The sequence below is a fragment of the Citrobacter sp. Cf132 genome, assembly GCF_030333885.1.
Taxonomy (GTDB): domain Bacteria; phylum Pseudomonadota; class Gammaproteobacteria; order Enterobacterales; family Enterobacteriaceae; genus Citrobacter; species Citrobacter freundii.
On record NZ_JAOWFA010000018.1, the window covers coordinates 1 to 55,920 of the forward strand.

41 protein-coding genes, 1 other RNA gene, 1 pseudogene and 1 other annotated feature are annotated in these 55,920 nt (G+C 49.2%); of the genes and pseudogenes, 26 read left to right on the top strand and 17 right to left on the bottom strand.

The features are described from left to right. Positions 1-193 precede the first annotated feature (193 nt). The 3 genes from clpB to rluD all read right to left on the bottom strand — a co-directional run bounded on the left by clpB (position 194) and on the right by rluD (position 4,605). Positions 194-2,767, bottom strand: coding sequence for an ATP-dependent chaperone ClpB (clpB, locus tag OGV85_RS00310; RefSeq protein ID WP_003031249.1), 2,574 nt, complete (start codon positions 2,765-2,767; stop codon positions 194-196). 129 nt (positions 2,768-2,896) lie between these two features. Then, positions 2,897-3,628, bottom strand: a complete 732-nt coding sequence (gene yfiH, locus OGV85_RS00315) for a purine nucleoside phosphorylase YfiH (protein WP_061547950.1) — start codon at positions 3,626-3,628, stop codon at positions 2,897-2,899. After that, positions 3,625-4,605 (bottom strand): 23S rRNA pseudouridine(1911/1915/1917) synthase RluD, encoded by a 981-nt coding sequence (gene rluD / locus OGV85_RS00320; RefSeq protein WP_003031246.1) that lies wholly within the window; start codon positions 4,603-4,605, stop codon positions 3,625-3,627. Before rluD ends, yfiH begins: the two co-directional genes overlap by 4 nt. Positions 4,606-4,736: 131 nt before the next feature. On the opposite strand from rluD, the gene bamD reads away from it, so the two are divergent. The 4 genes from bamD to pheA all read left to right on the top strand — a co-directional run bounded on the left by bamD (position 4,737) and on the right by pheA (position 7,493). After that, the gene (gene bamD, locus OGV85_RS00325) at positions 4,737-5,474 is read left to right on the top strand and encodes an outer membrane protein assembly factor BamD (protein WP_003031245.1); all 738 of its coding nucleotides are present in this window, start codon (positions 4,737-4,739) and stop codon (positions 5,472-5,474) included. Between the two features lie 269 nt (positions 5,475-5,743). After that, complete coding sequence (gene raiA / locus OGV85_RS00330; protein ID WP_003031244.1) at positions 5,744-6,082, top strand: ribosome-associated translation inhibitor RaiA; 339 nt, start codon at positions 5,744-5,746, stop codon at positions 6,080-6,082. A gap of 102 nt (positions 6,083-6,184) precedes the next feature. Continuing rightward, positions 6,185-6,310, top strand: a sequence feature (Phe leader region). Next, positions 6,186-6,233 (top strand): pheA operon leader peptide PheL, encoded by a 48-nt coding sequence (pheL, locus tag OGV85_RS00335; RefSeq protein ID WP_100250063.1) that lies wholly within the window; start codon positions 6,186-6,188, stop codon positions 6,231-6,233. It overlaps the preceding feature by 48 nt. 22 nt (positions 6,311-6,332) lie before the next feature. Beyond that, positions 6,333-7,493 carry a bifunctional chorismate mutase/prephenate dehydratase gene (gene pheA, locus OGV85_RS00340; protein ID WP_003826458.1) on the top strand — a complete coding sequence of 387 codons (1,161 nt, stop codon included), beginning with the start codon at positions 6,333-6,335 and terminating at the stop codon, positions 7,491-7,493. Positions 7,494-7,589: 96 nt separating this feature from the next. On the opposite strand, the gene tyrA is transcribed toward pheA, so the two are convergent. Further along, positions 7,590-8,711, bottom strand: a complete 1,122-nt coding sequence (gene tyrA, locus OGV85_RS00345; RefSeq protein ID WP_003031242.1) for a bifunctional chorismate mutase/prephenate dehydrogenase — start codon at positions 8,709-8,711, stop codon at positions 7,590-7,592. Positions 8,712-8,721: 10 nt separating this feature from the next. Continuing rightward, positions 8,722-9,792, bottom strand: coding sequence for a 3-deoxy-7-phosphoheptulonate synthase AroF (gene aroF / locus OGV85_RS00350; RefSeq protein ID WP_003031241.1), 1,071 nt, complete (start codon positions 9,790-9,792; stop codon positions 8,722-8,724). A gap of 213 nt (positions 9,793-10,005) precedes the next feature. Between aroF and OGV85_RS00355 the strand changes: the two genes are divergently transcribed. From OGV85_RS00355 to OGV85_RS00370, 4 genes are all read left to right on the top strand, one after another. Further along, positions 10,006-10,380, top strand: a complete 375-nt coding sequence (locus tag OGV85_RS00355; RefSeq protein WP_061547951.1) for a DUF2799 domain-containing protein — start codon at positions 10,006-10,008, stop codon at positions 10,378-10,380. A 158-nt stretch (positions 10,381-10,538) separates the two neighbouring features. Continuing rightward, positions 10,539-11,057, top strand: coding sequence for a regulatory sequestration protein YfiR (gene yfiR / locus OGV85_RS00360; RefSeq protein ID WP_003839843.1), 519 nt, complete (start codon positions 10,539-10,541; stop codon positions 11,055-11,057). Beyond that, entirely contained in the window at positions 11,050-12,276 is a 1,227-nt protein-coding gene (dgcN, locus tag OGV85_RS00365) for a diguanylate cyclase DgcN/YfiN (RefSeq protein WP_032949832.1), read from the top strand. The genes yfiR and dgcN overlap by 8 nt, the downstream gene beginning before the upstream one ends. Positions 12,277-12,288: 12 nt before the next feature. Further along, the gene (locus tag OGV85_RS00370; protein WP_003839836.1) at positions 12,289-12,771 is read left to right on the top strand and encodes an OmpA family protein; all 483 of its coding nucleotides are present in this window, start codon (positions 12,289-12,291) and stop codon (positions 12,769-12,771) included. A 131-nt stretch (positions 12,772-12,902) separates the two neighbouring features. On the opposite strand, the gene rplS is transcribed toward OGV85_RS00370, so the two are convergent. The 5 genes from rplS to ffh all read right to left on the bottom strand — a co-directional run bounded on the left by rplS (position 12,903) and on the right by ffh (position 16,528). Then, on the bottom strand, positions 12,903-13,250 hold the full coding sequence (rplS, locus tag OGV85_RS00375; protein ID WP_002914145.1) for a 50S ribosomal protein L19: 348 nt from the start codon (positions 13,248-13,250) through the stop codon (positions 12,903-12,905). A 39-nt stretch (positions 13,251-13,289) separates the two neighbouring features. Then, positions 13,290-14,057: a tRNA (guanosine(37)-N1)-methyltransferase TrmD gene (trmD, locus tag OGV85_RS00380; protein ID WP_003031232.1), complete on the bottom strand. Its 768-nt coding sequence runs from the start codon at positions 14,055-14,057 to the stop codon at positions 13,290-13,292. A 44-nt stretch (positions 14,058-14,101) separates the two neighbouring features. Beyond that, entirely contained in the window at positions 14,102-14,650 is a 549-nt protein-coding gene (rimM, locus tag OGV85_RS00385; RefSeq protein WP_061547952.1) for a ribosome maturation factor RimM, read from the bottom strand. Positions 14,651-14,668: 18 nt separating this feature from the next. Then, positions 14,669-14,917: a 30S ribosomal protein S16 gene (gene rpsP, locus OGV85_RS00390; RefSeq protein WP_003031228.1), complete on the bottom strand. Its 249-nt coding sequence runs from the start codon at positions 14,915-14,917 to the stop codon at positions 14,669-14,671. A gap of 249 nt (positions 14,918-15,166) precedes the next feature. Next, the gene (ffh, locus tag OGV85_RS00395) at positions 15,167-16,528 is read right to left on the bottom strand and encodes a signal recognition particle protein (RefSeq protein ID WP_003031226.1); all 1,362 of its coding nucleotides are present in this window, start codon (positions 16,526-16,528) and stop codon (positions 15,167-15,169) included. A gap of 165 nt (positions 16,529-16,693) precedes the next feature. Here ffh and OGV85_RS00400 point away from each other — a divergent pair, with 165 nt between their 5' ends. Together OGV85_RS00400 and OGV85_RS00405 are read left to right on the top strand one after the other, a co-directional pair. Beyond that, the gene (locus OGV85_RS00400; RefSeq protein ID WP_003031224.1) at positions 16,694-17,485 is read left to right on the top strand and encodes a cytochrome C assembly family protein; all 792 of its coding nucleotides are present in this window, start codon (positions 16,694-16,696) and stop codon (positions 17,483-17,485) included. 18 nt (positions 17,486-17,503) lie between these two features. Next, positions 17,504-18,793 (top strand): HlyC/CorC family transporter, encoded by a 1,290-nt coding sequence (locus OGV85_RS00405; RefSeq protein WP_008324538.1) that lies wholly within the window; start codon positions 17,504-17,506, stop codon positions 18,791-18,793. Between the two features lie 49 nt (positions 18,794-18,842). On the opposite strand, the gene grpE is transcribed toward OGV85_RS00405, so the two are convergent. Then, complete coding sequence (gene grpE, locus OGV85_RS00410; RefSeq protein WP_003031221.1) at positions 18,843-19,436, bottom strand: nucleotide exchange factor GrpE; 594 nt, start codon at positions 19,434-19,436, stop codon at positions 18,843-18,845. 122 nt (positions 19,437-19,558) lie between these two features. Here grpE and nadK point away from each other — a divergent pair, with 122 nt between their 5' ends. The 3 genes from nadK to bamE all read left to right on the top strand — a co-directional run bounded on the left by nadK (position 19,559) and on the right by bamE (position 22,678). After that, positions 19,559-20,437, top strand: a complete 879-nt coding sequence (gene nadK / locus OGV85_RS00415; RefSeq protein WP_003031220.1) for an NAD(+) kinase — start codon at positions 19,559-19,561, stop codon at positions 20,435-20,437. 85 nt (positions 20,438-20,522) lie between these two features. Then, complete coding sequence (gene recN, locus OGV85_RS00420) at positions 20,523-22,184, top strand: DNA repair protein RecN (RefSeq protein ID WP_003845854.1); 1,662 nt, start codon at positions 20,523-20,525, stop codon at positions 22,182-22,184. 149 nt (positions 22,185-22,333) lie between these two features. Beyond that, positions 22,334-22,678 (top strand): outer membrane protein assembly factor BamE, encoded by a 345-nt coding sequence (gene bamE / locus OGV85_RS00425; RefSeq protein ID WP_003031218.1) that lies wholly within the window; start codon positions 22,334-22,336, stop codon positions 22,676-22,678. 50 nt (positions 22,679-22,728) lie between these two features. Here bamE and OGV85_RS00430 read toward each other — a convergent pair whose 3' ends face one another. Both OGV85_RS00430 and ratA read right to left on the bottom strand, forming a co-directional pair. Further along, positions 22,729-23,025 carry an RnfH family protein gene (locus tag OGV85_RS00430; protein ID WP_003031215.1) on the bottom strand — a complete coding sequence of 99 codons (297 nt, stop codon included), beginning with the start codon at positions 23,023-23,025 and terminating at the stop codon, positions 22,729-22,731. After that, the gene (ratA, locus tag OGV85_RS00435) at positions 23,009-23,452 is read right to left on the bottom strand and encodes a type II toxin-antitoxin system toxin RatA (protein WP_003031213.1); all 444 of its coding nucleotides are present in this window, start codon (positions 23,450-23,452) and stop codon (positions 23,009-23,011) included. Before ratA ends, OGV85_RS00430 begins: the two co-directional genes overlap by 17 nt. A 154-nt stretch (positions 23,453-23,606) precedes the next feature. On the opposite strand from ratA, the gene smpB reads away from it, so the two are divergent. The 7 genes from smpB to OGV85_RS00470 all read left to right on the top strand — a co-directional run bounded on the left by smpB (position 23,607) and on the right by OGV85_RS00470 (position 42,572). Continuing rightward, positions 23,607-24,089: an SsrA-binding protein SmpB gene (gene smpB, locus OGV85_RS00440; RefSeq protein WP_003031211.1), complete on the top strand. Its 483-nt coding sequence runs from the start codon at positions 23,607-23,609 to the stop codon at positions 24,087-24,089. Positions 24,090-24,671: 582 nt separating this feature from the next. Beyond that, a complete protein-coding gene (locus OGV85_RS00445) occupies positions 24,672-35,876 on the top strand; it encodes a BapA/Bap/LapF family large adhesin (protein ID WP_061547953.1) in 11,205 nt (3,734 codons plus the stop codon). 100 nt (positions 35,877-35,976) lie between these two features. After that, positions 35,977-37,386 carry a TolC family outer membrane protein gene (locus OGV85_RS00450; protein ID WP_032949834.1) on the top strand — a complete coding sequence of 470 codons (1,410 nt, stop codon included), beginning with the start codon at positions 35,977-35,979 and terminating at the stop codon, positions 37,384-37,386. Continuing rightward, positions 37,383-39,569 carry a type I secretion system permease/ATPase gene (locus tag OGV85_RS00455; protein WP_061547954.1) on the top strand — a complete coding sequence of 729 codons (2,187 nt, stop codon included), beginning with the start codon at positions 37,383-37,385 and terminating at the stop codon, positions 39,567-39,569. The genes OGV85_RS00450 and OGV85_RS00455 overlap by 4 nt, the downstream gene beginning before the upstream one ends. Before the next feature lie 7 nt (positions 39,570-39,576). Further along, on the top strand, positions 39,577-40,740 hold the full coding sequence (locus OGV85_RS00460; protein WP_156485347.1) for a beta-barrel domain-containing protein: 1,164 nt from the start codon (positions 39,577-39,579) through the stop codon (positions 40,738-40,740). Positions 40,741-40,812: 72 nt separating this feature from the next. Then, positions 40,813-41,177, top strand: a transfer-messenger RNA (tmRNA) gene (gene ssrA, locus OGV85_RS00465). 165 nt (positions 41,178-41,342) lie between these two features. Continuing rightward, positions 41,343-42,572: an integrase domain-containing protein gene (locus tag OGV85_RS00470; protein ID WP_077948849.1), complete on the top strand. Its 1,230-nt coding sequence runs from the start codon at positions 41,343-41,345 to the stop codon at positions 42,570-42,572. A gap of 81 nt (positions 42,573-42,653) precedes the next feature. Here OGV85_RS00470 and OGV85_RS00475 read toward each other — a convergent pair whose 3' ends face one another. Both OGV85_RS00475 and OGV85_RS00480 read right to left on the bottom strand, forming a co-directional pair. Further along, entirely contained in the window at positions 42,654-44,405 is a 1,752-nt protein-coding gene (locus tag OGV85_RS00475) for a UvrD-helicase domain-containing protein (RefSeq protein WP_045889045.1), read from the bottom strand. Positions 44,406-44,407: 2 nt separating this feature from the next. After that, positions 44,408-46,567: an ATP-dependent nuclease gene (locus tag OGV85_RS00480; protein ID WP_227640248.1), complete on the bottom strand. Its 2,160-nt coding sequence runs from the start codon at positions 46,565-46,567 to the stop codon at positions 44,408-44,410. A 306-nt stretch (positions 46,568-46,873) separates the two neighbouring features. On the opposite strand from OGV85_RS00480, the gene OGV85_RS00485 reads away from it, so the two are divergent. From OGV85_RS00485 to OGV85_RS00495, 3 genes are read left to right on the top strand one after another with little or no spacing between them, the layout of a single operon-like run. After that, positions 46,874-47,776, top strand: coding sequence for an MvdC/MvdD family ATP grasp protein (locus OGV85_RS00485; protein WP_124302410.1), 903 nt, complete (start codon positions 46,874-46,876; stop codon positions 47,774-47,776). Positions 47,777-47,779: 3 nt separating this feature from the next. Beyond that, entirely contained in the window at positions 47,780-47,986 is a 207-nt protein-coding gene (locus tag OGV85_RS00490) for a hypothetical protein (protein WP_071698745.1), read from the top strand. Between the two features lie 46 nt (positions 47,987-48,032). Continuing rightward, positions 48,033-48,446 carry a hypothetical protein gene (locus tag OGV85_RS00495; protein ID WP_045889046.1) on the top strand — a complete coding sequence of 138 codons (414 nt, stop codon included), beginning with the start codon at positions 48,033-48,035 and terminating at the stop codon, positions 48,444-48,446. A 670-nt stretch (positions 48,447-49,116) separates the two neighbouring features. On the opposite strand, the pseudogene OGV85_RS00500 reads toward OGV85_RS00495, so the two are convergent. Continuing rightward, positions 49,117-49,394, bottom strand: a pseudogene (locus OGV85_RS00500) (integrase core domain-containing protein); the annotation flags it as partial. A gap of 202 nt (positions 49,395-49,596) precedes the next feature. Between OGV85_RS00500 and OGV85_RS00505 the strand changes: the two are divergent. The 3 genes from OGV85_RS00505 to OGV85_RS00515 are packed head-to-tail and all read left to right on the top strand — an operon-like array spanning position 49,597 to position 55,635. Next, entirely contained in the window at positions 49,597-51,144 is a 1,548-nt protein-coding gene (locus OGV85_RS00505) for a type I restriction-modification system subunit M (protein ID WP_045889047.1), read from the top strand. Then, positions 51,141-52,340, top strand: a complete 1,200-nt coding sequence (locus OGV85_RS00510; RefSeq protein WP_148740125.1) for a restriction endonuclease subunit S — start codon at positions 51,141-51,143, stop codon at positions 52,338-52,340. The genes OGV85_RS00505 and OGV85_RS00510 overlap by 4 nt, the downstream gene beginning before the upstream one ends. Positions 52,341-52,395: 55 nt before the next feature. Continuing rightward, positions 52,396-55,635: a type I restriction endonuclease subunit R gene (locus tag OGV85_RS00515; RefSeq protein WP_045889051.1), complete on the top strand. Its 3,240-nt coding sequence runs from the start codon at positions 52,396-52,398 to the stop codon at positions 55,633-55,635. 45 nt (positions 55,636-55,680) lie between these two features. On the opposite strand, the gene OGV85_RS00520 is transcribed toward OGV85_RS00515, so the two are convergent. Next, a partial coding sequence (locus tag OGV85_RS00520) for an IS1 family transposase (RefSeq protein WP_000674753.1) occupies positions 55,681-55,920 on the bottom strand: 240 nt, incomplete at its 5' end.

The following is a 55,920-nucleotide window of genomic DNA, read 5'->3' on the forward strand; positions in this document are numbered from 1 at the left end:
CCCCGCTGACCCGGCGGCTTGTAATCCGTTGTTCCGTGTCAGTGGAGGCGCATTATAGGGAGTTATTTCAGGCTGACAAGTTAAAAATATAAAAAACTTATCAAGCGATTACTTTTCAATCAATACGTCTATTTTCGCCTGAATTTTAAACAAAAACGAGCCCCGCAGGGCCCGTTTATTGTTGTTTTGTGACTTACTGCACTGCCACGATGCGATCGTCATTCACTTCCAGACGAATCGTTTTGCCCGGAATCAGTTCACCAGACAGAATTTGCTGCGCCAGCGGGTTTTCGATCTGCTGCTGGATAGCACGTTTCAATGGACGTGCGCCATACACCGGATCGTAACCATTCGCACTCAGCAGTTTAAGCGCCTCGTCAGAAATGTGGATTTCATAGCCACGCTCTTCCAGACGTTTGTACAGACGCTGCAGCTGGATCTGAGCAATAGAAGCAATGTGCTGCTCACCCAACGGATGGAATACAACAACCTCATCTATACGGTTGATGAATTCCGGGCGGAAGTTATGGCTCACGACGCCCAGCACCATATCTTTCATGTGGCCGTAATCCAGCTCACCAAAGCGTTCCTGGATTAGATCGGACCCCAGGTTTGAGGTCATGATGACAACCGTATTACGGAAGTCGACCGTTCTTCCCTGTCCGTCAGTCAGACGACCATCGTCAAGCACCTGCAGCAGAATGTTGAACACATCCGGGTGCGCTTTTTCCACTTCATCCAGCAGGATGACAGAGTAAGGACGACGACGTACTGCTTCCGTCAGATACCCACCTTCTTCATAACCGACATATCCCGGAGGTGCCCCAACCAAGCGAGACACCGAGTGTTTCTCCATAAACTCGGACATATCGATACGCACCATTGCGTCGTCACTGTCGAACATAAAGTTTGCCAGCGCTTTGCACAGTTCGGTTTTACCGACCCCGGTTGGACCAAGGAACAAGAATGAACCAATCGGACGATTCGGATCGGACAAGCCCGCGCGGCTACGACGGATGGCGTTAGAAACGGCTTCCACCGCTTCGTTCTGACCAATCACACGGCTGTGCAGCTCCTGTTCCATACGCAACAGTTTTTCCCGTTCGCCTTCCAGCATGCGAGCAACCGGGATCCCGGTCCAGCGCGCCAGCACCTCAGCAATTTCTGCATCCGTGACTTTATTACGCAGCAGACGCATGGTTTTGCCTTCAGACTGGGTGGCTGCTTCCAGCTGTTTTTCCAGTTCAGGAATTTTGCCGTACTGCAGTTCAGACATCCGCGCCAGGTCGCCAACGCGGCGCGCCTGTTCGATGGCGATTTTTGCCTGCTCCAGCTCAGCCTTGATAGTTTGCGTTCCCGAGAGGGAGGCTTTTTCAGCTTTCCACTCTTCCTCTAACTCAGAATACTGGCGCTCTTTGTCGTCCAGCTCTTCGTTGAGCATATCGAGACGTTTTTTACTTGCCTCATCAGACTCTTTCATTAATGCCTGCTGTTCCAGTTTGAGCTGGATAATACGGCGGTCGAGTCTGTCGAGTTCCTCCGGCTTGGAGTCAATCTGCATACGAATGCTGGATGCCGCTTCGTCAATAAGGTCGATAGCTTTATCCGGTAACTGACGATCGGCAATATAACGATGAGACAACGTAGCTGCCGCAACAATCGCCGGGTCAGTAATCTGCACATGATGGTGCAGCTCATAACGTTCTTTCAGGCCACGCAAGATTGCGATGGTGTCTTCCACTGAAGGTTCAGCCACAAACACTTTCTGGAAACGACGTTCCAGCGCCGCATCTTTTTCGATGTACTGGCGATATTCATCAAGCGTTGTGGCACCTACGCAGTGCAGTTCCCCGCGAGCCAGCGCTGGTTTCAGCATGTTCCCGGCGTCCATCGCGCCATCGGCTTTACCCGCCCCAACCATGGTATGCAATTCGTCGATAAACAGAATGACGTTGCCTTCCTGTTTCGAGAGATCGTTCAGCACACCTTTTAAGCGCTCTTCAAACTCACCGCGATATTTGGCCCCAGCCACCAGCGCGCCCATATCCAGCGCCAGTACACGACGGCCTTTTAAGCCCTCCGGCACTTCACCATTGATGATGCGTTGGGCCAGCCCTTCAACAATGGCTGTTTTACCGACACCGGGTTCACCGATTAACACTGGGTTATTTTTAGTACGACGTTGCAGCACCTGAATGGTACGGCGAATTTCTTCATCACGGCCGATAACTGGATCGAGTTTGCCCTGTTCAGCACGTTCAGTCAGATCGACGGTATATTTTTTCAAGGCCTGACGTTGGTCTTCAGCCCCCTGGTCATTCACGCTTTCACCTCCACGCATTTGTTCAATTGCCTGAGTGATATTGGCGGTCGTCGCCCCTGCTGATTTTAATAAGTCGGTCAGCGTACCGCGTGACTCAAGCACCGCCAGAACGAACAGTTCTGACGAAATAAAGTTGTCCCCACGTTTTTGCGCCAGCTTGTCGCAAAGATTCAGTACACGCACCAGTTCCTGAGAAGGCTGCACATCACCGCCGGTACCTTCTACCTGCGGCAAGCGGCTCAACGCCTGGTCAATGGCTGTACGTAACTGGCCAGCATTAATGCCAGCAGACGTTAATAAAGGACGTACCGATCCCCCTTCCTGATTCAGCAAGGCGCTCATTAGATGAAGTGGTTCGATGAATTGATTGTCGTGCCCCAATGCGAGTGACTGGGCATCGGCAAGAGCAAGCTGGAATTTATTGGTAAGACGATCCAGACGCATAACTCCTCCCATAACAGGTCAAAATTGCTACTGGAGATTAAATGAGGTCATCCCTCAATTATTCAAGGTGAATGACCTGAATTATGTGAAAAGAAAATTACACGTACCGGATCGTCTTGATTCTTTAGGTTATATCAGCCAAATAAAACTTGCCATACGACCCGTGGTATTGTCGCGACGATAAGAGAAGAACGTCTCACTTTCACTAAAGGTGCAACGGTCGCCGCCGTGGATGTTCTCCACGCCGACATTTGCCAGCCGCTGACGGGCAAGCTGGTAGATATCCGCCAGATACTTGTCGCCGCGCGGTACAAATGCGAGGTCCGCTTGCGGATCTTTCGTCATGGATGCCTCGCGAACTTCTGCTCCCACTTCAAAGGCGTTTGGGCCTATCGCCGGTCCTAGCCAGGCAATAATGTTTTCAGGTTCGTCGGCAAAACACGCCACCGTCTCTTCCAGCACGCCAGCGCATAATCCTCGCCAACCCGCATGGGCCGCAGCCACTTCCGTCCCGGCGCGATTGCAAAACAGCACCGGCAGACAATCAGCGGTCATTACCGCACACACTGTGCCCGGCGTGTTGCTATACGACGCATCTGCGCGTTTGGAGGCGTAAGGCCCGCCTGTCAGTTTCAGGACATCCTTACCGTGGACCTGCTCCAGCCAGACCGGCTTTGACGGCAGATTGCCCGCAGCAAACAGTCGTTTGCGGTTCTCTTCAACATGCTCCGGGTTATCGCCGCAATGGGCGCCCAGATTCAGCGAATCGTAAGGCGGCATACTGACTCCGCCAATACGGGTAGAACTACACGCCGCGACACCTTGAGGTATCGGCCACTGCGGAACAATTAGCTTACTCATAGCCAGGCAATATCATCCTTATGTTCTTCGAAATCAGCGCGCATCACTTCAATCAATTGCACCATATCTTGTGGGATCGGCGCATGCCATTCCATTTCGATACCGGAAATCGGGTGATACAAACGCAGCATGGTCGCATGTAGCGCTTGGCGGTCGAACTTACGCAGTACGGAGATAAATTCGTCAGAAGCGCCTTTCGGTGGACGTGGACGACCGCCGTAGACCTGATCGCCCACCAGCGGATGAGTGATATGTGCCATGTGCACGCGGATCTGATGCGTACGTCCGGTTTCCAGACGCAACCGCAGACGCGTGTGCACACGGAAGTGTTCCATAATGCGATAGTGCGTTACCGCCGGTTTCCCCATTGGGTGTACCGCCATGTGCGTACGCTTGGTCGGGTGACGGCTAATCGGTTCCTCAACGGTTCCGCCAGCAGTCATGTGACCAATTGCTACGGCTTCGTACTCACGGGTAATTTCGCGCAGCTGCAATGACTCAACCAGACGTGTTTGTGCCGGAACAGTTTTTGCCACCACCATTAATCCGGTCGTGTCTTTATCCAGACGGTGTACGATACCGGCACGAGGAACATCCGCGATTGGCGGGTAGTAATGCAGTAACGCATTCAATACCGTACCATCAGGATTCCCGGCGCCCGGATGCACTACAAGGTCACGGGGTTTGTTGATGACAAGAATATCATCATCTTCATAAACGATATCCAGTGGGATATCCTGAGGTTCAAAACGAACCTCTTCATCAATTTCTGCATTGATGGAGACACGCTCTCCACCCAACACTTTTTCTTTCGGTTTATCGCAAAGATTGCCATTTACCAGCACGCGCTGGTCGAGGATCCATTCTTTTATGCGCGATCGCGAATAATCAGGGAACAATTCGGCCAAAGCCTGATCTAAGCGTTGACCGAGCTGATTTTCGGAGACTGTTGCGGTGAGTTCTACTCGTTGTGCCATAAACTGCTTCTTCGTTTAACGTTGGGTTTTACGGCTTTGCCGTTTAATATAGTGTGCTATTGTAGCTGGTCTTAACCGGGAGCAGGAACAGAGAATCTCCCGTATTACATTTTGAGGAAAGTCAAAACGTCATGACGCGCATGAAATATCTGGTGGCAGCAGCCACGTTGAGCCTGTTTTTGGCGGGTTGCTCTGGTTCAAAGGAAGAGGTGCCCGATAATCCGCCAAATGAAATCTACGCGACTGCTCAGCAAAAGCTGCAGGACGGTAACTGGAAACAGGCAATAACGCAATTGGAAGCGTTGGATAACCGTTATCCATTTGGACCGTATTCTCAGCAGGTGCAATTAGATCTCATCTACGCCTACTACAAAAACGCCGATCTGCCACTTGCTCAGGCTGCTATCGATCGTTTTATCCGTCTTAACCCGACACACCCTAACATTGATTATGTCATGTATATGCGTGGCCTGACCAATATGGCGTTGGATGATAGCGCACTGCAAGGATTCTTTGGTGTTGATCGCAGCGATCGCGATCCGCAACACGCCCGAGCTGCGTTTAATGACTTTTCCAAACTGGTACGTGGCTATCCGAACAGCCAGTACACCACTGATGCCACCAAACGTCTGGTGTTCCTGAAAGATCGTCTGGCGAAGTATGAATATTCCGTTGCGGAATACTACACTGCCCGCGGTGCATGGGTTGCCGTGGTAAACCGTGTGGAAGGTATGCTACGCGACTACCCTGATACTCAGGCAACACGTGATGCTCTGCCGTTAATGGAAAAAGCTTATCGCCAGATGCAGATGAATGCGCAGGCAGAAAAAGTAGCGAAAATCATTGCCGCCAACAGCAGCAATACCTGATTTACCTCAGAATGCAAAACGGCAGCCCAAGGGCTGCCGTTTTTTTATCCGTTAACGCTACAACTGAAGCGGTTTAGCTCCGACGCATCCTATCAAATATGGCCTGCTTTCAGGTATTCCTCAAGTAAAAAATCGCCTGTTCCTGCGGTGCCTCACAAAAAGGTTTTCTTGACAAAAAGCGACAAAAAAATGTGATTTAGATCACGCATTTTGACATTGGGAACGGTATGCTGGAATCACCAAGACGGGAAAGACAAGAGGTAAAATTTATGACAATGAACATTACCAGTAAACAAATGGAAATTACTCCGGCAATTCGCCAGCATGTCGCAGACCGTCTCGCCAAACTAGAAAAATGGCAAACTCATCTGATTAATCCACATATCATTCTGTCTAAGGAGCCACAGGGTTTCATTGCTGATGCCACCATCAATACACCGAACGGACATCTGGTCGCCAGCGCAAAACACGAGGATATGTACACCGCAATTAACGATTTGATCAACAAGCTGGAACGGCAGCTCAATAAAGTGCAGCACAAAGGCGAAGCCCGTCGTGCAACAACTTCAGTCAAAGACGCCAACTTCGTCGAAGCAGAAGAAGAGTAGTCCCTTACATTGAGTGTATCGCCAACGCGCCTTCGGGCGCGTTTTTTGTTGACAGGGTGAAAACAGTACGGGTACTTTACTGACGTAGCCAAAGGAAAATTACATGAAACTTGTCCCGTTCTTCTTCGCATTCTTTTTTACCTTCCCCTGAATGGGAGGCGTTTCGTCGTGTGATAAAGAATGCGAAGACGAACAATAAGGCCTCCCACAACGGGGGGCCTTTTTTATTGATAACAAGAAAGGCAACACTATGACATCGGAAAACCCATTGTTGGCGCTGCGCGATAAGATCAGCACGCTGGATGAAAAATTACTGGCCCTGCTGGCTGAGCGACGTGGACTGGCCGTAGAAGTTGGTAAAGCCAAACTGCTTTCACATCGTCCGGTACGAGATATCGACCGTGAACGTGACCTGTTGGACCGTCTGATTCAGTTGGGCAAAGCACATCATCTCGATGCTCACTACATTACCCGCCTGTTCCAGCTCATAATCGAAGACTCCGTCCTGACTCAACAGGCTCTGCTCCAGCAGCACCTGAACAAAATTAACCCACACTCCGCGCGCGTGGCCTTCCTTGGGCCAAAAGGATCATATTCCCATCTGGCAGCACGTCAGTACGCCGCCCGCCATTTTGAACAATTTATTGAAAGCGGCTGCGCAAAATTTGCCGATATCTTTAATCAGGTCGAAACCGGACAGGCTGACTATGCTGTGGTTCCGATTGAAAACACCAGCTCCGGTGGGATTAACGACGTTTACGACCTGCTACAGCACACCAGCCTGTCTATTGTTGGCGAGATGACCATTACGATAGACCACTGTGTACTGGTGTCCGGCACGACGGATCTTGAGACCATTGAAACGGTATACAGCCATCCACAGCCGTTCCAGCAGTGCAGCAAGTTCCTGAATCGCTACCCGCACTGGAAGATTGAGTACACTGAAAGCACCTCTGCGGCAATGGAAAAAGTTGCGCAGGCTAACTCGCCGCGCGTGGCGGCCCTGGGGAGCGAAGCCGGAGGCGTACTGTATGGTTTGCAGGTTCTCGAGCATATTGAGGCTAACCAGTCGCAAAACATCACCCGCTTCGTGGTGCTGGCACGTAAAGCAATCAATGTATCCGACCAGGTTCCGGCAAAAACCACGTTGCTGATGGCAACAGGACAACAGGCCGGTGCGCTGGTAGAAGCATTGCTGGTGCTGCGTAACCATAATCTGATTATGACTAAACTGGAGTCACGCCCGATTCACGGCAATCCGTGGGAAGAGATGTTTTATCTTGATATCCAGGCCAATCTGGAATCGCCCCAAATGCAAAAAGCATTGAAAGAGCTGGGTGAGATTACACGTTCGATGAAAGTACTGGGATGCTATCCGAGTGAGAACGTGGTGCCGGTCGATCCGAGCTAACGTTTGACAGTGCCGGATGGCACTACGCTTATCCGGCCTACAATTCATGCGATTTTTGTAGGCCGGATAAGACGAAGCCGCCATCCGGCATCTTAATTAAGGACGGCTGTCATTCGCCTGGCGTAACAAAGTACGGCTTTCACTCTGGAAGCGTTTCGCATAATCGCCAAACCAATGCTCGACCTTACGGAAACTGTCGATAAACGCTTGCTTATCGCCCTGTTCCAGTAAACCAATCGCCTCACCAAAACGTTGGTAGTAGCGTTTGATCAGCGCAAGGTTGCTCTCAGAAGACATAATAATATCGGCATAGAGCTGCGGATCCTGGGCAAACAGACGGCCAACCATCGCCAGTTCAAGACGGTAAATCGGCGAAGAGAGCGCCAGCAGCTGCTCCAGTTGAACATTCTCTTCCGCTAAATGCAGACCGTAAGCAAAGGTCGCAAAGTGACGCAATGCCTGAATAAACGCCATGTTCTGATCGTGTTCAACGGCGCTGATCCGATGTAGTCGTGCACCCCATACCTGAATCTGTTCCAGAAACCACTGATAGGCTTCCGGCTGACGTCCATCACACCAAACGACGACCTGCTTTGCCAGGCTGCCACTGTCCGGACCAAACATTGGGTGTAACCCCACCACCGGGCCATCATGTGCAGCCAGCATCGCCTGCAAAGGACCATTTTTCACTGAAGCCAGATCCACCAGGATGCAGTCAGACGGCAGACGCGGTAGTTTGGCGATCACCTGCTCGGTGATGTGGATCGGCACACTGACGATCACCATCCCAGCATCAGAGACGATCTCCGGCGCGCGATCCCAATCCTGCTGTTCCAGGATCCGCACCTGGTAACCTGACAGGGTGAGCATTTTTTCAAACAGACGCCCCATCTGACCGCCGCCACCGACGATCACTACCGGCCGCAGAGAAGGACAAAGCGTTTTAAACCCTTTGTCGTTCTCACTGGAATAGGACTCACGCATAACGCGGCGTAGCACATCTTCAATCAGATCCGGCGGCACGCCAAGGGCTTCCGCTTCTGCCCGGCGAGAGGCAAGCATAGAGGCTTCCCGTTCCGGCACGTAAATCGGCAACCCAAAACGGCTTTTTACTTCACCAACTTCGGCAACCAGCTCCAGGCGGCGTGCCAGTAAATCCAGCAGCGCCTTGTCGACTTCATCAATTTGATCGCGTAATGCGGTCAATTCAGCAACCATAACCAACCTCTTATGCTACACGCGCCGACAGCTGACCGTTTAAATCTTGACTAATTTCACGCAGCAGCGCATCCGTCATTTCCCAGCTAATGCAGGCATCGGTTACGGACACGCCGTATTTCATTTCGCTGCGCGGCTGTTCAGAAGACTGGTTGCCTTCGTGAATATTACTTTCAATCATCAAACCAATGATCGAGCGATTGCCATCTTTGATTTGTGCAATTACGGATTCAGCCACGGCAGGCTGACGGCGGTAATCTTTATTGGAATTACCATGACTGCAATCTACCATCAGAGAAGGTCGTAGTCCCGCCTGCTCCATCTCTTTTTCGCACTGGGCGACATCTGCCGGGCTGTAGTTCGGCGCTTTACCCCCGCGCAGGATCACGTGGCCGTCCGGGTTCCCCTGAGTTTGCAACAGCGCAACCTGCCCGGCCTGATTAATACCAACAAAGCGGTGCGACTGCGCAGCCGCACGCATGGCGTTAATGGCGGTCGCCAGGCTACCGTCAGTACCATTCTTAAAGCCGACCGGCATGGAAAGACCGGAAGCCATTTCGCGGTGTGTCTGCGATTCCGTGGTACGGGCTCCGATTGCAGACCAGCTAAACAGATCGCCCAGGTATTGCGGGCTATTTGGATCCAGCGCTTCAGTTGCCAGCGGCAGTCCCATATTTACCAGTTCAAGCAGCAGCTGACGCGCAATTTTCAGACCTGCTTCAACATCAAAAGAGCCATCCATATGAGGATCATTAATTAACCCTTTCCAGCCAACGGTGGTACGGGGTTTTTCAAAATAGACGCGCATCACCAGGTAGAGGCTATCGCTGACCTCTGCGGCAAGGGCTTTAAATCGACGAGCATACTCAATAGCCATTTCAGGATCGTGAATGGAGCATGGGCCACATACGACCAGCAGGCGCGGATCGCGACCGGAGATAATATCTGAGATGGTTTTACGCGACTGGGCGATTTGCGCCTCTTGCTCCTGGCTCAGCGGAAATTCAGCTTTCAGCTGCTCCGGGGTCATCAGAACCTGTTCGTCGGTAATATGTACGTTGTTCAGCGCGTCTTTTTGCATGATGGTGATCCTGTTTAGCTCGTTTGCGATAGTTGATCCTCAGCGAGGAGGAAATAACGATACCACAACAGGTAAAGATTTCAATCCACAATCCGTAAATTTTAATTTACACGGCGTTATTTTAAGGCAAAAACAGCTCTTATATGTGTACATTTAAATTTACACCACGAATTTTCAGATCCGCTATGCTTAAAAAACAAGGGAGCACAGGCAATGAAGCAACCCATCAGCATCTTATTTCTATTCCTTCTTAGCGGATGTCAGATAGATCCCTATACCCATGCCCCCACCTGGACTGGTACTGACTGGTATGACGCCGGGATACAAGATGCCATTTCGGGCTATGCCGTTAAAGATAATGAAACTCTTGCCGACAACTTCAATGATCCCGAAGTCGATCGTACGAAATATCTTAAGGGTTACGCCGAAGGACAACGCAAAATCTGCCAGCAAGATTTTGTTTACGCCAGAGGTCTGGCCGGGAAAACCTTTCCTGCAAGTTGTGATACGGTCGAAAATATTGACCAGTTACACGATGCCTGGAAAAAAGGAGCAAACGAAGGTACTGCCTCAATAAGATTAAACTAAACAATGGCTTAAATTTTACAGCCAACTAGGATTTAACTTAAATCGCCATCAGCTTTACCCCTGGAATAATGACGACTTAGGAAAATAATGTTATTTTGTCTTAAACAATCTTGAATGTATTTCGACGCTTTACGGCAAACGCTGGTAGGTAACTATTCATGAGCTATTCTTACCGACTCATACTTCTACTGGCACTGCTCCTGACCGGGTTACCGCTGTACGCCCAAAGCGTTACAGAAGAAGCAAAATCTGTACGTGCTATGGTTTCCGGCATCGTCAGTTATACACGCTGGCCTGCACTTTCCGGGCCACCCAAACTGTGTATTTTCTCTTCATCGCGTTTTTCCAGTGTTCTGGAAGATACCAGTACTGGGGCATTACCCTATCTTCCCGTCATCATTCGTACGGAACAAGAAATATTAGTTTCGCAATGTGACGGTTTTTATTTTGGAAAAGAATCACCTACTTATCAGGTGGAATTAAAGAATAAATATCCGACTAAGGCATTGCTATTAATTGCAGAACAAAATCCCGAATGCGTTATTGGCAGCGCCTTTTGCCTCATAATTAAAGATGAAGATGTGAGATTTTCCGTAAATATGGATTCCCTTTCACGCAGCGGCGTAAGGGTCAGTCCTGACGTATTGATGCTTGCACGGAATAATAAGCATGGATAAGGGCCATTTTCCTGTAACACGCCCAACGTTTAAACGGACATTACGGCGTATCAGCATAATCAGTGTCCTGGTGACGATGACGTTGATCTGGCTGCTGCTCAGCATTTCTTCCGTGCTGGCATTAAGACAGTATGCGCAAAAGAATCTGGATCTGACTGCCGCTACCATGACCCGCACGCTTGAAGCTGCATTAGTCTTTTCTGATAGTGTTGCAGCAACTGAAACACTGGCGGCACTGGGCCAGCAAGGGCAATTTTCCGTTGCGGAAGTTCGTAATAAACACCAGAAGGTGATCGCCACCTGGCGCTATAACGCGCAAGACACCACGGAGAAGATCAGCGGACTGATCAGCCACTGGCTATTCCCACAACCGGTCACTCAGCCTATTTTGCATAATGGCAACGTCATCGGCGAAGTACGATTGACTGCACGCGATAGCGTTATCAGCCGTTTCATCTATTTGTCGCTGGCCGTTCTTACCGGGTGCATTTTGTTGGCATCAGGCATAGCATTAATGCTCACCCGCTATTTACACAATGGCGTCGTGGAAGCCCTGCAAAATATAACCGAGGTGGTACATGATGTACGTACCAACCGTAACTTTTCGCGACGCGTTTCCGAGGAACGCATTGAGGAGTTTCATCTTTTTGCCCAGGACTTTAATAGTCTGCTGGACGAGATGGAGGAGTGGCAACTTCGGCTGCAGGCAAAGAACGCTCAACTTTTGCGTACCGCGCTACATGATCCTCTGACGGGCCTGGCAAATCGCGCCGCTTTTCGTAGCAGTATTAACGCGCTGATGAATGACGATGCCGCCCACAGCAGCTCCGCTTTGTTATTCCTTGATGGTGATAATTTTAAATTTATCAATGATACCTGGGGCCACGCTGCGGGGGATCGGGTTCTGATTGAAGTCGCTAAAAGGCTGTCCGAATTTGGCGGTAATCGACATTCGCCATACAGACTTGGCGGCGACGAGTTCGCGATGGTGCTGTATAGCGTTCATTCTGAATATGAGGTTCAGCGAATCTGCGCGGCACTGTCACAAGAGTTTAACCGACCTTTTGACCTGCATAATGGTCATCTGGCAAGCATGACACTCAGCATTGGGTTTGCGCTGACGTGGGAACATGCCTCTGCCGAAAAATTACAAGAACTTGCCGATCAAAATATGTATCAGGCTAAACATTTGCGTTCTGAACGCATTATTAAAAAATAAGGAATTACACACATGCTAAAACGTTTATTATCCCCGTTTCTTCTGCTTTTACTGATTCTGGCAGGCTGTCAGGCACCTCAGGGGAAATTTACCCCAGAGCAAATTGCAGCCATGAAATCATACGGATTTACTGAAGCATCAGGAGACTGGTCTCTGGGCCTGTCTGATAACATCCTGTTTGATAAAAACGACTACAAGCTCCGCCCCGAAAGCGAAAAGCAGATCAAGGAAATGGCATCCAAACTGGCAGCTACCGGGCTAAATCATGCTCGCCTGGATGGTCATACTGATAACTACGGTGAAGACAGCTATAACGAAGCTCTGTCGCTCAAACGCGCGAATGTGGTTGCCGATGCCTGGGCGCAGGGCGCCAACATTCCCCGCACCAACCTGACGACTCAGGGACTCGGGAAGAAATATCCCATTGCCAGCAACCAGACATCAAAAGGTCGTGCTGAAAATCGTCGCGTGGCGGTAGTGATCACGACGCCATAATTATCCCCCAACTGGCTGCGCGCCGCGCAGTCATTCCATTGCCATAAAGAACAACAGAGCAAACGTCGGGATAAAAAAAGGGCCAGCCTTTCGGCCAGCCCTTTTCTAACAGGATGTCGCTTGCGCGAATCTTAGTTAAGACGCTCTTTGATACGAGCAGACTTACCAGTGCGCTCACGCAGGTAGTACAGTTTAGCTTTACGAACAGCACCACGACGTTTAACAGCAATGCTGTCAACTACCGGAGAGTGAGTCTGGAAGACACGCTCAACGCCTTCGCCGTTGGAAATTTTACGAACAGTGAATGCAGAGTGCAGACCGCGGTTACGAATAGCGATAACCACGCCCTCGAATGCCTGCAGACGTTTTTTGGAACCTTCAACAACCCATACTTTCACTTCCACGGTATCACCCGGACGGAAGGAAGGTACGTCCTGCTTCATCTGTTCTTGTTCAAGTTGCTTAATAATGTTGCTCATAATTTAATCTCTTATCCTGGGTAAACTGATATTGGGGGCTTACGCCTGCCCATCATGTTTATGTTGCTGTTGTGCGTGTTCCTTTTTGAACTCCGCCAGCAACCTTGCTTGCTCTTCAGTCAGAGCCAGGTTTTCCAGAAGTTCAGGTCTTCTAAGCCAGGTCCGGCCCAGCGACTGTTTCAAACGCCAGCGACGTATCTCAGCGTGGTTTCCTGACAGTAACACTGCCGGTACTTCCATCTGCTCTAACACTTCAGGTCGGGTATAGTGCGGGCAATCCAGCAATCCATCAGCAAACGAATCTTCGATTGCTGAAGCTTCATGACCCAAAACTCCCGGAATAAATCGGGAAACGGAGTCGATCAGCGTCATTGCCGGTAACTCACCACCGCTGAGTACGTAATCGCCGATTGACCATTCTTCGTCAATTTCGGTTTGAATCACGCGCTCATCTATTCCTTCATAGCGACCACATACCAGAATCAGCTTTTGATTCGTGGCCAGTTCGCTAACGCCCGCTTGATCAAGCTTGCGTCCCTGAGGTGAAAGATAAATCACCTTTGCGCCTTCACCAGCCGCAGCTTTTGCTGCATGAATGGCGTCCCGTAAAGGTTGCACCATCATTAACATCCCCGGTCCGCCGCCGTACGGACGATCGTCCACGGTACGGTGCCGGTCATGAGTAAAGTCACGAGGACTCCAACTCTGGATGTTCAGCAGGCCATTTTTTACTGCCCGGCCAGTTACCCCGTAATCGGTAATTGCGCGGAACATTTCTGGAAACAGGCTAACGATACCTATAAACACAAGCCAATCCCCATAACGCCGACTTTTACCGTTTATCCGGTGGTTTAAAAACCAGGATCCCAATCTACTTCGATAGTACGAGTAGCGAGATCGACTTTCTTGATAACCTGCCCATCGAGGAACGGCACAAGACGTTCCTTGATACCAAACGCATCTTTCAGGTTTGCCTTGATGACGATGACGTCATTCGAACCGGTTTCCATCATATCGACGACTTTACCGAGATCGTAGCCTTCAGTGGTCACTACCTGGCAGCCCATAAGGTCTTTCCAGTAGTAGGAACCATCTTCCAGCGCTGGCAACTGCGAGGAATCCACGATAATTTCGCAATTAGTCAGTAGATTCGCCGAATCACGATCGTCAACGCCTTTCAGCTTGATGATCAGATCCTGATTGTGGTGCTTCCAGCTTTCCAGCTGTACTTGCTGCCACTGACCCGCCTTCTGGATAAACCAGGGCTGATAGTCAAAAATGCTTTCGGCGTCTTCAGTGGAAGAAAACACTCTGAGCCAACCACGGATACCGTAAGAAGACCCCATTTTCCCCAAAACGATGGGTTCTACAGGAGCCTGTGCGGCGAGTTGCTTGCTCATCATGACCACCGTGACAGATTAAGCTGCTTTGTTTGCTGCTTTGATCAGCGTAGCTACGCGATCAGAAATAGTCGCGCCCTGGCCAACCCAGTGAGCGATGCGATCCAGATCCAGGCGAGTGCCTTCTTCTTTTTCGCTAGCGATTGGGTTAAAGAAGCCAACGCGCTCGATGAAGCGACCGTTGCGTGCATTACGGCTGTCGGTAACAACAACCTGGTAGAACGGACGCTTTTTAGCGCCGTGACGAGCTAAACGAATAGTAACCATAACATCCTCTTGTGTGAATAAAACACCCAGGCCCCATCGAGGAACGGAGCCCGGGTGTCATATTAAAAGCCCGAAAATTTTACTGATTTCTGGGGAAAATGCAATCAGCAGTTGATAACTCTGCTATAAAAGGCCGTCGGCGGTGCCGTCAGTTCGGTGCCGGTGTGTGCGCAGCCACCGGAGCGTACACGCAGTACGTGAGGATGGCGAGCACACCCCAGTGCCGAAATGGCAAACAAGCCAGGCCGATTAGCGGCCAGGGAAGCCGGGCGGCATCATCCCCTTCATACCACGCATCATCTTCGCCATACCGCCCTTCTTCATTTTCTTCATCATGCGCTGCATGTCGTCGAACTGTTTCAGAAGGCGGTTTACGTCCTGTACCTGCATACCGCAACCGGCAGCGATACGGCGTTTACGGGAACCTTTGATAATTTCCGGCTTAGCGCGTTCTTTCATCGTCATCGAATTGATGATGGCTTCCATACGCACCAGAACTTTATCGTCCATCTGCGATTTCACATTGTCAGGGATCTGACCCATGCCCGGCAGCTTGCCCATCAGGCTTGCCATACCGCCCATGTTTTTCATCTGGTTAAGCTGTTCAAGGAAATCATTGAGATCGAAGCCATCGCCTTTTTTCAGCTTGCTGGCTAATTTTTCTGCCTGCGCGCGGTCAACCTTGCTTTCGATATCTTCGATCAGCGACAGCACGTCGCCCATGCCGAGAATACGCGAAGCAATCCTGTCCGGGTGGAACGGCTCCAGCGCTTCGGTTTTCTCGCCGACGCCGAGGAATTTAATCGGCTTACCGGTAATATGACGAATAGAAAGCGCCGCACCGCCACGGGCATCACCATCAACTTTTGTCAGTACTACACCGGTTAACGGTAGCGCTTCGTTAAAGGCTTTTGCGGTATTCGCGGCATCCTGACCGGTCATGGCGTCGACCACAAACAGCGTTTCTACCGGTTTGATAGAAGCGTGGACCTGTTTGATTTCGTCCATCATCGCTTCGTCAACGTGCAGACGACCGGCGGTATCCACCAGCAGCACGTCATAGAATTTGAGTTTGGCTTCTTTCAGCGCGGCGTTAACGATATCGACCGGCTTCTGGCCAACATCCGACGGGAAGAAGTCCACGCCGACCTGCTCGGCCAGAGTCTCCAACTGTTTGATCGCCGCCGGGCGATAAACGTCCGCGGAGACCACCAGCACTTTTTTCTTGTGCTTCTCGCGCAGGAATTTACCCAGCTTACCGACGCTGGTCGTTTTACCCGCACCCTGCAGGCCCGCCATAAGCACCACGGCTGGCGGCTGTGCAGCCAGATTCAGGGTCTGGTTTTCTTCGCCCATTGCCGCAACCAGTTCGTTACGGACAATCTTGACGAATTCCTGACCCGGCGTCAGGCTTTTGTTAACTTCATGACCAACCGCTTTCTCTTTTACGCGATTGATAAACTCACGCACTACCGGCAGCGCTACGTCAGCCTCCAGCAGCGCCATGCGCACTTCGCGCAGCGTCTCTTTAACGTTGTCTTCAGTAAGGCGTCCACGGCCACTGATATTGCGCAGCGTGCGCGACAAACGATCGGTTAAATTATCAAACATTGTCTCTCGCCTGGGGTGGAAACGGTCGGTCGCGACAGCGACACATCAACAGAAATTTGTCGCAGTATAACATGAAGCCGCCTTTGTTGTTATGCAACGGTTGGAGCAGCGGTCACGTAACGCTATACTGCTTTTCTTTATCACTGGCCAACTGTCGACACCTATATGCCCGTTTTTGCTCTGCTCGCCCTTGTCGCCTACTCAGTCAGCCTCGCGCTGATTATTCCCGCTCTGCTGCAAAAAAACAGCGGCTGGCGGCGTATGGCTATTCTCTCTGCGGTTGTCGCGCTGGTAAGCCATGCTATCGCCCTGGAAGCGCGTATTCTGCCCGGCGGTGAAAGCGGACAAAACCTGAGTCTGTTGAACGTCGGCTCGCTGGTGAGCCTGATGATCTGTACGGTAATGACCATTGTCGCTTCCCGCAATCGAGGCTGGCTATTGCTGCCCATTGTCTACGCCTTTGCGCTGATAAACCTGGCCTTCGCCACGTTTATGCCTAACGAGTTCATCACCCATCTCGAAGCTACGCCGGGCATGATGATCCATATCGGGCTTTCGCTTTTCGCTTACGCCACGCTGATTATCGCCGCACTCTATGCGCTACAGCTTGCATGGATTGACTACCAACTGAAAAACAAAAAACTGGCTTTCAGCAATGAGATGCCGCCGTTGATGAGTATTGAGCGGAAAATGTTTCATATCACCCAAATTGGCGTGGTTCTGCTGACACTCACCCTGTGCACAGGCCTGTTTTACATGCATAACCTGTTCAGTACCGAGAACATTGATAAAGCCGTTCTCTCTATCGTGGCATGGTTTGTCTATATCGTTCTGTTGTGGGGGCATTACCATGAAGGTTGGCGCGGACGTCGCGTCGTATGGTTTAACGTCGCAGGCGCAGGCATTCTGACACTGGCCTATTTCGGCAGTCGTATCCTGCAGCAGTTCGTGAGTTAAATCTTTAAGGAATCCTACGTGGAACACATCTCCACCACCACGCTCATTGTCACGCTCCTCATCATGGTGGTCATTTCCGCCTATTTTTCCGGTTCTGAAACCGGAATGATGACCCTGAATCGCTATCGTCTACGTCATCGGGCCAAGCAGGGAAATCGACAGGCAAAACGCGTTGAAAAGTTACTTCGCAAGCCGGATCGCCTGATAAGCCTGGTGCTCATCGGCAATAATCTGGTGAATATTCTGGCCTCCGCGCTCGGTACTATTGTCGGTATGCGCCTGTATGGCGATGCGGGCGTCGCCATTGCCACTGGGGTACTGACGTTTGTGGTACTGGTTTTTGCCGAAGTACTGCCAAAGACGATTGCCGCACTATATCCGGAAAAAGTCGCCTATCCGAGCAGTGTCCTGCTGGCTCCCCTGCAGATTCTGATGATGCCGTTGGTATGGTTACTCAACACCATCACGCGGCTGCTGATGCGCATGATGGGCATCAAAACGGATATCGTAGTGAGCGGTTCGCTGAGTAAAGATGAACTGCGAACGCTGGTGAATGAATCGCGCTCGCAAATCTCACGCCGTAACCAGGATATGCTGCTGTCAGTGCTGGATCTGGAAAAAGTCAGCGTCGATGACATCATGATCCCGCGTAATGAAATTATCGGCATTGATATCAACGATGACTGGAAATCAATTGTGCGTCAGCTTTCGCACTCTCCGCACGGTCGTATTGTGCTGTATCGTGACTCGCTGGACGACGCTATCAGTATGCTACGCGTACGTGAAGCCTGGCGATTGATGGCCGAGAAAAAAGAGTTCACCAAAGAGACCATGTTACGCGCCGCCGACGAAATTTATTACGTTCCGGAAGGCACGCCACTCAGCACCCAGCTCATTAAATTTCAGCGTAATAAGAAGAAAGTGGGCCTGGTCGTCAATGAATATGGTGATATTCAGGGACTGGTTACGGTCGAGGATATCCTGGAAGAGATTGTTGGTGACTTCACGACCTCAATGTCACCGACGCTTGCCGAAGAAGTCACACCACAGAATGACGGTTCGGTGATCATTGACGGTAGCGCCAACGTTCGTGAAATCAATAAGGCGTTTAACTGGCACCTGCCGGAAGATGATGCACGTACCGTGAACGGTATTATTCTTGAAGCGCTGGAAGAAATCCCGGTTGCCGGCACACGTGTGCGTATTGGGCAGTACGATATCGATATTCTCGACGTGCAGGACAATATGATTAAACAGGTGCAGGTGTTGCCCGTCAAACCGCTGCGGGAAAGCGTATCGGACCAGTGAGAGTAATCCAGACCGGGTAGCGCATCAGCATTACCCGGTCTGAGGCTGATTAGCCTTTGGCTTTCGCCACAGAGACCATCGCCGCACGGATGGTACGTCCGTTCAGGGTATAGCCTTTCTGCATAACCATCAGCACATTACCGGCAGCAACGTCGTCAGACTCTACCATGGCAATCGCCTGATGCACGTTCGGGTCCATCGGCACGTCGATATCCGCAACCACTTGTACGCCAAACTTCGCCACAACATCCAGCATTGACTTACGGGTCAGCTCAATACCTTCAACCATCGCCGCCATAGCGTCATTGTCTTTGTCCGCAACTTCCAGCGCACGGTCCAGGCTATCCAGCACCGGCAGCAGCTCGTTGACGAATTTTTCCAGTGCAAACTTATGCGCTTTTTCTACGTCCAGTTCGGTACGACGACGCAGGTTTTCCATTTCCGCTTTGATACGCAACACGCTGTCGCGCTCGCGAGTTTCGGCTTCAGCAAGCTGAGCTTCCAGATTCGCAATTTTTTCATCGCGCGGATCCACCTGCTCAGCAGAAGCGTCTGATTCAACCGCCTCAACTTCTTCGTGCTGATCCATGATAATTTCTTCCGGGGCTTGCCCCTCAGGCGTTTTCTGTTCTTTACTACTCATGAATTTCTCCGCGTTTTTTTCGCATTCATCTCGCTAACCTGGATTATTATGGGGATAAGATTCAGGGTTTCAAGGGAAGTACTCACATTGTCACTAATCTTCGTTACAAGGACCTCGAGAAAATGAACAAACATTTCAAGTGTATTGGCATTGTGGGGCATCCACGTCACCCCACTGCACTGACCACACATGAAATGCTCTACCGTTGGCTGTGCGCCAAAGGTTATGAGGTAATCGTTGAGCAACAAATCGCCCACGAGCTGCAGCTGAAAAATGTAAAAACCGGTACGCTCGCAGAGATTGGCCAGCAGGCAGACCTCGCCGTAGTTGTCGGTGGCGACGGCAATATGCTGGGCGCCGCACGCACCCTGGCACGTTATGACATCAAGGTTATTGGCATTAACCGCGGTAACCTCGGTTTCCTGACCGACCTTGACCCAGACAATGCACAACAACAGTTAGCTGACGTGCTGGAAGGCCACTACATCAGCGAAAAGCGCTTTTTACTCGAAGCCCAGGTGTGCCAACTGGACTGCCAGAAGCGTATTAGCACTGCGATCAATGAAGTCGTGTTGCACCCCGGAAAAGTGGCGCACATGATTGAATTTGAAGTCTATATCGATGAAATTTTTGCCTTCTCCCAGCGTTCGGACGGCTTGATTATTTCCACACCGACCGGCTCTACCGCCTACTCACTCTCTGCCGGAGGCCCGATACTGACGCCTTCGCTGGATGCCATTACGCTAGTCCCGATGTTCCCACATACGCTCTCCGCACGACCGCTGGTGATCAACAGTAGCAGCACCATTCGCCTGCGCTTCTCTCATCGCCGTAACGATCTGGAAATCAGTTGCGACAGCCAGATCGCCCTGCCTATACAGGAAGGTGAAGACGTATTAATTCGCCGCTGTGATTATCATCTGAACCTGATACACCCAAAAGATTACAGCTATTTCAACACATTAAGCACTAAGTTAGGCTGGTCAAAAAAATTATTCTAATTTAACGCCAACCTCTTTACTGTATAAAAAACCAGTTTATACTGTATGTAATTACAGTTATGGTTTTTCATACAGGAAAACAGCTATGTTGGCACAACTGACCATCAGCAATTTTGCTATCGTTCGTGAACTTGAGATCGATTTCCAGAACGGAATGACCGTTATTACCGGTGAAACCGGTGCGGGTAAGTCCATTGCCATTGATGCTCTCGGTTTGTGCCTGGGCGGACGCGCAGACGCCGACATGGTACGTGCAGGCGCCACGCGAGCCGACCTCTGCGCCCGCTTCGCCTTAAAAGACACCCCCGCGGCCCTGCGCTGGCTGGAAGAAAACCAGCTTGAGGAAGGCCGTGAGTGTTTGCTACGTCGCGTTATCAGCAGCGACGGACGTTCACGTGGCTTCATTAACGGCACTGCCGTACCGCTGTCACAGCTGCGCGAGTTGGGCCAGTTGCTTATTCAAATCCACGGTCAGCATGCGCATCAGCTCCTGACAAAATCAGAACACCAAAAATCCCTGCTTGATGGCTACGCCAATGAAGCATCCCTGACTCAGGAAATGGCTGTGCGCTACCAACTGTGGCACCAAAGCTGCCGTGACCTGGCACATCATCAACAACAGAGTCAGGAACGCGCAGCCCGGGCAGAGCTATTGCAATACCAGTTAAAAGAACTGAACGAATTCAACCCGCAGCCAGGTGAATTTGAGCAAATTGATGAAGAGTACAAGCGTCTGGCTAACAGCGGGCAATTGCTCACCACCAGCCAACAGGCACTGGCTATCATGGCAGACGGCGAAGACGTTAATCTGCAAAGCCAGCTGTACACGGCAAAACAGTTGGTTAGTGAACTGGCAGGAATGGACGGTAAGCTCTCCGGTATTCTGGACATGCTGGAAGAGGCCACTATCCAGCTCAGCGAAGCCAGCGACGAGCTGCGCCACTATTGCGATCGTCTGGATTTAGACCCTAACCGTTTGTTCGAACTTGAGCAGCGTATTTCCAAACAAATCTCATTGGCGCGAAAGCATCATGTTGCCCCTGAAGCGCTGCCACAGTTCTATCAGTCATTGCTGGATGAACAACAGCAGTTAGACGATCAGGCCGACTCTCTCGAAACCTTAACCCTGGCGGTGAACAATCACCACCAGCAGGCACTGGAAACGGCAAAAATGCTGCACCAACAGCGCCAGCATTATGCTCAGGAACTGGGACAACTTATTACAGAGAGCATGCATACTCTCTCAATGCCGCACGGTGTCTTTTGCATTGATGTGAAATTTGAGGAACATCATTTGAGCTCAGACGGTGCTGATCGCGTAGAGTTTAAAGTGACCACTAACCCAGGCCAGCCGTTGCAGCCGATTGCGAAAGTCGCTTCCGGTGGGGAACTGTCGCGCATTGCGCTGGCTATTCAGGTTATTACCGCACGTAAAATGGAAACACCGGCGCTGATTTTCGATGAAGTAGATGTCGGCATCAGCGGCCCGACCGCTGCAGTGGTGGGAAAAATGCTGCGTCAGTTGGGCGAGTCAACCCAGGTAATGTGTGTGACTCACCTGCCGCAGGTTGCTGGCTGTGGTCATCAACATTTCTATGTCAGCAAAGAAACTGACGGCGCGATGACCGAAACACACATGCAACCACTTGATAAACGCGCTCGTCTGCAGGAATTAGCCCGCTTACTCGGAGGTAGCGAAGTAACGCGCAATACCCTCGCAAATGCAAAAGAACTGCTGGCGGCATAAACTTTTTTACCTTGTTAAGGTCTGAGTTCAACATAAAATCGCCGACCGACCCGACAGCAAAAGGTTTTAAAGTGGTGAAAGGTCTATTATCATCGGCATATTACATATGAGCCGCGTACTGCTCGGGCCCGAAAAGGAATCAAATCACTATGCGCTGTAAAACGCTGACTGCTGCTGCAGCAGTACTACTGATGTTGACTGCAGGCTGTTCCACTCTGGAGCGAGTGGTTTACCGCCCTGACATCAACCAGGGAAATTATCTGACACCTACCGATGTCGCCAAAGTGCGCACGGGTATGACGCAACAGCAGGTTGCTTATGCTCTGGGTACACCAATGATGTCCGATCCTTTTGGCACTAACACCTGGTTTTATGTGTTCCGTCAGCAACCTGGTCATGAAGGCGTAACCCAGCAAACACTGACGCTGACTTTTAACAGCAGCGGCGTTTTGACCAACATTGATAATAAACCTACGTTGACCGACAACAAGTAGGATTAACAGATCAAAAAAAGGTGCTCAATGAGCACCTTTTTTATTGTCTGCTATTTTTTAGCGGATTTCTCTGCTCGCTGTCTGCGCAGCTCTTTCGGATCAGCAATCAGTGGCCGGTATATTTCCACCCGATCGCCGTCTTGCAGAACATCAGCAAGCTTTACCGGACGGCTGTATATCCCGACTTTATTTTTGTTGAGATCGATATCGGTACGTAATTCCAGCAGCCCGGAAGCGCGGATAGCCTCTTCCACCGTAGCACCCTGTTGCAGCGTTACACGCTGTAGATACTGTTTCTCGGGCAGCGCATACGCCACTTCAACGACAATTTTAGCCGACGCTGACACTGTAAACCTCTTTCGCGCGAACCGTGAAGGCCTGCACCATGTTTGAAGCCAGTTCTTTAAAGATACGACCAAACGCCAGCTCGATTAACTTATTGGTAAACTCAAAATCGAGATGAAATTCAATACGACATGCTTCATGACTCAGTGGCGTAAACTTCCATCCGCCAATGAGTTTCTTGAACGGGCCGTCGACCAGATGCATCAGGATGCTCTGGTTACTGGTCAATTGATTGCGCGTGGTGAACGTTTTGCTAATCCCTGCTTTCGAGACATCCACAGCCGCGGTCATCTGTCCCGGAGTTGACTCCAGCACACGGCTACCGGTGCAACCCGGTAAAAACTGGGGATAGGATTTAACATCATTCACTAGCTGATACATCTGTTCCGCACTGTAAGGTACTAAAGCGGTCCGGCTAATCTGAGGCATAACAATTTCCATCAATATCAATCACACAAATAATACCATTTATCCCCCGCTAAAAAAAACGCTATAGCCTAACTCGTGCTAAGATAGCGCCTTGCGCCCCGCTGGATGAAATGGGGTGTTTTTCGATTCCAGATTACCTATACTGAGCGGCATTATGACGAAGAAAAAAGCACACAAACCTGGCTCAGCCACAATCGCGCTTAACAAGCGCGCACGACACGAATACTTTATTGAAGAAGAGTTCGAAGCAGGACTCGCTCTGCAAGGTTGGGAAGTCAAATCTCTGCGCGCAGGTAAAGCTAACATCGGCGATAGCTATGTCATCCTTAAAGACGGCGAAGCGTTCCTGTTTGGCGCCAACTTCACGCCAATGGCTGTTGCCTCAACGCATGTGGTATGTGATCCCACCCGTACCCGTAAGCTGTTGTTAAACCAGCGTGAACTCGACTCCCTGTATGGTCGTATGAATCGTGACGGTTATACCGTCGTTGCGCTTTCACTGTACTGGAAAAATGCCTGGTGCAAAGTGAAAATTGGCGTCGCAAAAGGTAAGAAACAGCACGACAAGCGCTCCGATGTGAAAGAACGCGAATGGCAGTTAGATAAAGCGCGTATTATGAAAAATGCTGGTCGCTAAACGCTACTCCTCTGTGACCAGTCTCTCACCCTGAGACTGGTTCTTATTTTTTAGTTATTGAAACCCACCCAATACATTCATCAAATTTATGGTTTATTTGTGCTGAATCGTTCAGGTATGAAATAAACTCCCATGGCATTACCGTAGCGACCCATAGTCTAATAAAATAAAACTTCAAGACCATATTGCCTATATTTAGGTTTATTTTATAACACTATTATTACTGTTGTTTATTATATACCCCTCATTTCAATTTAAATAAAAAACATTAAAATACAATAAGTTAACCAAAAACAAATCATTAAATACGCACCGGAAAGTATCCTTTTCAATTAGCCAAATATATTTTTAATATGGATAAGTTGCAGAATACTTTCTTTCTGACTATATCATCTAATACGAAAGAACTATTCAGTCGGCAGGTCCCGAACGTATTTACTAAGTAAACGAACATCTGCATGACCTAATCAATGTAATTACATGTGTAAATTCATCTTTATGATGAACGGGGCCCCTGTCTGCTCATTTTCCCAGCGCGCTGTTGCGGATTAATACTCCCGACATGCCATCAGGAGTGAACATATGCGTCTACTCGCCGTTGTATCAAAATTAACTGGCGTTTCCACAAATGTTGAATCCTCTGAAGTTACGCTCAGTTCGCCTTCTATCGTGAAACTGTCGGTGTCGCGTGAGGAGGTAAGTCAACTAACACGCGTTAATCAGGATCTGGTTGTCACACTCCGCTCGGGTGAAACCATCACCATTAAAAACTTCTACGTCGGAAAAGGTGATGCGCAAAACCAGCTTGTTCTGGAAGACAGCAATGGCGCGCTGTGGTGGGTTCAGGATACTGATGGAGCGTTCCACTTCCAGCATTTAGACGATCTCACTCCGCTAATGACTGCCGAGGGAAGCCATGAAGGCGGCGCCGTCTGGCCGTGGGTTCTTGGCGGGATCGCGGTTGCTGGCGGAATTGGCCTTGCCGCAGGTGGCGGCGGCGGCGGTGGCGGTGGGAGCGATAACAACGCCGGAAGCGGTAATGGCAACGGTAACGGTAACGGCGATGGTGGTGGAAACGGTAATGGCGATGGCGATGGTGGCGATCCGCCAACGACAACACCTAACGCACCAGATGTGCCGGTTATTACCAGTGTAATCGATGACCAGGAGCTAATTACTGGTCCTGTTAATCAGCAGGAATCCACCAACGATAATACGCCCACTCTCCAGGGTACCGGCCCCGCAAATGCTACATTGCATATTTTTGATAACGGCGTAGAAATCGGCCAGGTCGCTATCGATGCCAACGGCAACTGGTCGTTTACGCCATCCTCTCCACTCGCAGACGGTACCCACAAGTTTACCGTCAGTGCATCAGACGGTACAGGCAGCAGCGGCATGTCAGACAGTTGGGAGATTATTGTCGATACGCTTGCCCCCGACGCCCCTGTGGTCACAGAAGTAACTGACGATTCCGGTTCCATTAAAGGCTTGATCGGTATTAACGGCGTAACCGACGATGCCACGCCAACGCTCACAGGCACTGGCGAAGCCGGTTCTTACATCAGCATTTCTGATAACGGCATTCTGATTGGTATGGTCCAGGTGGATGACAATGGCAACTGGACGTTTACACCGGACACACCGCTTAGCGACGGTGTTCACAATCTGACGCTGACGCAAACTGACGATGCGGGTAACGTGAGCGCGGAAACGAGCGTACCTACATTCACCGTCGATACTACCCCGCCTGAAGGCGCGGTCATTTCCTCCGTTAATCCGGAAGGCACTGAGGTAACCGGTAGTGCTGAGGCTGGAAGCCTGGTGATGATCATCGGTAGCAATAATCAGGTTCTGGGTTCAATAACGGTCGGCCAAACCGGCAATTTCGTCATCGCGATTTCACCTTCACAGACGCACGGTGAAGCGCTAATCGCGAAGATTCAGGACCAGGCCGGTAACATCGGGCCAGATACCCCATTCAATGCGACGAACTCGGGCTATCCTGGCGTACCGGTTATCGTCAGCGTGATGGATGACTTCTCCCCATCAACCGGGCCATTGAGCAACAATCAGGCCACCAACGATAATACCCCCACGCTCTCTGGCACTGCCGATGCCAACAGCACAGTGACTATTTACGACAACGGCACAATTATCGTCAGCGTACTGGCTGACGGTAACGGTAACTGGACATGGACTTCCAGCTCCCCGTTATCAGATGAGTTACACGCCTTCACCGCCACCGCGACAAACCAGTCAGGTACAGGAGGCATGTCACCAGCGTTCAATATCAACATCGACACCCAGCCACCGTCGCCACCTGATGATCTCAACGTATCTGCAGATGGGACTGTCGTCACCGGAACGACCGAGCCAGGCAATACCGTAGTTATCACCAGCAGCAGCGGAACTCAGATCGGCAGCGGAGTCGCCGGGCCGGATGGCTCATTTACCATCACCATTAACCCACCACAGACCAATGGCGAAACCATTGAAGCCATCGCAACCGATCCGGCAGGAAACCCAAGCCTGCCAGAAACTGCGCTTGCACCAGACATTACCGCGCCACAGCCCCCAACAAACCTGCTAGTTAATGGCACTGGAGACCAGGTCACCGGCAAGGCCGAACCCAACAGTACGGTCAATATTCTGGATCCGGATGGCAATATCATTGGAACAGCAACTGCCGATACAAATGGGGATTTCACCGCAACGCTGGTTCCGCCACAAACCAACGGCGAGACCCTTACGGCAAATGCGACCGACACCGCAGGCAACAAGGGCGACAACGCCTCTGTCAACGCACCGGACACCACCGCACCTGATGCGCCGACAGGTGTCACAGTTGCAGGAAATGGTGGAGCGGTTAGCGGTCACGCCGAAGCCGGAAGTACCGTCACCGTCAAAGACAGCAACGGGGCTCCTATTGGCGTGGGTCAGGCTGACAGCGGCGGCAATTTCACCGTCCAGATCACCCCGTCGAAAATCAACAATGAAACAGTAAACGTCACCGCAACGGACAGCACTGGTAACGAAAGCCTGCCAACTTCGGCTGTTGCCCCGGATCTCACCGCGCCAAACCAACCCGTTATCATTGCCGTTACTGATGACGTCGCCGATATCACAGGCCCCATCAATAACAATGGGTTAACCAACGACGATAAACCGAAAATTGAGGGCAAAGCTGAGGCCGGCTCTCAGGTCAAAATTTACGATAACGGAACTCTGCTTACGACCATTACCGCTGATATCAACGGTAACTGGAACTATACGCCCACCTCAGCATTGGGCCAGGGGGCACATGTATTTACAGTGACGGCAACCGATGCCGCTAATAACACCAGCGCCGCCGCCAGTTGGAAAATCATTGTCGACAGCATCGCCCCCAGCGTACCGGTTATTACGCTTATCTACGATGACGTTGGCAGCATCACCGGCAACGTCGCGAACAACGGATTCACCAATGACAAAACGCCAACAATCTCAGGAACCGGTGAACCCGGTTCGCTGGTGACGCTGTATGATAATGGTCTGCAAATGGCAGTCTTTTTTATCGACAGAACAGGCACCTGGAGCCATAACGTTACAACCGATGAGGCCCTCGCCGAAGGCACTCACCGTTTTACGGTGACCGCAACGGATGCCGCCGGGAACGTCGTCACTTCCCCCAATCCTGTCATCGTGACCGTTGATACCCAGGCACCCGCAGCGCCCGTTATTGTGAGCGCCACGGACGACGTCGGGAATGCACCAACCGATCTGCCCACCGGTAGCCGTTCAAACGATACCCTGCCGCTGCTGAAGGGGACCGGGACCGTCGACTCCACCATCACTATCTATGATGGCGCCACACCAATAGGCACCACCACGGTCCTGGCCGGGGGCACCTGGAGCTTCCAGGTCACTCAACCGCTGAGTGAAGGTCCACATGCGCTGTCGGCTATCGCAACCGACGCGGCGGGTAACGCCAGCAGCGCCGGGAGCTTCACGCTGACCATCGATACCACCCCACCCGCCGCCCCTGTCATCTCATCGGCGGAAGGCCTGGTTGGCAGCAGCACACAAACGCTGATTAACGGTGGCAGCACGAAAAGCGCCGAACCCACACTGTCGGGAACCGGTGAACCGGGTGCGACTATTACTATTTATGATAACAGCGCCCCGATTGGCAGCGCCCTCGTACAGCCAAATGGGACCTGGACATTTATCCCAGACACTCCGCTTCTGGATGGCCCGCACAAATTCACCGCCACGGCGACTGACGTAGCAGGCAACGTGGGGATCCCATCCGCTGGCTTTACGCTGACGGTGGATAATCTACCACCAGTGAAACCCGAACCACCAACCATCACTGACGACGCCAATCCGATCACGGGGATCGTCACTAACGGTATCACCAACGATACCACGCCAACCTTTAGCGGCACGGGAAGCGCCGGCGATCTGATTACCATTTATCTTAGCGGTACTCCACCATTGCAAGGTACGGCAACGGTTGGCGCAGACGGCACCTGGAGCTTTACGCCACCCGCCCCTGTCGCCCCAGGCAGTTACCAGATAACCGTCACCGCAACCGATCCGGCTGGCAACGTTAGCCAGCCATCAGTGGCGACTAACCTGGAAATCGACACTACGCCATCTGCTCCTCCGGTTATTATCGCCGCCAATGATAACGTCGGCGGTTTCCAGGGCGACCTCGCCCCCAACGCGGTAACCGACGACACAACCCCGACTATTCGCGGAACCGGCACAGACGGCGATACCATCACCCTGTACAACGGCAGTACGGTGATCGGCACCACAACGGTCGTTGGCGGCGTCTGGAGTATTACTCCCGGAACGGCGCTGGCAAACGGCAGCTACACGCTGACCGCCACCGCCACCGATCCGGCAGGTAATACCAGCGGTAGCTCAAACAGCGTCTCGTTTACGGTTAACACCACAACGCTGACCCAGCCGCAGGTAACGGATATTCAGGATAACGTCGGGATCATTACCGGCTCACTGACCAACAACAGCGTGACGGACGATACCACCCCGACGATAAGCGGGACCGGCACGCCAGGCAGTACCGTGCTCATTTATGAGGGTGGCAATCCTGTTGCAATTGCCACGGCCACCGTTGCCGCGAACGGCACCTGGAGTGTGGATGTTCCTCTGACACCAAATGCCACCCATACGCTAACGTTCGGTGCCAAAGATGCCGCGGGTAACGTGCTGGCGGCAGGCAATCCGGTGATATTGAAGATTGATACGCTGCCTCCCGGCGACCCAATTGTTACTAGCGTTAACCCTGATGGCACACAGGTTAGTGGTACGGCCGAAGAAGGCAGCACCGTCATTATTCGCAGCGGAACAACGGTTCTCGGTCAGGGGATCGCAGACAGTTCAGGAAATTACGTCATCACAATTTCACCAGCGCAAACGGCTGGTCAGGCACTGAATGCCATCGCCCAGGATCCCGCGGGTAACCAGAGCAATCCCACCCCGTTTACCGCTGCCACCTCCAGCGTTCCACATCCGCCAACTCTTGAGATCGTTGATGACGTAGCCCCCGGCATGGGCGAAATCGGCAGCGGAAAAACCACCAACGACACTTTACCGCGGTTGCAAGGAACCGCCACGGCTGGGGCTACAGTGACTATCTATCAAAATGGCGCGTCTATCGCCACGGTCACCGCCGATGCGGTTTCCGGCGCCTGGAGTTATCAGTTGCTCACCCCGCTAACTAACGGCACAACCTATAACTTCGCAGTGTCACAAACCGTCAACTCAATACCCAGCGGGCAGTCACCCAATTATGCCATTACCATCGACACCACCGCGCCGCTGGCACCGCTCATCACCAGCATTATCGATGACGTTTCGCCCGGCAGTGGGCCGCTGGATAAAGGGCAAATGACCAATGACTCACGCCCGACCTTAAACGGAACCGGCGAAGCGGGAGCAACCATCACCCTCTACGATAACGGTATCGCTTATGCCACAACCACGGTAAACAGCAGCGGATTCTGGAGCTTTACTCCGATAGACGCGCTGGGAGAAGGCAATCACCTCTTTACCGCTCGCGCAACCGATGCTGCTGGCAACCAAGGCGATGCCTCCGCTGATTTTCTGATCATTGTTGATACTTTAATTCCGAATGCCCCCTCCATTGTCACAGTCACAGACAACGTTGGCACCATTCAAAACCTGACGTCCGGACAGTCAACCAACGATAACACCCCGACGCTTGCTGGCGTCACTGAAGCGGACTCTGTGGTCACTATTCGCGATAATGGCGCGGTGATCGGCACGACGATCAGCGACGGAAGTGGCAACTGGAGCTTTACGCCAGCTCCTGCGCTCAGTGAAGGCAGCCACTCGCTAACTGCAACCGTCACGGATGGCGCAGGTAACATCAGCCCTGCGACACCACCGTTCACACTGGTCGTCGATACGCTACCGCCCGCTGCCCCGGTCATCACCTCAGTCATTGACGATCAGCCAGGCAATACATCGCTGGCAAACGGGCAACTGACCAACGACGCGCAGCCTACGCTGAACGGCACAGGGGAAGTGGGTGCCATCATCACCATTAAAGATAAAGGTGTCGACATCGGTACTGCGCAAGTAGATGGCTCAGGCAACTGGGCCTTTACACCGGGAAGCGCACTAGGCCAGGGTCAGCATGTCTTTACTGCGGTGGCTACTGACCAGGCCGGTAACACCGGGGGAGCCTCTTCATCCTTTACCCTCGAACTGGATTCTATTGCTCCCGTAGCGCCGGTCATCAGTACGGTGCAAGACAACACGGCTCCCACCACCGGGCCGATCGGTAACGGTCAGACGACGAACGAAACCCGCCCGGCACTGAGCGGCAGCGGTGAAGTTGGCGCAACCATCACCGTTCTGAGTGACGGCTTGCCGATTGGCACCACCACCGTCGGCGCTGGCGGCACCTGGAGTTTTACCCCAACGGATGCGCTGGGTAACGGTACGCATACGCTGACCGTCACCGCCACCGACAGCGCGGGCAATACCAGCCCTGCTTCCAACGGCTTTACGCTCACGGTTGATACCGTATCGCCGAACGCACCGCTCATCACTCAGGTCACCGATGATGTCGGCCCGCTGACCGGAAATCTGAACAACGGCCAGGCGACAAACGATGCGCGCCCTACCCTCAGCGGCACGGCAGAGGCCAATTCAACGGTTAAAATTTACGACAACGGCACGCTGATCGATACCGTTTCGGCAGACGGGGGCGGTGCATGGATTTTCACGCCGGGAACAGCGCTGAGCAACGGCAACCACACGCTGACGGTGACAGCAACCGACGCAGCCGGAAACGTTAGCTCAACGTCCGCTGGATTTAACATCGTTGTTGATACTGTTGCCCCGCTTGCGCCAACGATTATCCAGGCTTTTGATGACGTGGTGCCGGGAACCGGAACGCTGTCGAACGGCGCTTACACCAATGATACTCGCCCCGTACTGAACGGCTCGGCGGAAGCCGGTGCCCGGGTAGCCATCTACGATAATGGCACGCTGCTGGCGACGGTGACAGCGGCAATAGATGGCACCTGGGAATATCTGCCTGCCACACTGGGCAACGGCCCGCATGTCTTTACCGCCATCGCCACGGATGCCGCCGGGAACGTCAGCCCCACCTCAAGCGAATTTATTATCAACGTTGACACGATCGCGCCGTCAGCGCCGCTCCTGACCTCGGTGGTGGATGACGTCGCAGGCGGTGTGTTCAACGCGGGACTTAGCAACGGGCAACTGACTAACGATGCCCGACCAACGCTCAACGGTACCGCCGAAGCAGGCAGCACCGTCAGCATTTATGACGGCAGCACCCTGTTGGGTACCACGCTGGTGCAAAGCAATAACAGTTGGTCGTTTACCCCAACCACGCCGCTGGCGAATGGATCGCACACCTTTACCGTCACCGCCACCGATGCGGCGGGCAACACCAGCGGCGCAACGGCAGGCTTTAGCGTAGTGGTCGACACCACGGCACCAACGCAGCCTTCAATTAGCAGTATTGTTGATGATGTCGGACCAAACACCGGGGTGATTGGCAATAATCAGCCAACCAACGACGCACGCCCAACGTTAAACGGCACCACGGAAGCCAACGCTCGGGTCGATATTTATGATAACGGCACCTTTGTAACCAGCGTAACGGCGGACGGCAGCGGCAGCTGGAATTACACGCCACCTACGGCGTTGGGTCAGGGGACGCATTCCTTCACCATCACAGCAACAGACACCGCAGGTAATACCAGCGGGCTATCGTCTGCCTCAGCAATTGTGGTCGATACCGTCGCACCGGGTATTCCAACCGGTCTGGCGGTCAACGCCAACGGCACCACGCTGACCGGCGCTGCCGAAGCGAACAGTACGGTGATCATCACCTCCAGCAGCGGAACCGTACTTGGTACCGCAACAGCCAACGCCTCCGGTAATTTCACCTTCACGCTGAGCCCACCGCAAATCAGTGGGCAAACGCTGCTGGTCAGCGCACAGGATGCCGCAGGCAACATCGGCACAGCGGGTAACGTGCTGGCACCGTTTACTGGCGTACCGCCTGCGCCGGTTATTGCCAGCGTATTTGACGACGTGGGCACAATTACAGGTCTGGTCGCGGCAGGTAAAACCACCAATGATACCCGTCCAGCCCTTAGCGGAACGGCGCAGGCTAACGCCATCATCAATCTGTACAACAACGGCGTACCCATGGGTAGTACGACCGCAGATAGTAACGGGCTCTGGAACTTTACCCCATCCGGCGCGCTCAGCGAAGGTAACCACGCGTTTACCGCCACGGCAACAAACGCCAACGGCGTAAGCGGGGTGTCCGGCTCGTTCAGCGTGATTGTGGATACCACGCCGCCGACCGCACCAACGATACTGATCAGCGCCGATGGCGGTACCATCAGCGGCGTCGCCGAAGCGGGAAGCACGGTTACCATCTCTCTGCCCGGCGGCACCAGCGTGACGGCAATCGCCAACAGCAGCGGTGTCTACAGCATCAACCTGCCGGTTCGCCAGATTGAGGGGCAGTCGCTGTCCGCCACGGCGACCGATGCGGCGGGAAATACCTCATTGCCAACAAGCGCTATCGCGCCGGTATTGCCGCTGCTGGCTGAAGACAATGTCACCAGTCTGCCTCTACAAACCGATATCACCGTCAGCACCGAGCATCAAAGCGATTATGGTTTCCTGTTGGTCAATGCGCTGGGAAATGTCGCCAACGTGCTGGGGAACGATACAGCAAGCGTCAATTTCAGCATCGCTTCTGGCGGCAGCGGATCCATTACAATCAATGCCGCAGCGACCGGCGTGGTGCTGTCGCTGTTAAACACGCTTGAAGTCGTCATCCAGCGCTTTGACACCGGGCTGAATGCCTGGGTAACGGTGGTGGATACCGGGAAACCAGACTTTGCCAGCCTGCTCACCCTGGGCGCCTCGGGCGTAACGCTCAATTACAGCGGACTGACTGGCGGGGATTACCGCGTGGTCAGCTACAACACCAACCTACTGGCGACAGGGGCATACACCAGCCTGGATGTCTCGGTGGTAAAAGCCAGCGCAGGGACCATCACCGGTGGTACTACCGAGTCTGGCAATATCATCACCGATACCGATCCCGCCAATGGGCAGGATAACGCCCCTTCCGGCACGCTGGTCACCACCATCACTGACGGTAACGGCAACGTGGTGAACATCCCGGCGGGCGGCATTGATGTGCAGGGTAAATACGGCACCCTGCATATCAATCAGAATGGTAGCTACACCTATACTCTGACCAATACGTCAATCTCAGTGTATGGACGTTCCGAAAGCTTTACCTACACGCTAACGCATGGCAGCGATCACTCCTCGGCAAAACTGGTGGTCACGCTGGGTCAGGCCCCAACCACCAGCACGGTAACGGCGGCAGACGATGTGGCTGCGCTGACTTACGGGACGCAGGTCATCGCAGTCGACAACCATCCATCACAACAAACCGGCTTCACGCTCGCCAGCGTTGGTTTGGGACAATTGTTGGATGTCAGCCTGGTCAACGGTTTGACCAACCCGATTAAATTCAACGTTGATGACGGCGCGACGCGAACGATCACGGTTCAGGCCAACGTACTTGGCGTAACGCTGGGCGGCTTTGATCTCTATGTCTACCGCTTCAACGAGTCTATTCAGCAGTATGAGCAGTACCGGGTACAGCCGAACTGGGTCACCGCCCTGCTGGGCGGCAGCTCACCGGCGTATACCATTACACTGCCGGGCGGTGACTATCTGTTCCTGCTTAACGCTTCCGGCGGCCTGACGCTGTTAACCAGCTATACCCTGAATATTCAGGCCGATCACACCTACGCCGTCGACAGCCTGAGTGCAGCAACCAATGGAAATCTGCTGGCCAACGACTCGGCTCCGGCTAATACCGTTATCACCGAAGTTAACGGTGTCACCGTTAACACAACAGGCACTACCACCATTAACGGACAGTACGGCACACTGACTATTGATGCGAAAGGGAACTATACCTACACGCTGAGAAGCGGACTGGGCGCAGACGGTATCAATACGCCGGATAGCTTCGTGTATAAGGTCAAAGCACCAAACGGCGATACCGGTAGCGCGTCGCTGAACATTACGGCAACCCCACAGGCGCTGGATGCCGTAAACGACATCAGCAGCCAGATGGCGGTCACCACCCAGGCCGATACATCCAGGTCGTTTACCGACAACAGCGTTGGCAACGCCAGCTGGAGCGCCCAACTCCTTTCACCCACCTCACAAAATGGTACTGGCGTCATTGAAGTCGCGACGGGAACGGCGGTGCAAAACGCCATACTGCATTTTAACGTCGCTTCAGGTCTGACGCTGGGCGGACTGACCGTCACCTGGGCGCTGTATGACAGCAACAACGTCAAGATTGCCGGTAACTCATTCAATGGCGGATTGCTGATTGGCGGCAATATTGATATTGCCCTCAGCGGGGTAGTACTGCACCCCGGCAACTATCGCCTCGACTATACCGGCAGCGTCGGGGCTCTGGGGCTGGGGAATATCACCATCACCCCCAGCGTGAAAGGCACGATAATCGACCTGCAAAACTTCGAGACTTCCACAGCGAATAGCGTCACCGGCAATATTTATGACGGAGACCATATTGCCAGCGTGCATACCTTGCTAACGGTGAATGGCACGGGCGGCAGCGCCGCCACGCTGGATCCGCTGAGCAGCACGACCAGCGCCATCATTAACGGGTTGTACGGCAAACTGACCATTGGCATTGATGGTCATTACACCTATGCCCTCAACAGCGATGTCTCGCTCTCCACCATCGTCACCAAAGAGACATTTACCTACACCCTTAACGACCTGAATGGCCATACCGATACCGCTACGCTGACCATCAATATGAATCCGCAAGTGGTGAGTACCGTCGATGCCGATCGCCTGACTGGCAGCGCCTACGGCGATACGCTGATTTATCACCTGCTCAATGCCAACGACGCTACCGGCGGTAACGGAACAGCGGACACCTGGACCAACTTCTCGCTGGCCCAGGGTGACAAAATCGATATCGGTGACCTGCTGGTGGGCTGGAACGGGCAGAACGCGACGCTCGGCAACTACCTCACCGTTACAACCAGCGGTAACAACACGGTTATTGCCATCGACCGTGACGGTACGGGCAACACTTATCACTCAACCAATCTCATCACGCTGGAGAACGTACACACCACGCTCGACGAGCTGGTGCAACAAAATCACATTGTGCCCTGAAGTGAACATATAGCGTTAAAGCGCCATAACTACAGCCCCGGATGCGATGACATCCGGGGCAATAACAGTCGTCGCTGCCGTATTTTGTAAGGGATAATCTATGAGAAATGTCGCGCCTGTTGCCTTACTGCTGGCATTAACGCTCTGTACCCTGCGGGTGAATGCCGAAGATGAACCGCAAATTATTACGCCGGAAGGACTGGCCACTAGCCAGATGCTTCCCTCGCTGGACGGCGCGGTTGCCGATCTGCCGCTGAGCGCTGCCGCTCCCGGTAGCCTGACGCTCAACGACGCGGTGAGTCGTGCCGTGAGCTGGCATCCTTCTATTCGTGAATCCATCGGCAAACTGCTCTCACAAAACGAGCAAATCGACGTGGCGAAGTCAAAATATTACCCGCAGGTTTCTGCCGGAATGAACAACGGTTACAGCAATACCTACACCGACCACGGCTTTAGCCCGGCGCTGGTGATTTCGGTATCGCAAATGCTGTACGACTTCGGCAAAGTGGCAAGCCAGGTCCGCGCCGAGACCGCCGGAGCCGCGCAACAGCAGGCGAATGTGTTACTCAGTATTGATACCATCGCCCACGCCACCGCCAACGCGATAGTCCAGGTGCAGACGTGGCAGCAAATGGTGGACGCCGCCGAAGAGCAGCTCACCGCCTTAAACGGCATTGGTCGACTGACCCGTCAACGCAATGATGAAGGGGCAACCTCGCTGTCAGACGTGGTGCAAACCGATGCGCGTATCGAGTCTGCACGTTCTCAGTTGGCGCAGTATCAGGCCAATCTCGACAGCAGCAAGGCAACGCTGATGAGCTTCCTCGGCTGGAACTCGCTTAACAGCATCAGCAATGAATTCCCGGTCAAACTGGACAGCAGCTGTGATGTGGTCAAACCGGACGATAAACTGGTTCCCGCGGTCCTGGCGGCATGGGCGCAGGCGAATGTAGCGCAGGCAAATCTCGACTACGCCAACGCGCAGATGACGCCCACCATCTCTCTGGAACCGTCGGTTCAGCACTATCTCAACGACAAATACCCCAGCCATGAGGTACTCGACAAAACCCAGTATTCTGCATGGGTAAAAGTTGAAATGCCGCTGTATCAGGGGGGCGGACTCACCGCCAGACGCAACGCCGCCAGCCATGCGGTAGAATCTGCACAATACTCCATCCAGCGCACCCGACTCGAAGTACGGCAGAAATTACTGGAGTCCCGCAGCCAGGCGATGAGCCTCGCCACCGCCCTGCAAATTCTACGTCGCCAACAGCGGTTGAGCGAACAAACGCGCGAGCTTTATCAACAGCAATATCTTGACCTTGGCTCGCGCCCGCTGCTCGACGTGCTTAACGCCGAGCAAGAGGTGTATCAGGCCCGTTTTGCTGAACTCCAGACTCAAAACCAGCTGCGCCAGCTCCAGTTGAACTGTCTCTATAACACCGGCTCGCTTCGCCAGGCGTTCGCCTTAAATAATCGCAGCATTCAATCGGTGGAGATCAAGCTATGAGCAACCTCGATTCACATGCGGATGATGTAATTGGCGAACACGCCCTGAGCCAGTGGGCGCAGGCGATGACGCATATTGCCAATCACTATCGCGTGGCCTGTTCTCCTGGCGCAATCCAGGCCAACGCCCCATGGTTTGCGGGAAAAAGCCGGGCCACGGCCCTGTCGCAACTGGCGCGTCAGGCGGGACTGTCATTTCATGCGCTGAATACCGCCACGCAGACGTTCGGTCAATGGCGCCTGCCGGTGGTGGCGGAACTGCGCGACGGCCAGTTGATGGTGATAGAACATTTCAACGGTGAAGATACCCTGGATGTTTTTATCATCGCCGAAGAGGGCCAGCGTAACCGACTCACGGTTGCAGAACTTTTGCCAGAAATCGTAAGCATTACCGCGCTGCGCCCGCTGTCGGCGCTGAAGGACAGTCGGGTAGATCGCTATATTTCGCGCTTCAAGCCCGACTGGATGCGCGAACTGGTGTTAAAGGACATCCGCCCTTACCTGCCGGTCATGATTGCCGCCTTTCTGATTAACGTCCTGTCGCTCGCCGGGATTATCTTTTCCATGCAGGTCTATGACCGGGTGATCCCCGCCCAGTCTTATCCGACGCTGTATGTTCTCTCTACCGGTGTTCTGGTGGCGGTGCTGTTTGGCTTTTTGCTGCGCGAAGCGCGTACCCACATTATGGACCTGCTCGGCAAACGCGCCGATATGCGTATTTCCGATCGCGTGTTTAGCCACGCATTGCGGCTGCGCAACAGCGCCGTCCCCCGCTCGACGGGGAGCTTTATTTCTCAACTGCGCGAGCTGGAACAAGTTCGCGAGATGATCACCTCTTCGACCATGTCGACCATTGTCGATCTGCCGTTTTTCTTTTTGTTTATCGTGGTGCTGGCATTTATCGCCCCACCGCTGGCGTGGATTGCCCCCGTCGCGGCCCTGCTGATGATCCTGCCTGGCTTGCTGTTACAGAAGAAGCTGGCGGTGCTCGCCAACCAGGCTGCCCATGAATCCACCCTGCGCAACGCGGTGCTGGTCGAAAGCGTCCAGGGGCTGGAAGACATCAAGCTGATGCAGGCCGAAAACCGCTTTTTACAGCAGTGGAACAGCTATATCCGCATTACCGGAGAGTCCGGGCTGCGCACGCGCAGGCTGACTCAAGGGCTGATTGGCTGGGGCATGTCGGTACAAAGCCTGGTCTACGCCGCCATCATTATGTTCGGCGCGCCGATGGTCATTGAAGGCACGATGACCACCGGCGCCGTGGTGGCGGCTTCAATGCTCGGTTCCAGAATGATTGCCCCGATGGCTAATCTGTGCGGCGTGCTGGCCCGCTGGCAACAGGTTAAGGCGGCGAAGATGGGATTAGACAGCATCATGCAGCTTCCCACCGAAACGCAGTACGACGAAGACCGGGTGCATCAGGAGATTTTTCACGGCCATTATCTTTTTGAAAACGCACACTTTCGCTACCACAGCGACGATCAGCGCGTTCCACTGCGGATCACGCGTCTGGAGGTCATGCCCGGCGAACGGGTGGCGATCCTCGGGCGTAACGGTGCCGGAAAATCAACGCTGCTACAGGCCATGGCCGGCGGCGTGGAGATTATCCAGGGCGATGTCCGGCTCGATAACCTGAGTCTGGCGCAAATTGATATGGCCGATTTACGCCGCAATATCGGTTTTCTCAGCCAGAATGCGCGACTGTTTTTCGGCACCCTACGCGAGAACCTGACCCTCGGCGCACCGCACGCCAGCGACGCGCAGATCTTCGAAGCGCTGGAGGTCAGCGGCTCAGCAGCTTTCGTTAAACAGCTCGCCAAAGGGCTGGCGCATCCCATTATGGAAGGCGGCAACGGTTTGTCCGGTGGACAACGACAGTCGATCCTGCTGGCAAGAATGCTGCTGCGATCGCCCAATATCGTGCTGCTCGACGAACCCAGCGCCTCGCTGGATGAACATACCGAGCGGGAGTTTATTCAGCGCCTCAACCAGTGGTTGGGTAACCGCACATTGATTGTCGCCACCCATCGCGTACCGGTTCTGGAACTGGTCGAACGCGTGGTGGTGTTGAAAGAAGGTCAACTGGTCATGGATGCCCCAAAAGCGCAGGCGTTGAATGCGAGCCGGGCACCTGCCCCAACTCACGGTCGGGAGTGGAAAAATGAAAACCAATCCGCATGACGCCGCCATGGACGACCTCGATATTCGCCGCGAGCACCGTTTTTCCGGGGCCAGCCGCATTATTCTGCTCAGCACAATGCTGTTTGCCGTCCTGGGTATCTGGGCATATTTCGGCAAGCTGGATGAAGTCTCAACCGGCAGCGGGAAAGTGATCCCCAGCTCGCGTGAACAAGTCTTGCAATCACTGGATGGCGGTATTCTCGCCGAACTGACGGTCCGCGAGGGAGATAAAGTCCAGGCTAATCAAATTGTTGCTCGCCTCGACCCTACCCGTTCAGAGTCCAACGTTGGGGAGAGCGCCGCCCGTTATCGCGCCTCACTGGCCTCCAGCGCAAGGCTCAATGCCGAAGTTAACGATCTGCCGCTGGTCTTTCCCGATTCACTGCGCGCCTGGCCGGATCTCATCGCCTCCGAAACTCGCCTGTATAAAAGCCGCCGCGCACAGCTTGCGGATTCAATGGCGGAACTGCAGGATGCGCTGGTCTCGGTAAATAAAGAATTGGCCATTACTCAGCGACTGGAGAAAAGCGGTGCCGCCAGCCACGTAGAAGTGCTGCGCCTGCAACGCCAAAAAAGCGATCTGGGATTAAAAATCACCGACCTGCGCTCGCAATATTTCGTGCAGGCGCGGGAAGCGCTGTCAAAAGCCAACGCCGAAGTGGATATGCTGGCGGCTATTTTAAAAGGACGCGAGGATTCCGTCACCCGCCTGACCGTACGCGCGCCGATGCGCGGTATTGTGAAAAATATCCAGGTCACCACCATTGGCGGCGTTATTCCGCCTAATGGCGAGATGATGGAGATTGTACCGCTGGACGATCATCTGCTGATAGAAACCCGCCTGTCGCCGCGTGATATCGCGTTCATCCATCCCGGCCAGCGGGCGCTGGTGAAGATAACCGCCTATGACTACGCCATTTACGGCGGTCTGGAAGGCGTAGTCGAAACCATCTCACCGGACACCATTCAGGATAAAGTGAAACCGGAAATCTTCTATTACCGCGTGTTTATCCGCACCCATCAGGACTTCTTACAGAACAAACTGGGACGCCATTTCTCCATCGTACCGGGCATGATTGCAACAGTGGATATAAAAACAGGTGAAAAAACCATCGTCGACTATTTAATCAAACCGTTTAATCGCGCAAAAGAAGCGCTGCGTGAGCGCTAAATCCTTGAGGATTAGGGGTTGCGGGGGCTGGTCACGCGTGTCACAAGTCTGTTATACTTGTCCTAACACATTGGGGCTGATTCTGGATTCGACGGGATTCGCGAAACCCAAGGTGCATGCCGAGGGGCGGTTGGCCTCGTAAAAAGCCGCAAAAAAATAGTCGCAAACGACGAAAACTACGCTTTAGCAGCTTAATAACCTGCTCTGAGCCCTCTCTCCCTAGCTTCCGCTCTTAAGACGGGGGATCAAAGAGAGGTCAAACCCAAAAGAGATCGCGTGGAGGCCCTGCCTGGGGTTGAAGCGTTAAATCTAATCAGGCTAGTCTGGTAGTGGCGTGTCTGTCCGCAGGTGCCAGGCGAATGTAAAGACTGACTAAGCATGTAGTACCGAGGATGTAGGAATTTCGGACGCGGGTTCAACTCCCGCCAGCTCCACCAAATATTGATGTACTGAAGTTCAGTAAAGTCTACTAAGCCCGCACAGCACAAGCTCTGCGGGCTTTTTTACGTCTATTGTAGTCTAGCGAGAATTGCTGAGAACTACGAGTTATGGCACCCTGAATGGGACCCACTAAGAAGGGTCCAAAAACCGAGGGTCCCAAAATGGCAAAAATCGCTAAGAAGCTCACTGACACTGAAATCAAAAGCACCAAGCCAGCCGACAAAGAAATCAACTTGTTTGACGGTGATGGTTTGATCCTGCGAATCGCTCCTCTCGCAAAAGGAGGGAAGAAGAATTGGTATTTCAGATATGCGGTGCCAGTGAGTAAGAAAAGAACCAAAATGAGCCTTGGGACCTACCCTCACCTCACTCTGGCAAGAGCAAGAGCCTTGCGAGATGAATACCTTTCCTTGCTTGCCAATCGCATTGATCCTCAAGTCCATAACAACAATAAAGCTAATGCCTTAAAGAATGCTACTGAACACACTCTCCAAACCGTGGCAAGGAAATGGTTAGATGAGAAGGTAAAGACCTCAGGTATCTCACAAGACCATGCAGAAGACATCTGGCGAAGCCTGGAGAGAAATATCTTTCCCGGCTTGGGTAATGTTCCTATCAATGAGATCCGCCCCAAACTCTTAAAGCAACATCTCGATCCTATTGAGCAAAGAGGAGTCCTCGAAACTTTACGGCGAATCATTTCCCGATTAAATGAAATTTTTCGTTATGCTGCAACTGAGGAACTTATCGAGTTCAATCCTGCTGATAACCTTGGGCAACGGTTCAGTAAGCCGAAGAAACAGAACATGCCAGCATTACCCCCTTCCGAACTCCCCCGCTTCCTGGTTGCTCTAAACAATGCTTCTATCCGTTTAGAAACAAGGCTACTGATTGAGTGGCAACTTCTCACATGGGTTCGCCCTGGTGAAGCTGTTCGCACAAGATGGTCAGATATTGATATAGAAACCGGCATGTGGAACATACCATCCGATTTTATGAAAATGAAGAAGCCACATAAGGTCCCATTAAGTAAAGAAGCTTTGCGAATATTGGATTCAATGAAAGCCATCAGTGGGCACAGAGAGTGGGTTTTCCCCAGTATCAAAGCTCCACTCAATCATATGCATGAACAAACAGCGAATGCGGCCATAATCCGTATGGGCTTTGGTGGAGAGCTTGTAGCCCATGGAATGAGATCTATTGCACGAACGGCCGCAGAGGAGTCGGGTAAGTTCAGGACAGATGTCTTAGAAGCGGCCCTTGCTCACTCGAAGAAAGATGAAATAATTGCCGCATATAATCGCGCAGATTATCTCGCAGAACGAGTGGTTCTCATGCAATGGTGGAGCGGCTATGTGCAAGCTCAAAGGTTAAAAGCTTATGCTGCCTAAACAATTGACAAAGCAGAAAAGAAAATAAGTACTATATTTGCCCGTAGCAATAATACCAAAGTTATTGCTACCAAAGGGTACTTAAAGCTGTGGAGTGACCTGATATGGATAACCTTTTTGTGTCTTATGACCGCTTTCAGATATCAAATATAAATGTTTTTTTGCACGAGACCCTATGACATATAAGAGCCTGCGAGCCACATAATTTTGATGTGCAGGGCTACAATCTATAATGTCATTCCAATTTGGTATTTTTCCATTTAATAGCCCGGTGCAAATAATGACATCGTACTCATCTCCTTTTGTCGAATGACAAGTCGTAATTTTAACTCCGCTTTTAAAATTAAAAAAAGAATGAAGATCATTTGCCCTATAGTTCATACTATATTTAGCCATTCGTTTTTTAGTAGCATCTATCAAGCAGATCATTTCTTTATAAGCATAGCTTTGATTATTAACATCCAATCCTAATGAACTACAGAAGTTAGTTATAAGATTTTTTATCCAAATATCTATTTCACAATTATAATCCAATGCAAATTCTATTTTATTTATTTCTTTTATGATTTGCTTTGGAGATAAGAATTTTGTATATGACTCTAAATCATTTAATTCTTTGAGTAAATCTCGCAAAAGTTTTTTCCTAACAAGATAATTAGATGGATTCTTTTCAATTAAAGCAAGCTTTACAAGATTGAGCCACAAGTTTTCATTATTTTTAGGTATGGGAGAAACCATGATACCATCGATATCCAGATCAGAATTTAGTGATATAATTTCATTGGATAATTTTATTACATCAAACCAACTTGGGCATAGAACAGCAATTTCACCAGGAGAAATACCTTGTTCTAAGTGAGTTCTTATTATTCCTGAAACATAAACAGACAACTGGGTGATATCAACACTATTTTCCTTGAGTATCACAGAAGGAAATGTCTTCAGTTCTGACAATGAATTAATATAATAGGCATCATCTTTATATTTGCTATAAAAATCTATGATCGATTGACTACTACGGAAACAACCGGTTAACCTCATTTCTTCTAATTCTTCAAGGTTGAAGTAATCGAACAACTCTTCTCTATTTTTAACAACCGCTCCCAATCCAGTATATATTGCTTGTTCTTTATCACCAATAAAAGTAACCAAGGAATTTCTTTTACTTACTATCAGCCTTAGTATTTCATATTGAATATGAGAGGTATCTTGATATTCATCGACTAAAATATATCGCATAATTAAAGATAGTCTTTCACATAGCACATCATTCTTCAATAATAAATTGCACGTTAAATTCAAAATCAAATCAAAATCGATTAATCGATTCTCATACAAATAGGAGTGATAGGCTTTTACCACTGAATATTCAGCAGTATTTCGAGAATATACCGGAGTAAAACTTAAGTCTAAAAGCGTATCTATTTTATCGTAAGGAGATAAGTTATAACGTTCTCTCAGATCATTTAATATAAATTCTTTTTCATACTCATCAATTACATTAAAACCTTTGCTGAGCCTTGGAATTCTATCAATGTTAGGCTTTATAATCCAATTTAAACAAAAACTATGTATTGTTCCAATCCACAATGAATCGCTATTTATACCATATGAAATAATTCTTTCGAGAATAGTATCTGCTGCAACATTAGTGTATGTCAATGCCACAATTTTTTTCTTACCTATATCAAACAACTCCTTATTTTCAAGGATAAAACAAAGTTTGGAAACCAATGTTTTTGTTTTTCCTGAACCTGGACAAGCTGTAAGTAATAGATTGCCATCAAATTTTACAGCATCTAGTTGTTCAGATGTCAAATTTCTATATGGCATAATTACAACTCCCAAAATCTAGAAAAGCTATCATTGAAATGTTTCCTATACTCTTGCATCTTTTTATCAAAATCAGGTTCAGAATTAATCTTGTTGCATACATCATCCCAGTGAGTTCCCATTAAAGACATATTATAGGCAAGCATTTTAGTAAGCACAGCATTCAGTTCTCTATCTTTAAGTGCAAAATGAATCGCTTTTAATATATAGTCAGGAACACGATTCTCATTATGGAGATACTCTACCATTTCAGTAGCTAACCACCCTTTACCTATTTTATTGGCGAAAAAAAGAGCAGTTCTAAATCTTACCCGTAAATCATCGGAATTAATACCTGCAACAACTCGCTCAATATCACCTGATCTTTTATATGTTGTCCTAATGACACTGTTGAAAAGATCGGAATTTTCATCATACCGAACAAGCTCTGTTTCAAACGTATTCTCTGCATAAAAAACGGAGACAAATTGATTGCCTTCTACATACTCTGCCAACTCTCGTTCTCTGCGTAAACCGTCAGTCTCAGCGTTTTTCAAAGATTCAACGAAATCAGCATCAAATAGTTCATCCGGTTCTTGCACATATGCCAAATCTTTATCAGTTAAAATTGCGCAATAGCGTTTTAATCTATTACTATGAAAAAGATTTGAAATATGCTTAAATACAGTCCCATCCAATTTTATTAAGCTAATACCTAATTCATCCAAGCTAATACCTAAAGTGACCTTTATAAGTTCTGGGATTATTATTAATTCAGCATCACCCTCTACGAGAATTACACTTTTAGCAAACAACACATCACTACGGATTGCATCAAGATATCTTTCAATTGACGAAATTTCTTTTGGCTGTAGTCCGTTGGAAGGCTGATAGATATCTGTATATCCTCGTTGCCGAGCCAAAATATTCATCGACGAGATTTTAGAAACAGAGCTTATTTGGGTTGAATGAGTCGAAACGAAGACTTGAGTATTTTGAAAATTAAAATTGTCAAATAAAGTTTTCTGGATATGATTATGTATATGAGCCTCTGGTTCTTCAATCAATAGGAAATGAGTTATATGCTCTTCAGCATCTCTAATTTCTTCATACTCATATAATTTTAAAGCCAAATATATTAAATTTGCCCCCCCAAGACTTAAATCATCAATTCTTCCTGAACCGTCATAATCTAAAGAATCCTCGACTACTAATCCAAGTGATTGGATTAATTCAGTAAAATCTTCGGGTAGTTGTGATGAAACCAATATTTTTGGCGAATATGTTGAGCCAACCGTATTAAGTAAAGATGTTGATATTTTATTACTTAGTCGAGCAATTTCAGGAATTGCTGAAATTTGTTCATTAATGTTCTTAACATTCTCAGAAATATCTTTTCTATCATCAATTTGTTTGCTTTTTAAAGTGAGCAATTTATACAGTGGATTAGTTTTATAATACTTTAAATCAGCTACCACGTTGCGAAGAGCCTTGACATAAGTACAAGCAACTTCACTACCTAAGGCGAAGTATGGCGGTTTTTTTACACCAATGACTGTAGCATCATCTTCATTGGGATTTGAAAAAATGTAATTTTCAAAATCCCCAACTACTTGCTTATAAACTTCGTCATTATTAAAATCAACTTTTGTTCTAACAAAAGCGACAGCCTCGTAAGTCTCTTTGGATATTATACAAGTTGATTTCAACTCTGTAAAAGCCTCTAATCTTGATTCTAAATCTTTATTATCTACAGTTAACTCGTATAGCTTTTGCCTAATATGAAATCTTGGGCGATATATAAATGTATAATTTCCTTCTTTTAATGCCTCTTCGTTACCATTATTTATTGTATAGTTCGCAATAACCTGTTCTTCTTCAGATTCACTTAAATCATCAAAATACATTGTGATAATAATCCAGTGCCCGAAGGGGTCATTTAAGCCACGATAAAAATCTTCACCTGATAGAACTCTTGAATTCATTGGAAGTGAGTCATCAAGAATCAATCGCATAGCATTAAACAAATTTGTTTTACCTGAAGCATTCTCACCGATAATTGTATTCACTGAGTTTTTAACAAAGCAGAAATTTGAGCTTCGAAAGTTTTTATAATTTCTAATAGCTAATTTATTGATATACATAGTAATCGATTGGTTCCTTAGCATAGTTTTATTACACATTAGATTACTCCATAGCCACAAGAAGCACAAAGCTATCGAGTACAAAAGTCTGACTAAGTCAAGTAAAAGCAAGGTAATTTACAAGAAAGACTAAAAGAAATGATATAATACCATATGTAAATTACATTATGAAAACCAATGCGGTGATTAAACTACTTTTAAATCAATACCTTATATTCAATAAAAATTAATATTGACGATGAAACATAACTATCGGATATTAAGTAAACAAAAAAATTCAGATACATCCTAACAATGATCTTGATACTTACTGACAGTAACGATGTTCATGCAGACATAGTTTCGATGAAACTCGGTGATAACTATTTCCGTTTGAATTTAGATATAGAAGCCCTTAAAGATACAAAAATTAGCTTTGATGGCTCTGAATGGACTATCTCCCAGAACGGAAAAACAATCAAAAATTCATCCGTAAAATGTGTTTGGCCAAGGCGGGTATCTGTTCAAGTCAATTCTGAACAACAGCAAGATCAAAGTAATGGTTTCAGATTATGGCGATCTGAATGGAATAAAAGCCTTTTTGGTCTATATAATGCATTATCTGAAAGTTGCTGGTTTAATCATGTAAGAGATGCAACTCTCGCTGATAACAAGTATTTTCAACACAAAATAGCTAATGAAGTTGGGCTAAATAATCCACTATTTATAACTTCAAACTCCAAAGAAGACCTCAAAAATTTCTTAACTACTTACCCTGATTCGGTTCTTAAATTCATGTCTCAAGATATGTATATCTCTGAATCAGGTGAGTTATTAGGTCTATATGTAAACAAAATAACTTTAGAACAATTAGAAAGTTTTGCAAACTATTCAGAAAATCCAATTACTCTTCAAAAATATGTTAATAAAAAATTTGAAGTTAGATACACAGTAATTGAAGATGAACATTTTGCTTGTGCTATAGACTCTCAGCATTCAAACAAGGCAAAAATAGATTGGCGTAGATACGATATACCTAATACACCGCACTGGAAAATTGATGCCCCCACTTCGGTGAAGGAAAAAATAAATTCCTTAATGTCTAAGTTAAACCTTCGATATGGGGCTTTAGATTTCATCGTTGATGAAAATAATGACTGGTGGTTCTTAGAGGTGAATTCTGCTGGTCAATGGTTGTGGATCGAAGATTTATCCGGCATGGATATTTCCGGGTCCATTGCAAATTGGTTAACTTCAAATAGCAGGTGAACTATGAATGTATTTGGTTTAAATTTTCTTGAAAAAATGGAATCGGAACAAAAAGTAGATGTTTCAAACTGGGCTTGGAAACCAGAAAATAGTGAAGCTCAGAAGATCTACGGCTCAGGGATGTCTACTAAGTCACGTGAATCTACTTATGCTGCTGAAAAAGATAGCAGAGAAGATTCAGATCGCCCCAATGAAGGTCTGGCAGCCTAACCACTAGAGCCAGCCACTGCTGGCTCAATTAAAAATGAATAAAATTATGAAAAAAATTCCAAAACCGCTGATAGACACGTACAAAAAAAGCATAAAATTATTATTTGTTCTCATAATATTATTTTTTTTCTTTGACCTTAGCTCACCATATTTATTAGTTTTTCCAATTTGTATTGTTATCCCTTTCTTTTATCGTTTGGTAGAATTAAAAAATAAAACTGAACGTGATCTGATTAAATCAGCAAATGATACTGTTTTATTTTCAGTAAGTGCTCTAACAACTGCCTTACTAACTTTAAAAACATTACCCAATACGTCTATAGACTTTTTTGATAAATTCATGATAAATAACATTGGTTATCTTGTCATTTGCCTCTATACCATATTACTAATAGTAAAAGCTATCGTTGCACGATTTGAATATAAAGAAAATATGTTAAAATATAAATCTGAAAAATGAAGAATTCTATTTTTCACTGTTAATAGCATCCGATATCATAAATAATAATGGTGAAAAAAACAATGAAACCGCTACATAGGTAGTGATGACTTTTTCTTTTAAACCTGACAATTCGAAATACCTCATCGAGAAAGTGTCCGATAAGTTTAAATAAATTAAGGATGCTAAAATTGAGGCGATATAAATTATCACAATATACGTCATTATTTTTTTATTCATAAAACCCTCCTACAATTAACATATATTAACTAACATCCTTTTATGTTTTGTCAACTCAAGCAAGGGCTAACTCTGCGAAGCCGCTGCGCTTGCTTCTTCGAGTTCCCCTTGCTTTTCTGCCCTTCGGTTAGAAAAGAAACCAAACCGCTACCAACCTTGAATATCTATATTTTTGAATAGATACCCCCCTCCTTAACTACCACTATCAAAAATAGAAAAATCATCTTACAAATAACCCACACACATTATTTTAGATTGCTACCTTATTAAATTAAAGATTCAACCTTAGATGGAATTTAATGTACAAGGAATGTCCTACTGTAACGGAGAATTTTAAACATCAAAAATTATAACTATGGTTTGTCATAACCTGTACATCTATTCACCTCATGCATATGCACTAAGAAAGTTTTTTTGAATACTGGAGTTGCCCCTGCTAAAACGGACACGGCTAATTAACTGCTAATATGGCATCAAGATATTCGCGTGGCGATTTCATGTTCAACCCCTTGTGTGGATGCAGATTATTATAATCCTCTATCCATTCTGCCATTTTGTCCATCACTGAGACTGCATCCGGCAGATCATTTACTTACACGTAATCCCGCTTGAACGTCTTTACAAACGATTCTTCCATGCCGTTACTTTACTGATGCGTACTGGTGTAGTACACACGATGAACCCCAGTGAACTGGCGAATGTGCGCGTGGCGTCGGCTATGCAGCAATTATGCCAATGACAGTGGCTCCATTGACGGCAATGACCTGACATCTACAATCCCGCTACAATGCACTTACTCCATGAGTCATTGCACTTGCTGAGCTAAACAAACACACTAAAACAGATAAAAAATTAATCGCTTTATAAGCTCGTAACAACCGGAACTTTAAGGCAAAATAGGGCGATTTTCCTTATTCATGAAGTTACGCTAATGGCCAGAAAACCTAAAGAAATCAAAACAGACCCGTTAGAGGTCATCCTGTGGAAAGCGGCTGATAAGCTACGTAAAAACATTGATGCCGCAGAGTACAAGCACGTGGTACTGGGCTTGATTTTTCTTAAATACATTTCAGATTCTTTTGAATCACATTACGAACAGCTAAAAGCCGGAGAAGGTGAATTTGCAGGAGCCGATCCGGAAGACAAAGACGAATATACCGCCTATAACGTGTTCTATGTTCCTGAACTGGCGCGATGGAGTTACCTGATATCTAAGGCCAAGCTACCGGAAATCGGTAAGCTGGTTGATGATGCGATGGAGTTTATCGAAGCGGGTAACCCACAGCTAAAAGGAGTCTTGCCGAAAGTCTATGCTCGCCAGAATCTTGATGCCACAGTGCTGGGGGAACTGATAGATTTGATTGGCAACATTGCTTTGGGAGATGCCAAAGCGCGTTCTGCTGACGTTTTAGGCCACGTATTCGAATACTTTCTTGGTGAATTTGCACTGGCAGAAGGCAAACAAGGCGGTCAGTTCTATACACCTAAATCTATTGTAAGCCTGCTGGTCAACATGCTGGAACCCTACAAAGGCCGTGTGTTTGACCCCTGTTGCGGTTCTGGTGGTATGTTTGTTCAGTCAGAGAAATTCGTTGAAGCTCATCAGGGTAATATCGACGATATTTCGATTTACGGTCAGGAATCCAACCAGACGACCTGGCGACTGGCAAAAATGAACCTTGCTATTCGTGGTATCAACTCAGAACACGTCCGCTGGAACAGTGAAGGCTCATTCCTGAACGATGCCCATAAAGATTTAAAATCTGATTTTATCATTGCTAACCCACCGTTTAACGTTTCCGACTGGTCAGGTGAACAACTTCGGAGTGATGCCCGTTGGCAATACGGTATCCCTCCTGCTGGCAACGCTAACTTTGCCTGGATGCAACATTTTCTGTATCACCTGTCACCAAAAGGTCAGGCTGGGGTTGTGCTGGCAAAAGGGGCTTTGACTTCGAAAAGTTCTGGTGAAGGTGATATCCGTGCGGCGCTGGTTAAAGATGCAAATGTTATTGACTGTATCGTTAACTTACCCGCAAAACTGTTCCTGAATACCCAGATCCCTGCCGCATTATGGTTTATGCGCCGTGATCGTGAAAACAGCAGCCAGTATCGTGATCGCAGTAAAGAAATTCTGTTTATTGATGCCCGTAATCTTGGTCATTTGATTAATCGTCGTACCAAAGTGCTTTCTGACGACGATATCAAGACCATTGCTGATACCTACCATAACTGGCGTAATAAAGGTGGTGACTATGAGGACGTTGCTGGTTTCTGTGCTTCCGTAGACATTGATGAAGTGGCTAAACTCGATTATGTGCTGACACCGGGTCGTTATGTCGGTCTCGCTGACGAAGAAGACGATTTCGACTTTAAAGAACGTTTTACGGCACTTAAAGCGGAGTTTGAAGCGCAACTGGAAGAAGAAGCGCGTCTGAATAAAGCTATCACTGATAATCTGGCGAAGGTGGTATTATGAGTGAGTGGAAGAAAGTTTTATTAACGGACGTATCAGTTAAAATTGGTGATGGTTTACACGGAACCCCAACTTACGATGAAAGCGGCGACTATCACTTCATAAATGGTAATAATTTACTCAATGGTAAGATTTCTATAAAACCTGACACAAAAAAGATTAATAAGACTGAGTTTGATAAAATAAAAAAGGATTTAGACAGCTCAACCATTTTACTATCAATTAATGGCACTATTGGCAATGTATCAAAATATACATACGAAAAATGTGCTCTCGGTAAAAGTGTTTGCTATATAAATTTGGATGAGAATATTATCCTTAGAGACTACTTCTACTACGAGTGCTTATCATATAATTTCCAATCCTATCTGGATAACATAGCTACTGGAACAACTATACCTAACGTTCCTTTGAAAGGGTTACGTTCTTATGAGTTTAGAATCCCACCGATCACAGAACAAAAAGCCATCACCTCTGTGCTGTCCTCTCTTGATGACAAAATAGATCTGCTTCATCGCCAGAATAAAACTCTGGAATCTATGGCTGAAACCCTGTTCAGGCAGTGGTTTATTGAAGAAGCACAAGATGAATGGCCTGAAAAAAGCCTCAATCAATATGTTGAGCTAAATAAATCATCAATAAGTAAAAAGTATGATTTCAAAGAGATTCAATACTTGGATACAGGTTCTCTAACCAAAGGGAAAATATCTGAACTTCAAACCATGCTGTTATCAGAGGCACCAAGTCGAGCTAAAAGATTAGTCAATGAGTTTGACATAATAATATCAACAGTACGCCCAGATCAGTGTCATTATGGTATTTGCATTGATCCACCGTCAAATCTCGTTGTTTCAACAGGTTTTTGCGTCATTTCTGGCAAATCAATTAGCCCATTTTTTATTTACTATCTTTTAACTTCTGAGGATATGACCGAATATCTGCACTCAATAGCAGAAGGTTCTACGTCAACCTATCCTTCTTTAAAACCAGAAGACATTGGCAATGTTTTATTCCTCTATCCAGGTGAGGAAAAATTAAAAAACTTTCATAAACTTGTTGGCTCTTACTGGAACAAGATTCATAACAACTACAAAAAAATACAGACCCTAGAAACCCTCCGAGATACTCTCTTACCGAAGCTGATGAGCGGTGAAGTACGGGTTCAGTATGCAGAACAAGCAATCGCGTCAGTAGCATAAAATAATTAAGCGGATACACAGCCCGTTCTCTGGGTAAGCAATAAGGACAATACGCATGGCAAAGATGACCGAATCCGATATTGAAGTAATGGCGATTGAGCACCTGCAAGGTCTGGGCTATGAGTATGTTTACGGCCCGGACATTGAACCCAGTGGCATCAATCCGTTACGTAGCTATCAGCAGGTTATCCTTGAAGATAAAGTGCGTACTGCCCTGCAACGTCTGAACCCGCACCTTAGCGAACAGAAGTGTGAGGAAGCCCTGAAACAGGTGATGCAGATCAGCACACCTGACCTGATGGCAAACAATCTGGCTTTTCATCGCCTGTTGACCGAAGGAATTAATATCGAAGTCAGTAAGGATGGTAATACACAAGGAGAGCTGGCCTGCCTGATCGACTTTAACGATCCCACGAATAATGAATTTCTGGTCATTAATCAGCTCACCATCAAAGAAGGCAACCATACCCGTAGACCGGATCTTATTTTGTTCATCAACGGTCTGCCATTAGTCGTTATCGAACTTAAAAATGCCGCTGACGAAAATGCAACGGTTGCAGGTGCTTATAACCAGATTAAAACCTATCAGAACCAAATCCCCAGCCTGTTTACCTACAATACATTTAATGTGATATCTGACGGGCTGGAAGCCAAAGCGGGGACGGTTTCTGCCGATTTCAGTCGTTATATGACATGGAAAACATCAAACGGCAAAACGCAAGCCACCAGTACCCAGCCAATGCTCGAAGTCCTGTTACAGGGGTTGCTTAATCCTGTAACACTGCTGGATATGATCCGCCACTTTATCGTGTTTGAGGCCAGCAAACATGAAGACAGCAAAGGGATTATCAGTATCCGTACTGTTAAAAAAATGGCGGCTTATCATCAATACTACGCTGTCAATGCGGCGGTACTTTCCACTATCCGTGCCTCGGCGGTGAATGCGGACTCCCCCTCTGCCGAAGTAGCAGTACGCCAGCAGGGGCGTAACAGTAAAGATCTCGTTAATGCGCAAAAAACCGGGGACCGCAAAGCGGGCGTAGTCTGGCATACCCAAGGTTCCGGTAAATCGCTTTCGATGGTGTTTTATACCGGGAAAATTGTACTGGCGCTGGATAATCCGACCGTGGTTGTGATCACTGACCGTAACGACCTTGATGATCAGCTATTCGGTACGTTTTCTTCTGCTACACAGCTACTACGTCAGACACCTAAACAGGCTGATAACCGGGAAGAACTCAAAGAATATTTGCGCGTCGCGTCTGGTGGTGTGGTGTTTACCACTATTCAAAAATTTCAACCTGATGATGGCAGTAATATCTATGAGTTGCTGTCTGACAGAACTAATATTGTCGTTATTGCAGATGAAGCTCACCGTTCACAATACGGTTTCAGCGCCAAAGAAGTTGACGTGAAAGACAGCGAAGGCAACGTAACAGGTAAACGTACTGTTTATGGCTTTGCCAAATATATGCGTGATGCCCTGCCCAATGCTACCTATCTGGGTTTTACCGGAACCCCCATAGAAAAAACGGACGTTAACACACCTGCTGTTTTCGGTAACTACGTTGATATCTACGATATCTCACAGGCCGTTGAAGACGGTGCAACCGTGCGTATTTTCTATGAAAGCCGTCTGGCGAAAATTGCCATCAGTGATGAAGGCCGACAGCTTATTGAAGAGTTTGACGATGAGTTTAACGAAGACGAACTGACGCTTACCCAGAAAGAACGTTCTAAATGGGCCAGAATCGAAGGTCTGATTGGCAGTTCAAAACGTATTAAAGCCATTGCGGCGGATATGGTTCAACACTTTGAACAGCGCTTAAAATCTAATGCCTATCATGGCAAGGGCATGATTGTTACCATGTCCCGACGTATTGCTGCTGAACTATATAAAGAAATCATAGCCTTAAAGCCTGAATGGCACAGCGATGATTTAAATGACGGTATAATAAAAGTCGTCATGACCTCTTCTGCTGCTGACGGGCCAGAAATCGCTAAACACCACACCACAAAAAAAGAACGTCAGGTTCTGGCTAACCGCATGAAGGATGACGACGACAAGCTGAAACTGGTGATAGTGCGTGATATGTGGTTAACCGGCTTCGACGCTCCCAGCATGCATACGCTGTATATCGACAAACCAATGAAAGGCCACAACCTCATGCAGGCAATTGCCCGTGTGAACCGTGTGTATAAAGATAAGATAGGCGGTCTGGTTGTTGACTATCTGGGCATTGCCTCTGATTTAAAAGAAGCCCTCTCCTTTTACTCTGATGCAGGTGGACGTGGAGATCCTGCTGAGGTTCAGGAAGAAGCCGTAACGCTCATGCAGGAAAAGCTGGAAATCCTAGAAGGAATGATGTATGGCTACGATTACAAAGCTTACTTTGCCGCAACTACCTCACAACGCCTGACAATTATTCTTGAATCAGAAAACCATGTTTTAGGGCTGGATAACGGTAAAGGTAAAATGCGTTTCCTCGCTGCGGTTGCAGCCTTATCGCAGGCATTTGCATTGGCGACACCGCACGATAAAGCAATGGAAGCGGCACCCGAAGTAGCATTCTTCCAGGCAGTAAAAGCCAGACTGAATAAATTTACTGAAAACTCAGACGGATCAGAAGAAGAACACAATGACAGTCTCGAAGTTCGGGTAAAACAGACTATCGATCAGGCTCTGGTTACCGATAAAGTTGTTGATATTTTTGACGCTGCTGGGATACAAAAACCTGATATTTCCGTTCTTTCTGAAGAATTCCTTCAGGAAATGAAGGATTACCAACACAGAAATATTGCTTTGGAAACGCTTAAAAAACTGCTTTCTGACGAGATCAAGGTTCGCTCGAATCAAAGTATCACCCAAGGCAAAAAACTGATTGATATGCTGACCTCTGCAATCAATGGCTACCAGAACAAGGTACTGACCGCAGCGGAGGTAATTGATGAGCTAATCAAGCTTGCCAAGACTATCCAGGAATCTGACAGCCTTGCCAGCCAGTTAAACCTCAGCGCTTATGAATATGCCTTCTATTCTGCTGTTGCAGATAACGACAGTGCTCGCGAGTTAATGGAAAAGGAAAAACTACGAGAACTGGCAGTCGTACTTACGGAGGCTATCCGCAACAATGTCAGTCTTGACTGGACAGTGAAAGAAGCAGCAAGAGCAAAAATTCGCGTGGTGGTAAAACGTCTGCTCAAAAAATATGGTTATCCGCCTGATATGTCATTGCTCGCCACAGAGACTGTTTTGAAGCAGGCTGAACTTTTAGCTGGAGAATTAGGAAAATGATTCCCTAAATTTTTAGCATATAAACTATTTGGTAATGGTCCCAACTTATTGATAGTGTTTTATGTTCAGATAATGCCCGATTACTTTGTCATGCAGCTCCACCGATTTTGAGAACGACAGCGACTTCCGTCCCAGCCGTGCCAGATGCTGCCTCAGATTCAGGTTATGCCGCTCAATTCGCTGCGTATATCGCTTGCTGATTACATGCAGCTTTCCCTTCAGGCGGGATTCATACAGCGGCCAGCCATCCGTCATCCATATCACCACGTCAAAGGGTGACAGCAG

Excerpts from the sequence above, each read along its gene's own strand:
- clpB (WP_003031249.1), bottom strand. The coding sequence starts at position 2,767 with ATGCGTCTGGATCGTCTTACCAATAAATTCCAGCTTGCTCTTGCCGAT.
- yfiH (WP_061547950.1), bottom strand. The coding sequence starts at position 3,628 with ATGAGTAAGCTAATTGTTCCGCAGTGGCCGATACCTCAAGGTGTCGCG.
- rluD (WP_003031246.1), bottom strand. The coding sequence starts at position 4,605 with ATGGCACAACGAGTAGAACTCACCGCAACAGTCTCCGAAAATCAGCTC.
- bamD (WP_003031245.1), top strand. The coding sequence starts at position 4,737 with ATGACGCGCATGAAATATCTGGTGGCAGCAGCCACGTTGAGCCTGTTT.
- raiA (WP_003031244.1), top strand. The coding sequence starts at position 5,744 with ATGACAATGAACATTACCAGTAAACAAATGGAAATTACTCCGGCAATT.
- pheA (WP_003826458.1), top strand. The coding sequence starts at position 6,333 with ATGACATCGGAAAACCCATTGTTGGCGCTGCGCGATAAGATCAGCACG.
- tyrA (WP_003031242.1), bottom strand. The coding sequence starts at position 8,711 with ATGGTTGCTGAATTGACCGCATTACGCGATCAAATTGATGAAGTCGAC.
- aroF (WP_003031241.1), bottom strand. The coding sequence starts at position 9,792 with ATGCAAAAAGACGCGCTGAACAACGTACATATTACCGACGAACAGGTT.
- OGV85_RS00355 (WP_061547951.1), top strand. The coding sequence starts at position 10,006 with ATGAAGCAACCCATCAGCATCTTATTTCTATTCCTTCTTAGCGGATGT.
- yfiR (WP_003839843.1), top strand. The coding sequence starts at position 10,539 with ATGAGCTATTCTTACCGACTCATACTTCTACTGGCACTGCTCCTGACC.
- dgcN (WP_032949832.1), top strand. The coding sequence starts at position 11,050 with ATGGATAAGGGCCATTTTCCTGTAACACGCCCAACGTTTAAACGGACA.
- OGV85_RS00370 (WP_003839836.1), top strand. The coding sequence starts at position 12,289 with ATGCTAAAACGTTTATTATCCCCGTTTCTTCTGCTTTTACTGATTCTG.
- rplS (WP_002914145.1), bottom strand. The coding sequence starts at position 13,250 with ATGAGCAACATTATTAAGCAACTTGAACAAGAACAGATGAAGCAGGAC.
- rimM (WP_061547952.1), bottom strand. The coding sequence starts at position 14,650 with ATGAGCAAGCAACTCGCCGCACAGGCTCCTGTAGAACCCATCGTTTTG.
- rpsP (WP_003031228.1), bottom strand. The coding sequence starts at position 14,917 with ATGGTTACTATTCGTTTAGCTCGTCACGGCGCTAAAAAGCGTCCGTTC.
- ffh (WP_003031226.1), bottom strand. The coding sequence starts at position 16,528 with ATGTTTGATAATTTAACCGATCGTTTGTCGCGCACGCTGCGCAATATC.
- OGV85_RS00400 (WP_003031224.1), top strand. The coding sequence starts at position 16,694 with ATGCCCGTTTTTGCTCTGCTCGCCCTTGTCGCCTACTCAGTCAGCCTC.
- grpE (WP_003031221.1), bottom strand. The coding sequence starts at position 19,436 with ATGAGTAGTAAAGAACAGAAAACGCCTGAGGGGCAAGCCCCGGAAGAA.
- nadK (WP_003031220.1), top strand. The coding sequence starts at position 19,559 with ATGAACAAACATTTCAAGTGTATTGGCATTGTGGGGCATCCACGTCAC.
- recN (WP_003845854.1), top strand. The coding sequence starts at position 20,523 with ATGTTGGCACAACTGACCATCAGCAATTTTGCTATCGTTCGTGAACTT.
- bamE (WP_003031218.1), top strand. The coding sequence starts at position 22,334 with ATGCGCTGTAAAACGCTGACTGCTGCTGCAGCAGTACTACTGATGTTG.
- ratA (WP_003031213.1), bottom strand. The coding sequence starts at position 23,452 with ATGCCTCAGATTAGCCGGACCGCTTTAGTACCTTACAGTGCGGAACAG.
- smpB (WP_003031211.1), top strand. The coding sequence starts at position 23,607 with ATGACGAAGAAAAAAGCACACAAACCTGGCTCAGCCACAATCGCGCTT.
- OGV85_RS00445 (WP_061547953.1), top strand. The coding sequence starts at position 24,672 with ATGCGTCTACTCGCCGTTGTATCAAAATTAACTGGCGTTTCCACAAAT.
- OGV85_RS00450 (WP_032949834.1), top strand. The coding sequence starts at position 35,977 with ATGAGAAATGTCGCGCCTGTTGCCTTACTGCTGGCATTAACGCTCTGT.
- OGV85_RS00455 (WP_061547954.1), top strand. The coding sequence starts at position 37,383 with ATGAGCAACCTCGATTCACATGCGGATGATGTAATTGGCGAACACGCC.
- OGV85_RS00460 (WP_156485347.1), top strand. The coding sequence starts at position 39,577 with ATGGACGACCTCGATATTCGCCGCGAGCACCGTTTTTCCGGGGCCAGC.
- OGV85_RS00470 (WP_077948849.1), top strand. The coding sequence starts at position 41,343 with ATGGCAAAAATCGCTAAGAAGCTCACTGACACTGAAATCAAAAGCACC.
- OGV85_RS00475 (WP_045889045.1), bottom strand. The coding sequence starts at position 44,405 with ATGCCATATAGAAATTTGACATCTGAACAACTAGATGCTGTAAAATTT.
- OGV85_RS00480 (WP_227640248.1), bottom strand. The coding sequence starts at position 46,567 with ATGTGTAATAAAACTATGCTAAGGAACCAATCGATTACTATGTATATC.
- OGV85_RS00485 (WP_124302410.1), top strand. The coding sequence starts at position 46,874 with ATGAAACTCGGTGATAACTATTTCCGTTTGAATTTAGATATAGAAGCC.
- OGV85_RS00490 (WP_071698745.1), top strand. The coding sequence starts at position 47,780 with ATGAATGTATTTGGTTTAAATTTTCTTGAAAAAATGGAATCGGAACAA.
- OGV85_RS00495 (WP_045889046.1), top strand. The coding sequence starts at position 48,033 with ATGAAAAAAATTCCAAAACCGCTGATAGACACGTACAAAAAAAGCATA.
- OGV85_RS00505 (WP_045889047.1), top strand. The coding sequence starts at position 49,597 with ATGGCCAGAAAACCTAAAGAAATCAAAACAGACCCGTTAGAGGTCATC.
- OGV85_RS00510 (WP_148740125.1), top strand. The coding sequence starts at position 51,141 with ATGAGTGAGTGGAAGAAAGTTTTATTAACGGACGTATCAGTTAAAATT.
- OGV85_RS00515 (WP_045889051.1), top strand. The coding sequence starts at position 52,396 with ATGGCAAAGATGACCGAATCCGATATTGAAGTAATGGCGATTGAGCAC.